Genomic DNA, 57,671 nt, shown 5'->3' with positions numbered 1-57,671 from the left:
GCAAATTACCATTAAGGGTACTTTGGTATCTAAGCCTTACATTGATATTACGTTAGATGTAATGGCGCGTTTTGGGGTGACAGTTGAGCACAGCGACTATACAACATTTAAAGTTAAAGGCGGCCAACAATACCAATCACTAGAGCGTATTATGGTGGAGGGTGATGCATCATCAGCGTCTTACTTTGTTGCGGCAGCGGCTATTGCCGGTGGCGAAATTGAAATTAAAGGCGTGGGCGCTAAATCAGTTCAAGGTGATATTGGTTTTGCTAAAGTGATGGAACAAGTTGGCGCTGAAATAAAATGGTATGACGAGCGTTTAGTTGTTCGCAAAGGTGAATTAAAAGGTGTAGATATTGACGCTAACGCTATCCCTGATGCGGCAATGACACTTGCTACGGTTGCTTTATTTGCTAAAGGTCCAACGGCTATTCGCAATATTTATAACTGGCGTGTAAAAGAAACCGACCGTTTATATGCTATGGCAACTGAACTTCGTAAAGTGGGTGCCGAGGTTGTAGAGGGTGAAGATTTTATCGAAATTACACCACCGAGTGCATTCAATGATGTGGCTATAGATACGTATGACGATCACCGCATAGCGATGTGTTTTGCAATGGTTGCCGTAGGCGGAAAGCCTATTACAATCAACGATCCTAAGTGTACATATAAAACTTTTCCAACCTTTTTCAAGGTTTTAGCATCAGTGAGTGAGTAGGCTTTTTATAAATAATTATAAAAAGTTACACACTAAAGCGGATCTATTTGCAGAAGTGACGTATAATATCGCGGTTTTATTTAGGTGTGCATTGCAGGAGGTTTTAAATGCAGGCGTTATTAATGCCCGTAATCACCGTTGATGGCCCAAGTGGTTCAGGTAAAGGAACTGTTTGTCGCTTGTTAGCCGACAAATTGGGGTGGGATGTATTGGATAGCGGCGCAATTTACCGTGTATTATCCCTTGCCGCACTTCATCACCAAATAGCATTAGACAACGAAGAAGCGCTTGTTCCGCTTGCTGCAAACTTAGATGTGCAGTTTTTGGTTGATAGCCAAACTAATGCTGGAAAAGTTATTTTAGAAGGCGAAGATGTAACCTCGACAATTCGTAATGAAGAGGTTGGGGCAGCTGCTTCAAAAGTGGCTGCATTACCGCGTGTACGTGAAGCGTTACTTCGACGCCAGCGTGCGTTTAAAACCGAACGGGGCTTAATTGCTGATGGCCGAGATATGGGCACCGTGGTTTTTCAAGACGCACCATTAAAAATATATTTAACCGCTAGTGCACAAGAACGCGCGCGCAGACGTTATGTTGAGTTGAATGAGCGCGGCCTTGATGTTACACTAAGTGGTCTATTACAGGACATTCAAGCTCGTGATGAGCGCGATATGAATCGCACCGTTGCGCCGCTTGTTCCTGCTGATGATGCAATTGAAATAGACACAAGCGAGCTTAACGCTCAGCAAGTGTTTGATAAAGTTATAACTTTAGTAGATATTGCTATCTCACAAGGCAAGCTTCCTAAACGAAGCTAAACACATTTTATGCACCAGCAGGACGCCAGTGCTATTTTAACAACCCCATGCAGCATGGTTGCTTATTGGTATTAATATATGAGACGTATATTCGTATGTCAGAAAATTTTGCGCAGTTATTTGAAGAAAGCTTAAAGGGTTTTGAAGCAGAGCAAGGCTCTATTGTTAAAGGTACAGTAATCTCTATCGAGAATAACATTGTACTTGTAGATGCTGGTCTTAAATCAGAAAGTGCTATCCCTGCAGAGCAGTTCAAAAATGCTGCTGGTGAACTAGAAGTTGCTGTAGGCGACGAAGTAGATGTTGCACTAGATGCAATCGAAGACGGTTTCGGTGAAACTATCCTTTCTCGTGAGAAAGCGAAGCGTCACGAAGCGTGGATCCGTCTTGAGAAAGCATGTGAAGAGCAAGAGACTGTTACTGGTGTTATCAACGGTAAAGTTAAAGGCGGTTTCACAGTTGAAGTTGATTCAATCCGTGCTTTCCTACCTGGTTCACTTGTTGATGTTCGTCCAGTACGTGACACAACTCACCTTGAAGGCAAAGAGCTTGAATTTAAAGTAATCAAGCTTGACCAAAAACGTAACAACGTTGTTGTTTCACGTCGTGCAGTTATCGAATCTGAAAACTCACAAGAACGTGAAGAGCTTCTTGCTAACCTTGTTGAAGGTCAAGAAGTTAAAGGTATCGTTAAGAACCTTACTGACTACGGTGCATTCGTTGACCTTGGTGGTGTTGATGGTCTACTACACATCACTGATATGGCGTGGAAGCGTGTTAAGCACCCTTCAGAAATCGTTAATGTTGGCGACGAAATCGCAGTTAAAGTTCTTAAATTCGACAAAGATAAAACTCGTGTATCTCTAGGCCTTAAACAGCTTGGCGAAGATCCATGGGCAGCTATCGCTGGTCGTTACCCAGAAGGTTCTAAGCTTTCTGGTCGTGTAACTAACCTTACTGATTACGGTTGCTTCGTAGAAATCGAAGAAGGCGTTGAAGGTCTAGTTCACGTTTCTGAAATGGATTGGACTAACAAGAACATCCACCCTTCAAAAGTTGTTTCACTAGGTGACACTGTTGAAGTTATGGTTCTTGAAATCGACGAAGAACGTCGTCGTATTTCTCTTGGTCTTAAGCAATGTATTGCTAATCCTTGGCAGGAATTTGCTCGTCTACAAAACAAAGGCGACCAAGTTACTGGTAAGATCAAATCAATCACTGACTTCGGTATCTTTATCGGTCTTGACGGTGGTATTGATGGTCTTGTACACCTTTCAGACATTTCTTGGAACACGCCTGGCGAAGAAGCTGTACGTGAATTCAAGAAAGGCGACGAAATCACTGCTATCGTATTGCAAGTTGACCCAGAGCGTGAACGTATCTCTCTAGGTGTTAAGCAAATCGAAGCTGACCCGTTCAATAACTACCTTGATGCAAACAAAAAAGGTGCTATTGTTAAAGGTAAAGTGACTGAAGTTGATGCGAAAGGCGCAACTGTAGAGCTTATCGAAGGCGTTGAAGGTTACATCCGTGTAGCTGATATCGCTCAAGAGCGCGTTGAAGATGCAACTACTGTTGCTTCTGTAGGCGACGAAATCGAAGCTAAATACGTTGGCGTTGATCGTAAGAACCGCACTTTAAGCTTATCTGTTAAAGCTCTTTTCGAAGCAGAAGAGAAAGAAGTACTAGAGAAGCTTAAGAAAGAAGAGCCAGTGTTTGAAAACGCAATGGCAGCTGCTTTCGCAAATGCACAAAAAGACTAATTTCTAATTAGTTTTTAATTGGAAGGGCAGTTTTGCCCTTCCACTATTCTCTTTAAGGAAACGCTATGACTAAGTCAGAACTGATAGAAACACTTGCCGAACAGCACGCACACGTTCCAGTGAAAGATGTTGAAAATGCAGTAAAAGAAATTCTTGAACAAATGGCCGGCTCATTATCTACTTCCGATCGTATTGAGATCAGAGGTTTTGGTAGTTTCTCTTTGCATTACCGCGCTCCCCGCACAGGTCGTAATCCTAAGACTGGCGATACAGTAGAGCTTGATGGTAAGCATGTACCTCATTTTAAACCAGGCAAAGAATTACGCGACCGCGTAAATGAGAGTATTGCCTAGTTAACCAGTTGGAGTAGTTACTTGTTTAAGGTATTAAAAATTATTCTGGTTGTACTATGCCTATTTTGCGCATTTTTATTGGGTTCTCAAAATCCACAATTAGTACAAATCAATTATATTATTGCCAGTAATACCTTGCCACTCGCTGTAATAATAAGTATCTGCTTTATACTGGGTGTAATAATAGGGTGTTTTATTAGCTTTAAATTGTTTTCTAAATTAAAGTGGCAAAATTACCGCTTAAAAAAACAATTAGCGCCAGAAAAAAATAATAGTAAGCTTATTGCTAATAAAGACACCTAATCATGATTGAGCTTTTGTTTTTACTACTGCCTGTTGCTGCCGGTTATGGCTGGATTATGGGCAAAAATAGTGCAAAAAACCAAGCTCATCAACTCAATCGCCAAATCACTTCAGAATACAGTAAAGGCCTAAAGTTTTTACTAGACAGAGAAGAAGATCAGGGCTTAGAGCATCTAATAAACCTATTAGAAGTGGCTGCTGACTCTGTTGACCACTATTCAACCCTTGCTACCATGTTTCGCCGAAGAGGTGAGCTTGACCGCGCAATAAAAATTCATGAACTCCTTTTAAAACACCCAAGTTTAAATGAACAACAAGCCGCAGCTAGCCGTCTAGAATTAGCTGAAGATTATATTATGGCCGGCTTATTAGACGGTGCAGAAGAGCATTTAGTGTGGCTTGTTAAAGCTGGGCATGAACAAGCACTTGACCCAATTATTACTTTATACTCGCAAACCCGAGAGTGGGAAAAGGGCATTAATATGTTCGAAGCCCACAGTGAGTTATTCGTTAAAGAGCAGCATTTTAAAGCAATTGCTAATTTTTACAGCGAAGCTGCCTTAAGCGAAAATAAACCACAATTAATGAACAAAGCCATTAGCTTAAATTACAAAGCGGTTCGCCCTTTATACGAATTAGGGTTATCGGCGTACACAAGTGAAGACTACGTAAAAGCAATTTACTATTGGCGTGAACTCGTTTGCCAATTTACGTTATTTGCGCCTTTGTTTATTGACCAGCTTGCACATAGTTATAAGCAGTTAAATTTAACACATCAGTTTCATGATTTATTATGTGACTTGCTCGATAAAGGCGGGGTGCTAATAAAAATAAAACATTGCCAAGCACTGTTAGAGCAAGGAAATACTAAACAGGCATTTGATTTTTTAACCGACAGCTTAAAACGTCAGCCTACGATTCGAGGTTTTAGCTTTTTACTACAGCTAATGGGTGATAAAAATCCAAATACCAAAGAAGTACTTGATGAAATAGATAAGCTAGTTACGTCGTATATAGCTACAAAACCAGACTTTCAATGCCAACATTGTGGTTTTACAAGCCACACTATTTATTGGAACTGCCCATCTTGTAAACATTGGGAAACCATTGTGCCAAGTAGAGGCCTAGACGGATTTTAATAACCCCCAACTATTTATAACTTTACTGCCATTCATTAGGATAGTTATGTCTTTAGAAGATACAAAAAAAGTTCTTATTGCCCTAGATTACGATTCACAAGACGCGGCTCTTAATTTTGTAAAAAAACTCTCACCAGATACGTGTCGCTTAAAAGTAGGCAAAGAAATGTTTACTTATTTTGGCCCTGCATTCGTTAAACAGTTAATCGATTTAGGCTTTGACGTATTTTTAGATTTAAAATTCCATGATATCCCTAATACAGTGGCAAAAGCGGTCACCGCAGCGGCTAATATGGGCGTTTGGATGGTAAACGTTCATGCATCAGGTGGTTTTGAAATGATGAATAAGGCAAAGCTTGCACTTGAAAAGTTTGGTGATAAAGCGCCTTTATTGATTGCAGTTACAGTACTAACCAGCATGGACGAAGCTGAACTAAAGCGTTTGGGTGTTGAAAAATCAGCGCAAGAACAAGTTATTCATTTAGCTAAATTAACAAAAGAAGCAGGGCTTGATGGCGTAGTATGTTCTGCCCAAGAAGCGAAAGCGCTAAAAGCACAATTAGGTAGCGAGTTTAAGCTAGTTACTCCAGGCATTCGCCCTGCTGGTAGTGATGTGGGTGACCAAAAACGCATTATGACACCTAAGCAAGCTATTGAAGCGGGTAGCGATTACTTAGTGATTGGTAGACCGATCACACAATCGTCAGATCCGGTACAAACTTTAACTGATGTTAATAAATCACTAGTTTAAGTTAACAAAAAGCAATTATTTAGTGCTAAACCCCTTTTATGAATACATTTTTATGCTACATTAGTACTAAGAATGCAGTAAGGGGTTTATTTTGAAGTTAATTTTTGGATCTATTTTAATTGTTGTTGCAGGTTTTTCAGTAAATAAATATGTTTTTTCTAGTAAAGCTTATGATGGAGTAGCGACGATTACTGACTTAGTCGCAAATTACCCTGTCGATTTATTTGAATTTAAGCAAACCATGCATGGCTACGCACACCACTTATGCTATAAAAATGAAGAGCGCTTAACGCGCCAAAACGTAACTACGTCAGATTGCATTTCAAATCACGACGACAAACAAAGTGAATGTGAAAATAAAGTATTTAGGTTGGCGCCACTAAGCTTAGAAACCAAAGCTGAGATACTTGATTATTCAAAGCAATATACAGAATGTACGTTGCCGTATAAGCGTATTATGGGCTAATGCCTATTAGTAATTCCCTAATTATTTTTGAAGGGTAAACCTAGTGTTAGCTTTGTTTAAAAATTTCATTTACGCGAAGGTGAGGGCAGTGAATAGGGCAATATAAGTGCCATTAGCGATAATAGCTAAATAACGTTTTTTTATTCATCAAAACGTTTTATCATCTTTGAACAATCATTTAATTAAACTATTTAGAAACGTTTTAACTATAAGCGCCAACATAATGTTAGCGCTTATAAAAAGTGTACAATTATTTTAAGCGGATAGATTTGGCTTCTATGTCTATCAAGCCTTGCTTAAATAAACCACCAATAGCTTTTTTGTAGTTAGCTTTACTGGTTGAAAATACTTTTTTGATAAGCTCAGGCTCAGATTTATCACCAATGGCTAGTATGCCGCCTTCGTTTTTAAGCTTTTCCATTATTTTATCGCCAAGTTCACTTACTTTACCCATGCCTGGCTTTTCAAGTATAACGTCGATTTTTCCGTCTTCTCGTACTTTTTGAACAAACCCTTTAAGCTTTTGCCCTACAAATAAGTTTTTAAATACCATGTTGTAAAAAACAACCCCAAAGTGAGACTCTTCAATAAGCACTTTGTAGCCAATATCTGTTTTACCAGCAACAATTAAATCAACTTCTTGAAGATGTGTGTACTCAGGCTCATCTTTTGATAAAAAGCGATTAAAGTTGCTTGATGCACAAATACGTTGGCTCGCATTATCTAAATATAAGCGAACTAAGTAAGAATGACCTTCTTGCATACGTGGTTTTTGCTCGTTAAATGGAGCTAAAACATCTTTCTCAAGACCCCAATCTAAAAAAGCGCCAATGCTATTTATTTCTTTAACACGAAGCAGCGCGTATTCGCCTACTTGGGCATGAGGTTTTTTTACTGTTGCTGTAGGTAAATTGGCGTTATCTAAAAAGATAAAAACGCTTATGCTATCGCCAACTTCAAGTTCATCTTTAATTTCGTGTTTTGGTAAAAACACTTCCCCTAAATCGTGGCCATCAAGGTAAGCACCTTCATTGCTCACTTCTTTTACAAATAAGGTTTGTGTTGTTCCTAGGTAACTCATAATTATTCCTGCTCAGGCTTTTTTTTACGGCGCATTGGTGAATTGCCATCAATGTTCATCGGGGCTTTTATAGGTGCAGCTGGTTTTTTAGGTTTTGCCTTGCGTTTAACTTGCGGCTTTTTCACCTGTGCAACTTTTTTAGTTTTTACAGCGGCTGTTGCAGGCTTTTTCTCTTTTATACCTTTAAATTTAGCTTTAAGGCCATCAACGCTTGCAAAAACCAGCTCGTCGTTCAAAAACGACTTAATTGCTAAGTAGCTTGCCCAGTCTTTAGGGCCTACTAGCGATAATGCATTACCTTTAAATCCGGCGCGGCCTGTACGACCTATACGGTGTACATACTCTTCAGCGTGTTTTGGTAAATCAAAATTGATTACGTGTGTTACACTTAATAAGTCCAATCCTCGCGAAGCGACATCAGTGGTGATCAAAATCTTAAAGTTTTCGCGGCTAAACGAGTCCATGATCTCTAGGCGTTTGCTCTGTGTTAAATCGCCAGCTAAAGCCACCGATTTAAAACCTTTTGCATTTAATGCTTCACTTAAACGGCTGGTATCGGCACGGGTTGCTGTAAATATAATACATTGGCCAACATCATCTTGTTTTAAAAAATGCTCAAGTAACGCTTCTTTATGATCAAGGTGATCGGCTAAATAGAGCGTTTGTTTAATATCACTGTGTTGCTCGTTTGCGGCGCTCAGTGTAATTTGTTTTGGCTTTTTTAATAAATTACGCGATAGGGCATCTACGTGAGCGTGATCTAGTGTCGCTGAAAACAACAATGTTTGGCGCAAGCGGTGATTAGCTTGCTCGTTAATCATTTTCAGCTGTTCAGTAAAACCTAAGTCTAAAATACGGTCGGCTTCATCAAAAATTAATAGCTCTAACCCACTTAATTGTAATGAGCGTTTTGTGATGTGATCGGCCAAACGCCCTGGGGTTGCCACAACAAAGTGCGGGTCGTTACGAAGGGCTTTAATTTGATCGTTAAAGTTCTCGCCACCGAGTATTTTTACAGCTTTAATGTTTGTGCCCGCAATTAATAAACGCAATTGCGTAAATACTTGCGTTGCAAGCTCACGGGTTGGTGCAACGATGAGGACACGTGGATCGCGTTTACTGAGCGCTTTTTGTTTCATAACTCGCTGAACAGCAGGTAATAAAAACGCTAATGTTTTGCCCGACCCAGTTTTAGACTGAGCAAAAATGTCATGCCCTGCAAGTGCGGTAGGCACTGCATGTGCTTGAATATCTGTGGGCTGGGTGATCCCTTGATGTGCTAATTGTGTTTCAAGGCGAGTATCAATCCCAAGATCAGTAAAGTGCAAAGTCGTGTTCTCCAATGTGCAACTTAAATTAATGGCCGCATTATAGCTTACACAAGGGTTATGCCGACAGTAAAAACCATTCTAACGCGCTATTTTTTGCAATTAATTATAAAAAGCGTAAAATACGCGCCCCATATGCGCCGGATTTACGATTCGGTAAACGCCACTTAAGGCTATCAAAGCAAAATAGGAAGTAAAATGACTGCTGTTCATAAAGATGATGTAACAAACGAGCACTTTGTAGTGTGTGCAATGTACAAATTTGTAGGTTTGCCAAATTTTGAAGCGCTACGTAAACCTCTTTTAGATGTGATGGAAGCAAACGAAGTACGCGGTACTTTATTGCTTGCGGCTGAAGGTATTAACGGTACTGTATCAGCTAAGCGCGAAGGAATAGATAACTTACTTGCGTGGTTAGACACACAAGAAAACCTAAAAGACATAGTGACTAAAGAATCATTCGATGATGAATGCCCGTTTTACCGCACTAAAGTAAAGCTAAAAAACGAAATTGTTACTATGGGCGTTGAAGGGGTTGACCCACTAAAAGTAGTGGGAAGCTATGTTAAGCCTAAAGAGTGGAATGCATTAATATCAGACCCTGAAGTGATTTTGATTGATACACGTAACGATTACGAAATTGAAATTGGCACTTTTCAAAATGCAGTCGATCCTAATACCAAAACTTTCCGAGAGTTCCCTCAGTGGGCTAAAGAGAATTTAGACCCAGAAAAACACAAAAAAGTTGCCATGTTTTGTACCGGTGGTATTCGCTGCGAAAAATCAACGGCTTACATGAAAGAGCAAGGGTTTGATGAAGTTTACCACCTTGAAGGCGGTATTTTAAAATACCTAGAAGAAGTGCCAAAAGAAGAAACAATGTGGGAAGGCGAGTGTTTTGTTTTTGATAATCGTGTAGCAGTAAATCATGATTTACAAAAAGGCTCTTACGATCAATGTCATGCGTGTCGTATGCCGATTACAGAAGAAGAAAAGCAAAAGCCAGAATACATGGAAGGTGTTTCGTGTCATCACTGTATCGACAATGTAACTGATGAGCAACGTGCTCGTTTTGCTGAGCGTCAAAAGCAAATAGAATTAGCACAAGCACGTGGTGAAGGGCACATTGGTAATGAAGCGCAAGCGGTTTTACAACAACGTAAAGAAGCTAAAAAAGCACAAAAAGAAGCCCAGCGCGGTAAATAATCTTTAACTACCTATTATCTACATAGCCCAGTTTATACTGGGCTTTTTTATTTATATAGCCACTTTTTAGTTTAATCCTGCCTGTATTTATATAAATTCTTAGTCTTTAGGCGCCTTTATCAAAGATTAATTGGTATTACCAATTTAATTTCATCTTGTAGTTTTGCTAATTTATCGTTCTATCCTACCTATTGATCAATCAGCTGTTAGACTTCGTAAGGTAATGGAAATAATAATTAATTAAGGTGTTACTTTGAAATCGCAAAACCTTTTAATCGGTGTGCTTAGTTCTCTGCTGTTTTTCAGCCTTCCTGTAATGAGCGCGAACGTTGTTGTACAAAAAATTGCCCTAGAAAGTGCAAAACAACAAGTGCAAGCGGTAGGAAATACAGAGGCAATACATTCGGTTGTAATGTACCCTGCAGTAGGCGATAGAGTAACAGGCGTTTTTTTTAAGCCAGGTGATAAAGTAAAAAAAGGCGATACTTTACTCGAACTTGATTCTCGTAGGCAAAAAGCAGCGCTTGATGAGGCTAAAATTAAACTTGCCGACACCCAGCGAATACTAAAACGATTAGAACAAAGTCAGGCCAAAGGCGCAGTGCCTAAAAGCGATGTTGATGATGCTAAAACCGTTGTAGAGCTTGCCAAAGTCACCCTCATACAGGCTCAAACTGAGCTTGAAGACAGAAAAGTAATTGCGCCGATAAATGGCATTATGGGTTTAACAGATGTTGAGGTAGGCGATAGAATAACCGAGCAAACACCCATTGCCACAATAGATGACACAACAAGCCTGTACATAAATTTTAACGCACCGGAGTCGGCTATCAGTATGCTGCGTAATAAAAGCAGCTTAACGGTGTTTCCTTGGCAATCAGACACTGCCATTAACGCTGATATTGCCTATTTAGACTCACGCGTAGACCCACAAACTCGTACTTTACGTGTTAAAGCCAAGCTAAATAATGAAAAACAACAATTTTTACCTGGTATGAGCTTTAGAGTACATATTGAAGTGTTAGGCGAGCATTTTGCTGCAGTTCCTGAGGCTTCATTACTGTGGGGGGCAACAGGCCCGTATGTATGGACCAGCGTTGATAAAAAAGCCACACGTGTTGATGTAAAAATAGAGCAGCGCTTGGCGGGGCGATTATTGGTTTCTGGGCCGTTAAATAAAGGCGATACTTTAGTAATTGAAGGGGTACAACGCTTACGTGCAGGCCAAGAGCTAAGCTTTAATTTACCCGCGCAAGACACGCAGGAGTAGGTATGAAACAGCAACCTATGATGCAAGACTTACCCTCAATGGCGATTCGCCGCCCAGTACTTATTGTGGTGCTTAACTTATTAATTATTATTGCAGGTATTGCCGCTATTGCGGGTGTTGAAGTAAGAGAACTTCCAGATGTAGATAGACCACGTATTACGGTTTCGGCGCCATTTCCTGGTGGCTCGCCTGAGACCGTTGATACCGAAGTAACCAGCAAATTAGAAGGCGCAGTAGCGCGTGTAAGTGGCGTTAAATCGATACGCGCACAAAGTGAAGAGGGAAATGCACGTATTGTGGTCGAATTTAGACCAGGCATAAATTTAGATGACGCCGCGAATGAAACGCGAGAGTCTGTTGCACGTGTAGAGCGAGACCTTCCAGAGGAGGTCGAGCGTGTTTCTATTATTAAAGCCGACAACGACGCCGAAGCAGTTGTGTCTCTGACTGTTTCAAGTGAAAGTTTATCGCTTGAAGCACTTACCGAGCGTGTAAATGTTGACTTAGCGCCGCAATTTTTAACTATTCCGGGTGTCGCAGATGTACGCTTAAACGGAGATAGAGAACGCGTATTAAGAGTACGAATAGACCCGCTAAAACTAAGTAGCTTTAATTTAACAGTGCCCGATGTAGCACAAGTGCTTAGCCAAGCACCGTTTGATGTGCCAGCAGGGAGTTTAAAGTCAAACGATCAGCAAATTATTGTACGTGCCGATGCAACCTCTATTACTCCAGAGCAAGTTGGCGATATTATAATACAAGGCGATACCCGAATTAGTGATATTGCGGCTGTGTATTTTGGCCCTGCCGATCCGCGCTCTATGGTAAGGCTAAACGGTAAGCCCGTTATTGGTATGGAAATTATTCGACAAGCACAATCAAATACAATTGAAATATCAGATGAAGTGCTCAAGCTTATTACAAGCATGCAAACGCGCTTTCCAGAAATGGAATTTACACTTACCTCCGATGACGCACAATTTATAAGAAGTTCAGTAGATGAAGTAATTTACTCTTTATTACTTACAGTATTGTTAGTGGTTGTCACTTTGTGGGTATTTATTGGCTCTTGGCGCGCCACTTTAGTGCCTGCTTTTGCTATTCCTGTTGCCTTAATAGGGTCTTTAGCACTTATATGGGCACTGGGTTTTTCAATAAATATTTTAACCTTGTTGGCGCTTGTATTAGCCACAGGCTTAATTGTTGATGATGCCATAGTAGTAAGTGAAAATATTCAGCGCCAGCGGGGGCTAGGTTTAGGGCGTCGGGCAGCTGCTGTAATAGGCACGCGCGAGGTATTTTTTGCTGTTGTAGCAACCACGGCTGTACTTGCTGCTGTATTTATACCTATTGCGTTTTTACCCTCTACTGCGGGTCGCTTATTTAGAGAGTTTGGTGGAGTACTTGCCGGTGCGGTAATTATATCAAGCTTTGTGGCACTTTCATTAGTGCCAGCTCTTACCTCCAAATTAAAGTTAAAGCAGGGCGGTTTTCACCCATTTGCTAAACTAGGCCATTGGTTGGGTGGTATTTATACAAAAACAATTCATAAAGTGCTTAACCATGCATGGATTACGTTTGCGCTCTGTTTATTGGTTGCAGTAGGCTCAGGGGCGTTGTACGCCAGTTTAGACAGCGAGCTTTTACCCACAGAAGACCGAGGAAAAATTCGTATATTTGCACGTGGCCCAGATGGTGTAGGGCTTAACTTTATGGATAGGCAAGCGATAAAAATGGAAGATATTTTACTTCCGTTTGTCGATAGCGGCGAAATTGAGTCTATTTATACTGTGGTAGGTCAATGGGACCCTAATATTGTGTTTATTACTGTGCCATTAAAGCATTGGGATGAGCGCCATTTTAGCCAACAAGAAATTATTAATAAGATACGCCAGCCACTTGGCGATATTCCAGGGGCACCGGCTTACCCAGGTGGGGCTAATAGTTTAAATCTACGTGGTCAAGGGGGAGGCGTTGAAATCGCGCTGCTTGGGCAAGATTATTTGCAAATATTTAAAGCGGCTCAGCAGTTTTCTGCGGCATTAGAAAAAGCCGTTCCTGAGGTGGCACCTGTGCGTATTTCTTATCAGCCATCGCAACCACAGCTTAGAGTAAATATAGACAGACGCCGTGCACAAGAGCTCGGTGTATCGCTAAACGACATTGCCATTACCTTGCGCGCAGCAATAAATGGCGACGATGTAGAAGATTTAAACATTGGCGATCAGTCTGTGCCAATTATGCTCCAAGCGCAAAACCAAACCATAAACAGTCCAAGTGATTTGGCTAATTTATACATCAGAGCGGGTAATAGCAGTTTAGTACCGTTAAGTAGTGTGGCCTATATTTCTGAAGAAGGGGTGGCTGCAGAGCTTGAACGTCATGCCCAGCGCCGCTCAATAGAGCTCAGTATGGAGTTGCCAGAATCGTTAACCATTGCTGCTTTAGTAGAGCAAATAAAAACGGTGTCTGAGCAATCGTTAGAGCCAGGTATTGCACTTGCGTTTAAAGGCGAAGCGCTAACGTATGAAGAAACATCCAGCGAAGTACTTGTAACTTATGTACTTGCTTTTTTAATTGTATTTTTAGTATTGGCTGCTCAATTTGAAAATGTAAATAGTGCCATTGTGGTTATGATAACCGTTCCCTTTGGTATTACCTCGGCCATATTAGCGCTTTATTTAACCGGCACGTCGTTAAATATTTACTCTCAAATTGGTTTAGTGATGCTGATAGGCTTAATCGCTAAAAACGCAATTTTGCTTGTTGAATTTGCAGACCAATTACGCGATCAAGGTTTAACGGTCAGAAAAGCCGTCGAGCGAGCTGCGCTGGTACGTTTACGCCCAATTACGATGACCCTTATATCTACATTACTTGGAGCATTGCCGTTAATTCTATCTTCGGGCGCAGGGGCTGAGGCCCGAAATGCAATTGGCTGGGTGGTGTTTGGCGGCTTAGCACTTGCGGTGTTGTTTACGCTTTATCTTACTCCGGTAATTTACTTAGGCTTAGCACGCTTTACCACGCCAAGGGGGGATGAATCTAAGCAGCTCGCACAAGAGCTTGAAAAAATAGACTAACCTTAAAGCCATGCCCAGCAACGTTTTTAAATTAAAAGTCTGCTGGGTGTGGTTATGGCTTGATTGGCACTACTTGTTTGTTAAGATAGCCACTTAAGCATATACATGCCTTTTTGTGTGGCCACAAGGAATCCCCAATGCAAGCCGAACAAGTTGAAATTGCGCAGTTTTTAGCGCAGCACCCGCCATTTGATGACTTACCGACAAACGCTTTAAACGAGCTTGCGCAACAAGTTGAGGTAGCTTACTACCGCTCGCAAACTGATATTTTAACGTTAGGCCAAGACATCGCTGATTTATTTATAATTCGCAGTGGCTCTGTGGAAATTTATCGTCGTAATAATGAGCTTTATAACCGCTTAGATGTGGGCGGTATTTTTGGCCAAATGGGCTTGTTGATGAATCGTAAAGTGCGCTTTCCTGCAAAGGCACTCGAAGACACCCTAGTGTATTGTATAAATTTTACGCTGTTTAACCGTTTTTGTGACGAGTTTGACGGCTTTGCAGATTATTTTGAAGCCGATGGCAATGTACGCCTTCGCCAAGCGTTAGTTGAGCAAGCCGACAGCAACGATTTAACAACCGCCAAAGTTAAATCGCTCATTCATCGCGATGTGGTAACGCTAAGCACTCAAACCACCATACAAGATGTGGCTAAAGTAATGACAGAAGAAGCGGTATCTTCTGTGTTAGTTACCGATTTAGACAAACCAATAAGCGACGACCCAGAAGAAGACGATGGGCAAATAGTAGGCATTATTACCGACCGCGATATACGCACAAAAGTGGTAGCCGAAGGCCTAGGGCTTGATGTTACCGCAGATAAAATTATGTCGACTAATCTTGTACTGCTTGATTCAAATGCCTATGTATTTGAAGCCGTCCTTGCCATGCTGCGCGACAACTTGCACCACTTACCTGTGGTACAAAAGCGCCGACCTATTGGGGTTATTTCACTATCCGATATTTTAAGGTACGAGTCGCAAAGTAGTTTACTCTTGGTACGCGGTATTTTAGCGCAGCAAACCATTGAAGATTTAGCACATTACGCGCGCCAGCTGCCCAATGTATTTGTACGTATGGTAAACGAAGATGCTAATTCACATATGATTGGTACGGCAATGGCGGTAATAGGGCGTACTTTTAAACAGCGCTTATTAGTACTGGCTGAAGAAAAATATGGACCGCCGCCAGTACCTTACTGTTTTATAGCGTTAGGCTCTATGGCGCGAGACGAACAACTTATTGTAACAGATCAAGATAACGCGCTTATTTTGGATGACAATTACGATGATGAAAAACACAACGAGTACTTTCAAAATATTTCTGATTTTGTGTGTGATGGCTTAGCGCAATGTGGTTATACCTATTGCAGCGGCGAAATTATGGCCTCGTTCAAAAAATGGCGTAAAACACGCTCGCAATGGTTTGATCAATTCTCACAGTGGATAGCCTTACCTAAACCACAAGCCCTACTTAACAGCTCAATATTTTTTGATTTAGATGGGGTGTGGGGTAAAACAAAATGGGCCGACGAGCTTAAAATTTTTATTGCTAAGCAAAGTAAACAAAACCGTGTGTTTTTAGCAAATATGGCTGCCAATGCCCGAAACCGCACACCGCCACTTGGGTTTTTTAAAGGCTTTGTGCTTGAGCATAACGGCCAGCACAAGCGCTCAATGAACTTAAAACGCAGAGGCACCGCGCCGCTTTCTGATGTGATAAGAGTGCATGCACTGGCGATAGGCTCTCGTAAGCAAAATTCGTTTGAACGCCTTGAAGATATTATTGAATCGCGCCTGTTACCTGAGGGTAAAGCACAAGATTTACGTGACGCGTTAGAATACATTGCCATGATGCGAATTCGCCATCAAGCATGGCAAATAGAGCAAGAAGAAGAGCCCGATAACGACATAGACCCGCATTTACTTTCGCCGTTTGAGCAACGCAACTTAAAAGAAGCGTTTGCCATACTCGAAAAAGCACAAAGCTACTTAAAGTTTAGTTACTCAGCTAATGCGGGTGTTAAGTAACGAATGGCTAAGCAATCGTATTTTGACTGGCAGGCTCATTATAAAACACTGGCTAACAACGCTAAAAATGAGCATTTAAAAGCGTTTTATCAGCACGCTTATGGTGATACGCACACGCCCATAAAAGACATTTCGTTTGTGGCTCTTGATTTTGAGACAACCGGTCTAAATAGTGAGGTAGACGATATAGTCAGTATTGGCTTAGTCCCTTTTACTATGCAAAGAGTGTACTGCACACATGCTAAGCATTGGGTAGTGCAGCCTCGTAAAAGCTTAAGCGAGGAGTCGATTGTTATTCATGGTATTACGCATTCAGAAGTGGATGATGCTCCCGATTTAACCTCTCGACTAGGGCCGCTACTTAATGCACTTAGTGGTAAAGTCGTGGTGGTGCATTATGCAGCGATAGAGCGGCACTTTCTAAACAATGCATTACTTGCGAGAATTAACGAAGGGATCCAGTTTGCATTAGTCGATACCATGGAAATTGAGCAACGAGCGTTGCGCGCCCGCCAAGGCTTAATAGGGCGTTTGTTTAATCAAAAGGTAGGCTCACTGAGACTCACAGATTGCCGCAGTCGATACTCTTTGCCTGCTTATCATAATCACAATGCGCTAACTGATGCATTAGCCACAGCAGAGCTGTTGATTGCACAGCTGCAATACCATTACCGCGATGATACGCCATTGGCTGAATTACTAAGTTAAATCTATTTTTAAATTTTAGCGAGTGCAATACAGAGTTAAATTATTAAAAAGCGTTTAGCTTAGCTAATAAAAAACGCCGCATATTACGCGGCGTTTTTTTAGTTTACTGGCAAGCGACTAATTATTTAACAGCGCGAGGCTCAGTACGTAATCCTAATAATAGGCTTACACACATTAGTAGTAACACTAAAGTAAACGGAAGACCTGTTGAAACAGCACCCGCTTGTAATGCTTGAATCGCCTCTGTACCGCCAATCCATAATAGAGCAGCAGCAATAGAGCCCTCAACCGTAGCCCAAAAGATGCGTTGTGGTACTGGCGCATCCACTTTACCACCTGCTGTAATTGAGTCGATAACTAATGAACCCGAGTCAGAAGAGGTAATGAAAAACACTAATACTAAAACCACAGCTAGGAACGAAAGCACGCTCGACATAGGTAGTTCGTCTAGCATTTGGAACATCGCCATAGGCACATCGGTTAAACCGTTTACGCCTAAGCTACCAACACCTTGAACAACTTGGTCTATTGCAATGCCGCCGTAAATAGACATCCATAAAATAGTAACCGCAGTAGGAATTAATAATACAGCGATTAAAAACTCTCTAATTGTACGACCACGAGAAACACGCGCAATAAACATACCTACAAACGGTGACCACGAAATCCACCATGCCCAGTAAAATACAGTCCAACCGTGCATCCATGTTTCGTCTTCTCGGCCATGTGGGTTGCTCAGTGGAATAATATTTTCAACATAACCCATAACCGTATTTGGTACGTTACCGATTGCCACGGCAAAGCCAACTAAACCAACAAACAGGAGTAAGGCAAATGCAATAAGCATGTTTATATTACTAAGGACCTTTACGCCGCCATCAATGCCGCGTACTACTGAGATAATAGCTAGTAAGGTAACGCCAATAATAACCAATAATTGTGCGCCTACGCCGCCATCAGTACCAAATACATGATTAATACCTGCAGAAGCCTGCTGTGCGCCTAAACCTAACGAGGTTGCAAGGCCAAACAAAGTGGCAAGCACGGCAAGAATATCAATAATATGACCAGGCCAGCCCCAAGCTCTGTCGCCTAATAGTGGATAAAAAATTGAACGGATTGATAAAGGAAGACCTTTATTATAAGTAAAAAACGCAAGCGAGAGCGCTACAACGGCATAAATAGCCCACGGGTGAAGACCCCAGTGAAACATGGTTGCACCCATTGCTACTTTTGCAGCCTCTGGCGTATTTGCGGTTACATTAAGTGGGGTTTCGTACCAGCCGGTAAAGTAAGCTACAGGCTCTGCAACACCCCAAAACATTAACCCAATACCCATACCTGCGGCAAATAACATGGCAAGCCATGACATACGCGAGTGCGTTGGTTTAGCACCTTCTCCACCTAAACGAATATTACCATAGGGCGATACAATTAATGCCAAACAAAATATAACAAAGAAGTTTGCTGCCCACATAAAAAACGCATCAAAGTTATTTATTATATCGAGCTTAATACCATCAAGTGTTGCTTTGGCTGTTTGCGCATCCGAAACGAGAATGGCGACTAAAAAGATGACAATCAAACCGGCACTAATACCAAAAACAGGATTATGTATATCAAATCCCCATTTTTGCACGTTATCTTGACCTACGGTGTAGTCCGTATTATCAATACTATACTTGTCATGATTTTCGCTCATGAATACCTCTTATGTTGTCCTAACAAGCCAGAGAGTTCCGGCATAACACTAAGTTAATTAGCCACAAAGTAAGTTGCATTATTTACAATAAAACTTATTTGAGGACTAACTAAATTAATCGCTGATCATACCCTTAATAGTGTATGAGTTAAATCGTAAATGTAAAACTATTTGGTTATATATGCCTGATTACTTAGCGCTAAAAGCTATTTATCACTAAAAAGATAAGCTATTGTTAATTCAGTGAGTGTTAAAAATTAGTTTGTTATTAAACTAAAATTAAAGCAGCGCCACCAAACTCGTTTAGTCGTTAATACATTAGTCTACGTTTTAAATGGGTAGAGGGTTCGATTTAATCATTATGTAACATGCATAAAGGTAAAATCTGGGGTAGGCTTTATTTAATCGCAAAGAGTGAAAAGGACTAACTTTAATATGCTAAACACGAAAACGAATGAAGCGCACAGTACTGAAAAAATACATGCTCAATTTCAGTCAATTCGCCAACATAGTCTTACACTTATAAAAAACCTCAGCGCAGAAGATTGCCAACTACAAGCAATGGATGATGCAAGCCCAATGAAATGGCACTTAGCTCACACCACGTGGTTTTTTGAAACATTTTTACTTGCTAAGTATTTGCCTAACTACACGCTCTTTGATGAACAATTTAAGGTGCTTTTTAACTCCTACTATAACGGCATAGGTGAGCAGTTTAAGCGTGCTAATAGAGGATGTTTATCTCGCCCCAGTTTAGAGGTGGTGTTGCGCTACAGAGCCTATGTTGATAATGCGCTAAACGAGCTGCTTCAATTAGGCACTAACCAAACACTGTGCAATATTATAGAACTTGGGCTGAATCATGAGCAGCAACATCAAGAGCTCATGCTAATGGATATTAAATATAATTTTTCGGTTAATCCAAGCTTTCCTGCCTACAGCCAAACCCCAAATAACTTAATAAAGGTGAGTGATTCGTTAGGCACTTTAAAATATACCGAATTTAGCCAAAGCATAACCAATATAGGGGCTGATGCTAAAAACGGCTTTTCGTACGATAACGAACAACCTAAACATCAGGCCCTTATCCATGCGTTTAGTTTTGCTAATCGATTAGTGACTAATAGAGAGTACTTACAATTTATAGAGGCGGGCGGGTATAAAAACCCTTCATTTTGGTTAAGTGATGGCTGGGCTAATATAAACACCGAGCAACTTAGTCACCCTTTATACTGGCAGTATATTGACGGGCAGTGGTTTGAATTTACTCTCTACGGACTGCAGCCTTTAAATTTAGATGCGCCAGTGAGCCATGTAAGTTATTTTGAAGCTGCAGCCTATGCTAATTTTGTAAATGCGCGCCTACCTACTGAGTTTGAATGGGAGTATGTAGCGCAGCAGCAAGCACTTAAGCAACAGCAAAACGATTTGCTTACGCCAAGTGTATGTAAAAACCCAGATGATATCTCGCAGTTAAGCGATACATGTTGGCAGTGGACTAATAGCGCCTATTTACCTTACCCAGGCTTTAAACCCTTTAGCGGAGCCGCAGGGGAATACAATGGTAAATTTATGAATAACCAAATGGTTTTGCGTGGCGGATGCGTGTTTACCCCAAAAGATCATTTAAGACAGACCTATCGTAACTTTTTTTATCCACACCAAGCGTGGATGTGCAGCGGCATAAGACTAGCAAAGGACATACTATGAGCCAAGTAACAGCAATTAATCAGCAATCAATAACCGATCTAGACTTTTTAAATGATGTATTACATGGACTTGCTCAACAGCAAAAGTCGCTGCCGTGTAAGTATTTTTACGATGATAAAGGGGCGGCTTTATTCGAGCAAATAACCTCATTGCAAGAGTACTATGTTACCCGTACTGAACTTGCCATATTAGAAGATTACTCAAAAGCTATCGCTAATAGACTGCCCGAGAACCTATCAATTATTGAGCCTGGCTGTGGCTCGGGTAAAAAGGTCGCGTATTTACTCGCCCATATGAGCAATGTAAAAACCTTTGTTCCTTTTGAAATATCATCAGAAATGCTTAATTACTCGTTAGCGCATTTATCACCGTTATTTCCGGAGCTGGCCATTACGCCATTGCTAGGTGATTTTACCCATAGTCAAATGGTTAAGCAGTTAACAAAAGACACCGCCTTAGACAGCCAAACAAATTTAGTTTATTTTCCAGGCTCTACACTGGGTAACTTTGCGCCAGTAAAAGCCATTGAAATAATGAATAATTTCCACCGTTTATGCGGTGTTGATGGCTATGTATTAATAGGTATTGATTTAGTAAAAGAGCGACAAGTGTTACTTGATGCTTACGATGACAAAGCCGGCATTACCGCCGCCTTTAATAAAAACTTGCTCCAGCGTATAAATAACGAATTAAATGGCACGTTTATTTTAGATAATTTTAAACACGAATCGCGATTTAACGAAGTGCACAGCCGCATTGAAATGCATTTAGTGAGCAAGTGTAATCAAAGCGTGGTCATTAACGATAAGCAAATAGACTTTGTAGCGGGAGAGAGTATTCACACTGAAAACTCGCACAAATATACGCTTGAGTCGTTTAAAAATCTTGCTGCTCAAGCTAATTTATCGCTTGAACAAACATGGCAAGACGAGAAAAGCTACTTTGCACTTTGCCTACTAAGGCCAATGTAATAGCTTAACTTACAACTACCTGATTGCTGCTAAACGTATAGTTTAGCAGCGCCCCTTTTGGTGACTGCTGCATAAGGGTTACTTTATTTAAACCATATAGTCTAAAAATAAGTGGCGCAATAACCGACACGGCAGAGCCTGTAGCAGTATCTTCATTTACCCCAAATTGCGGCGCAAAATACCTAAAATACGCGCTTGCGCTGTTTTTATTAATACTATGTATTTGCAATGCAATTACCGCATTGTTATGCACATTTACTAAATGTGTAAAATTAACCTCTAAATGCTCTAAATCAGCCATGTTTTTAAACAGTACAACGGTATAGCCATTTTTATAAGCTGTTGCGTAAGTAGCTTTTATAGAGTGCGAAAACACATCACTAAGGCTGTTAACCTCATCACTCTTTTTTAAATTAATAGCCGCTAGCTGAAGTTGTACCTGGCCTGTAGCTCGCTTGATTTTAAACCGTTCTTTATCGTTTGAAATAAAGTGTGAAGGGCAAAAACCAAAGTGTGCTAATAAACATTTTGCAGCAGCAAGGGTGCCATGGCCGCAGCGCTTAATTTCAGATGTTTGGTTAAACCAGCGAATGTTACATACACGGTGAGAAATTTCACTTTCATTTAAGAAAACGCTAGCAGGGTGCTGCGAATTTGATGCAATTTTTTGCATTACACGGGTACTTAACCCTTGCGTATAAATAACAATTAACGCACTTGAACCAGCTAAGTTATGCTGTGAACTAGAAAATACAGGAACTGAATAAACGTGCTTTATATATCGCAACCTAGGCTGTTGTAGCCTACGTTGCGATAAAAGGGTGCGTTTAGCCTTTGCTTGCATACGCGTCGTTGTGAACGCCAGCAGCACGGCCTGAAGGATCAGCATTATTTTGAAATGATGCATCCCATGCAAGTGCTTCAGGGGTTGAACACGCAACCGACTTACCATGTGGTACACATTTAGCTGATGCATCACCTGGGAAGTGTGATTCAAAAATAGAGCGATAGTAATACGCTTCTTTAGAATCAGGCGTGTTAATAGGGTACTTAAACTTAGCGTTAGCAAGCTCTTGGTCGCTTACTTGCTCGTTTACAAACTCTTTTAACGTGTCTATCCAGCTGTAGCCAACACCGTCTGAGAATTGCTCTTTTTGACGCCACAGTACTTCTTCAGGCAGGTAGCCATCGAAGCCTTCGCGTAAAATGTGCTTTTCAATTTTGTCATCTTTACACATTTTTGCTTCAGGGTTGATACGCATAGCCACATCAACAAACTCTTTATCAAGAAACGGTACGCGCGCTTCTACGCCCCATGCAGCCATTGACTTATTGGCACGTAAACAGTCAAACATATGCAGCTTTGACACTTTACGGTTTAGCTCTTCATGAAACTCTTGTGCGTTTGGCGCTTTATGGAAGTATAAATAGCCACCAAATAGTTCATCAGCGCCTTCGCCCGATAATACCATTTTAATACCCATAGCTTTAATTTGGCGCGCCATTAAATACATTGGCGTTGAGGCACGGATGGTGGTTACATCGTACGTCTCAATGTGGTAAATAACCTCACGAAGCGCGTCAATACCTTCTTGAATGGTAAAGTGAATAGGGTGATGTACTGTGCCAATCATATCCGCTACTTTTTGCGCAGCGGCTAAATCAGGTGAACCCTCAAGCCCAACAGAAAATGAATGCAGCTTAGGCCACCATGCGTCGCTTTCATCGTTATCTTCAATACGTTTAGCAGCAAAACGTTGCGTAATAGCCGAAATAACCGACGAGTCTAAACCGCCCGATAGCAATACGCCATACGGTACATCACACATTAGCTGGCGTTTCACAGCGCTTTCTAGCGCTTCTTTTACGTCTTGCGCTTGTGCACTGTTATCTTTTACTGCATCAAAGGTTTCCCAATCGCGCTTATAATAAGGCGTTAGTTCACCATTTTTGCTGTATAGGTAGTGCCCTGGTGGAAACTCTTCAATGTGCTTACAAATTGGCGAAAGCGCTTTAAGCTCTGAGGCAACATAAAAATTACCATGCTCATCGTGACCAGTATAAAGCGGAATAATACCGATGTGATCGCGGCCAATTAAGTACGCATCGTTTTCTTCATCGTATAAACAAAATGCAAAAATACCATTTAAGTCATCTAAAAACTCAGGCCCTTTTTGTTTGTATAACGCTAAAATAACTTCACAGTCTGATTGAGTCTGAAATTCAAAATCTACCTCTAGCTCTGCTGCCAGCTCTTTGTGGTTATAAATTTCGCCGTTAACCGCTAAAATATTTGTTTTTTCAGGGTTATATAATGGTTGTGCGCCGCTTGATACACCAACAATGGCTAAGCGTTCATGCACTAAAATCGCTTTTTCAGATGAATACACACCAGACCAATCTGGGCCACGGTGCCTTAGTAGTTTTGACATTTCAATTGCTTGGGTACGCAACTGAGTGGCGTTAGATTTAATATCTAATACACCAAAAATTGAACACATAGTAACTCCTCATTCCTATTATGTGTGCAGCAGGGCAACTTTGCTGTGCTGCGAAACCTTGTTTTATCAGAAATAATTACTCAAGTCACACTGCTTTTACAATTAATTAAGAATAATTTATGCACCAACTGAAAAGTGCGCGCACCAAAGTAGTGCACCGCGCGCAGGTGTGGCTATATTTACAACACTTTTGGTGTGTAAAGTGGCGTTAGTAAGGCATTCAGTGCAGTGTTTGCAAAAAAGCACACTGCACAAATGCACCAAGTGTGTGCGAAAATTAAAGCAGACCTTAAATTGCCTTATTATAATTTTTTGCGTTAGCGTGTTTTTATTTTATGTGCTTAATTAACCAATCTACGCATACTTATTGCAAGTTAAGTAGAGCGCCGCTTGTACTTTTATTAGCTCCTTGTAATAGCTTTATATCTCACCTTAGAGTTAACTATATTTAAGCGCTAAGCTTAGCTGATGTAAGTGACCTTTAAGCTTTTGTTTTGCTAATCTAGCTTGCTCATGGGTTACTTGCTTAAATTCAATTGAGTCACCGGGTCTAAATTGCGCAAACTGATGTAAATCAGCCTCTATTACCGTGCCAAGTAATGGGTAGCCACCGGTTGTTTGTGCGTCGTTAAGTAATACAATAGGCTCACCACTGGGCGGTAATTGAATAGAGCCCGGGCCTGTACCAAGAGAGGCAAGTGAGTGACTATGAGTTAGGGGACTTTCGTTTGTTAGCCTAAGGCCCATTCTGTTGCTGTTATGGCTTACTTTAAACGCCGTTGAAAAAAACTGTTTAAGTAGCGTATCACCTAATAGTTGCGCATGTGGGCTTGCATATACCCTAATCACCTTTAGTTTAGGCGGAGTAATAGCGCCGCGCTGTATAAAGCGCGTTATTGGCACGGGCGATGTTTTAATAGGAATAATGTCGCCCTCGCTAAGTGCTTTACCTGCTAAGCCACCAAAGAGCGCGTTTAAATCGGTGGATTTTGAGCCCATAATATCTTTAACATCAATGCCACCTTGTACGGCTACATAGGCACGCAAACCTGCGCGGCCTGTATCAAAGCTTAAAGTTTGTTTGGCTCTTACTTGGTAACTCCAGCCAGGGTACAAGGGCATTTCATCAAGCGCAGCGTTTAAATCTGCACCTTGTAGAGCAATAACAGTATCGGTTTCAAACTGTAACTCGCACAGGCCTAACGTAACTTCAAGCACAGCTTCATTATCTTTGTTACCCACTAATTTATTGGCAATTATTTGTGCGTAAGGGTCTAAACAACCCGCTTGGCTTACACCTAAATGACGATAGCCGCAGCGCCCGCCATCTTGAATTGTAAGTTGTACGCCGGGTTTAAGAACTTTTATCACTTTATGCTCCTTGCACTGTGTTTATTGAAACGAACGATAGCGTGTCGCCGGGTTTAAATAAGCAAGGATCTGAGTGTGTGCTATTAAAAAGGGGCGTGTTTGTGTGGCCAATGATATGCCAACCGCCAGGTGTTTCTGCGGGGTAAATGGCAGTTTGCTCTGCGCCTAAAGCAACGGCGCCTTTAGGTACTTTGGTACGCGGCGTGTCTCTGCGTGGGATATGCAAGCGTGAATCTAATCCATGTAGATAAGCAAACCCGGGCTGAAACCCTAAAAATAAAACGTGGTAAGTGGCTTGGCTATGTATTTGAATAATTTGCTGGGGTGTTAAATTAGTTTGTTTGGCAACTAAATCTAAATCTTCTCCATCATAAGTAGTGTGTATTTTATGGTGAGTGCCTTTAAATGTTGTTGCTTGTACTTTGTCCCATAAATCAGGCAAGGCGTTTTGCCATTTTTTTAAATTACTTGCCGATTTTAAATAAAGCGTTAAAGAGTTCATGCCTGGGACTAAATCAATAAATTCGTTACTTTGCTTTAGCTGCTTAGTGAGTGCCCAAATTTTTTTTTGAGTGTCTAACACATTGTTTTGTTTATGCTGTGTGGCATCTAATAGCAAACTGTTATTTGTTAAAGTAAATACCTGTAAAAATGCAGTCATAATTTAATCTTTTTATACAACGTGCAGCAAAGCTAACATAGTTTTGTCAATTTATTCAGTACCTAGCCATAAGAAAAATAAACGAAAAAGAAATGCAGACTCAAACTGTATTCAAATTTAGCACGTATTTATTTACTGAAATTAAAACAAGGGATGTTGGGTCTTAATTAAAACACGTAGGTATTAAGAGGTATTTATGACATTTTCTCGCTCAGTTTATTTATTAGGCGCCGCTATTACATTTAGCGCCGGCTGTTTTGCTTTATCAACCGAAAAAATAGAGCACAGCAACGTAGAGGCCACAATGCATATAAAAACCATTGTGTTAGGCTCTGGCTGTTTTTGGGGAGCCGAAAAGCGCTACGAAGCACTAGAAGGGGTTATTGATGCAGAGTCAGGCTATGCAGATGGGCACGGCTTTAAACCAACCTATAAAAATATCACCGACCAATCTCGCCGGTTTGACGAAAACAACTACGCTGAAGTAGTGCAAGTGATGTACAACAGCAATATCATTTCTTCTAAAGCGCTATTACAAAATTACTTTGAAAGCCATGATCCTACACAATCGAATCGCCAAGGTAATGATATTGGCACGCAGTATCGATCAATTATTCTTACTACCACTAAAGAGCAAGCGCAGCTTGCAGAGCAAGTTAAAGCCGAGTATCAGCCGTTATTAAGTGAAGCCGGTTATGGGGCAATTAAAACAGTAATAAAACCGCTTGAGGGGTTTGTATCTGCTGAGGAGTATCATCAAAATTATTTACAAAAGAACCCAAATGGCTATTGCCCAGATCACGCCACGGGTGTGGTATTTAATAAAACTAAAAAAGCAGATGTAGACAATAACGTTTTACTCACGGGCAAGCAGATTGTGGTACTTGATTCGCGCGAATACTGCCCTTACTGTGAAAAATTTAAAAAAACAGTCACAAACAATTACAAAGGTTCAATCCCACTGACATTTCGCCATGCTGATGAGCTTAATGGCCTAACTATAAAATCGGCAACTTGGGCAACCCCCACCATTTTGTTTTTAGAAAATGGAAAAGAGGTGTACGCGCGTCAAGGCTATGCAAGCCCCGCTGAATTTTACAAAGCGCTTGGCGCCTTTAAGCTAGGCGATAGTGATGCTTACGAAGTCGCATTTAATGAGCGCACCGACCGACCTTATTGTAAAGAGTATAAAGAATTTAAAAATACTCCCGATGGCGTATTTGTTGATAAATTAAGTGGTGAACCATTATTTGATACCCGCGATAGATTTAATTCGGGCACGGGGTGGCTGTCGTTTAAACATCCGGTTAAAAATAGTGTTACTAAGCATAAAGATACCAGCTGGGGGATGACTCGAATTGAGCTTAAATCAAAAAGCACAGGTATACATTTAGGGCATTTATTTAAAGGTGAGGGACCAAGAGGCACAGATAGATACTGTATTAATGCTACTGTGTTAGAGTTTATACCTCGTGACAAAAGCTAATTTATAAGAGCGATTAATTCGCTCTTTTATATTTAATAAATCTAAACTTTAATTAACTGTGATTATGTTATATAAATTAATAATCCAAACGATATAAACGGCATTTTACTATCAAATTGATTAACACGTTAGCACTTGTATCAGGGCTTATAACTATAAGCCCTGTATTAGCACAGCCAACCGAAAAATATGTAATAGGGGTAGAGAATATAGAATACCTGCCTTATTACGACGGTAGTGGCACTAATAAGCGTGATTATTTTGGTTTTAGTAAAGAGTTACTGGAGCTATTTGCAAAACAACAAAATATTAAATTTGAATTTTACACTTTGCCTATTCCGCGCCTTTATAAAGAATTTATAGAGCATCACCATGTTGACTTTAAATACCCCGACAATCCTAATTGGCAAGTAAGTTATAAAAATCAGCATCAACAAGATATTAATTATTCTGTTCCTTCATTAGTTACACATACAGGGTTAGCGAGCTTAAAAGACAATATTAAACTTGAAGATTGCAAATCACTTGCAAAAGTGCGTGGCTTTACATTGCAAGGGCTTGAAAAGTTAACCTCAATGCCAGGCTTGCAAGTACTCGAAAATGATAACGTTATTGAGATGATTTATTTGCTGCATAAAGAGCGAGTTGATTGTATATATATTTCACACGATGTACTTAAATACAATATAGAAGAGTTTTTTGATACTCCCGTCCCTGTGTTTTTTCAGCATCAGTTGCCTGTTGATCACCAAGCGTTTATGTTATCGAGCATTAAACACCCACAGCTCGTTAAAAAGTTTAATGTATTTTTAAAAGACAATGAAAATGCCATTGAAGAGCTTAAACAAAAGCATAACTTTATAGTTGAATAATACTTAATTTAAGCGAGTTGGTATAAAACGGTTGGGCAGGTAATTGTGTTTATAAAACAAAAACGGCCCATATAAGGTCACCACCTCACATGAACCGCTTTTCACACTGACAACATCTTACACACACAATATAAGATTTGGTTTGCTATATAGTAGCTAATTACGTTATTGCTGCGTGTTGCTGGTGGAATAAAAAACAGTTCAAACCAAGTCACCACCTAACTTGAACTGCTTTTTCACACTGACAACATCTTACACACACAATATAAGATTTGGTTTGCTACAAAGTAGCTAATTTAGTTATTGCTGCGTGCTGCTGGTGGAATAAAAAACAGTTCAAACCAAGTCACCACCTGACTTGAACTGCCTTTTCACACTGACAACATCTTACACACACAATATAAGATTCTTTTCTTACCTTGTTAGAGCTATCACATCTAAAAAGGTTGCATTTATTTGGTGCAAAACAGTAAAAAATGTCTAATTAGTAAAAACGTTTAGCTGTTTGTTTGCGATGGGTTAACTTTAAAATAATCGTAAAAGTCAGACAAACGATAAAAATAAAACCAATAAGTGAAAAAAATTAAGCTATAGACTTTAGTCTAACGTGTTATGTTATTTTATTGATTTAAAAGGATAAATTTTTATAGGTTAGCTTGTACGGCAAAAACGAATGATTAAATAAAAATATTTAATTAATAATAAATCACTAAACGGTGTTGTTAAGCTTCAGGAAAGTAAAAAAGAAGGAGCTTTACAGTTTAATGCGTGCAGCTTTGGCACTTGCTACGTGCTGCACACATTAAAATTGCCGTTATTAAACCAAAATGTAAATTGCATTTACTAAGGCAACACTAACCTTGAATGTTGCTAAATGTAGATACAACCCATTTAGCAAATAAATCTAGCGCGGGATTTGGCGAATTAGCTTCATGCTGTACTAAATAGTATTTATCTTTGGTTGTAAGAGGCTGTTGAAATAATTTATAAAGCCATTTTTCATCAAACCAGCTTTGGCTAATAGGCAGCGGTATAAGTGAAATGCCAATGCCCTGTTGCGCTGCACGAGCGACCCCAAACATACTATCAATTTGTATAATTTGCGTAGGCGAAAAGTCATCTATACCCGCTTTTTCAGCCCATTGGTGCCATGCCCACGGCCTTGCTTTGTGAAGGATTAATGGTACTTGGTTTAATGCTTGGCAGTGATCGTCTTTCCACTGTTTTAACAGTTTTTCGTTACACGCCGGTATATATTCAAGATTAAATAGCTCTGTAGTAAGGCCCTCAGTGGGTTTACTTGAGGATAAAACAATCGATAAATCACTGTGGCGGGTTAGCTCTTTACGGGTTTTGAGCGTATCCATTTGTAAATTTATATTAGGGTGCTCAGATGTCCACTCACTTAATTTAGGCATAAGTAGTTCACTGGCAAAAAATTCAGGCAGCGTAATGGTTATATTAGTGTTTTGCTGCAATTGACTGAACTCGTTGATGGTGTTTTCAAGCGTATAGATAATAGGCGAAATGGCATCAAAAAAGTTTTTACCCGCAGCCGTTAAACTAATGGATCGGGTTTGGCGCTGAAAGAGTTCAATGCCCAGTTGTTCTTCAAGTTGTTTTATTTGATGGCTTACCGCAGAGGGCGTTAAGTACAGCTCTTTAGCTGCATGTTTAAAACTTAAGCTTTTTGCTGCAAAGCAAAAAGAGCGGAGGCCTCGAATAGGAGTTTGCATGTTTTCCAGAATTGTTTAATTAATTTAAGACGCCTTTAATAGGCAATAATCGAACCAATAATTTAATATAATAATATCAATAGTTTAATTTTAAATATAGCACTAGTTCACAAAAAAGGTGCAGACAATCCACAAATTAGTGCAAATAATCTAAGCGCTTACATTAAAAGCTATTCGTATTATAGATAATATTTACTACAACTGTATTAAAACTGAAAAAAAGTTTATGACAGGCAAAAAAAATCCCTCTTGCGAGGGATTTTGGGTAACTCAGCGCCATTGGCACTGGGAATGAGGTCGGTACATGGTAAAGCGTTAAAAAACCATTTCTGGTACTTCACCGTCAACAAGTAATTTACCTGCTGTTTTACTAATTATTTCATCAACCGATACGCCCGGAGCGCGCTCGAGTAAATGAAATGCGCCGTCTTTAACTTCAAGTACGGCCAAATCTGTTACTATTTTTTTAACGCAATTAACGCCCGTTAGCGGTAATGTGCACGACTCTAATAATTTAGAGTCACCATGCTTACTGGCATGGGTCGTAGTAACAATAATATTCTTTGCCCCAGCGACTAAATCCATTGCGCCCCCCATGCCTTTTATCAGCTTTTTGGGGATCATCCACGAGGCAATGTTGCCGCTTTGGTCTACTTCAAATGCACCCAGAACGGTTAAGTCTACATGACCACCCCGTATCATGGCAAAACTATCTGCACTATTAAATATGGCTGCGCCTGTGGCAGCTGTCACGGTTTCTTTACCCGCGTTTATCATATCTGCGTCTAGCTCGGCTTTTGTTGGGTAGGGACCCATACCTAAAAGCCCATTTTCTGACTGTAACATAACTTCAATACCATCAGGTACATAGTTTGCGACGAGTGTCGGAATTCCTATGCCCAAATTAACGTAAAAGCCGTCTTGTAGTTCCTGTGCAACGCGCATTGCAACTTGTTCACGTGATAATGCCATAACCTATGCTCCTGCTTAATCTCGTGTTGTTACACGTTCAATGCGTTTTTCAAAGTCGCCTTTAATAACGCGATTTACAAAAATGCCGGGGGTATGAATTTGGCTTGGCTCAAGTTCACCGGGCTCTACTATTTCTTCTACTTCGGCAACGGTAATCTTACCTGCTGTTGCCGCCATTGGGTTAAAGTTCATGGCAGTGTGCCTAAATACTAAATTACCGTATCGGTCGGCTTTCCACGCTTTTACAATGGCAAACTCACCGGTGATCGACTCTTCTAAAATATATGGGCGTCCGTCAAATTCTTTTACATCTTTACCCTCTGCAACGGGCGTACCGTAACCTGTAGCGGTATAAAATGCAGGAATACCTGCACCGCCCGCACGCATTTTTTCAGCCAAGGTACCTTGCGGGGTAAGCTCTACATCTATTTCACCGCTTAGTAATTGCTGCTCAAACAGGGCGTTTTCGCCAACGTATGAGGCAATTACTTTTTTAATCTGTTTATCTTTAAGTAAAATTCCTAATCCAAAGTCATCTACACCACAGTTGTTAGAAACCACGGTTAGCTCTTTGGTGTTCATTGCCTTAATTTGTTTAATTAAGCCCTCAGGAATACCGCATAAGCCAAAGCCGCCAGCAATAACGGTATCGCCGTCTTTTAACCCTGCCATTGCAGCTTCGTAACTAGAAACCACTTTATCAAAACCGGCCATGAGACTCTCCTCATTGTGTTAACTGCCATTTGGCAAGTTAAGCTATTATTTTTGTGTGTTGCCTAATGCAATTGAAACTTTGCTTACAGGCGTTTTGCCAAGTGCTTGTGTAATTTTCCAACCAGCGCTACTTAACCTTTGTAAATCAATTCCATGTTCAATGCCAAGCCCATTGAGTAAGTAAACCACATCTTCGGTGGCAACATTTCCTGACGCGCCTTTGGCATAAGGGCAGCCGCCAAGGCCTGCAACAGCGGCATCAACCGTTGCTATACCTAAGCTTAACGCTGCGTAAATATTTGTGAGCGCTTGCCCGTACGTATCATGAAAATGCACTGCCAGTTTTGATTTATCAATATGTTCAAGCAAAAGTGTTAAAAGCTGGGTAACTTTATTTGCAGTGCCAACACCTATGGTATCGCCAAGGCTTATTTCGTAGCAGCCTAAATCTAAAAGCTTTTGCGAAACGCTAAGTACTTTATGCGGGTCTATTTCTCCCTCATAAGGACAACCGAGTACACAACTTACATAACCGCGTACACGTATGTTATTGGCTTTTGCAAATGCCATAACGTCGCTAAAACGCTCAATACTCTCATCAATACTGCAATTTATATTTTTTTGACAGAACGATTCGCTTGCCGCGGTAAATATGGCAAATTCTTTTATGTCAACGGCATGGGCCGCTTGGGCGCCTTTTAAGTTGGGTGTAAGCGCACTTAAATTTACATGGGGTAAATTAAGCGCTGTTATCACCTCGGGCGAATCGGCCATTTGTGGCACCCATTTAGGCGATACAAAAGCACCTGCTTCAATATTTTTTAAGCCCGCGTCACTGAGGGCATTTATTAATGAAATTTTATCAGCTGCAGTGACTGATTTTTCGTTTTGTAGGCCATCACGCGCGCCTACTTCAACAATTTTAACTTCAGTTGGAAAAGCAGCCATCACGATGCCTCCTGCGCCGTGGTGTCTTCTACAATTGCTAATAAAGCGCCGTGCGAAACTAATTCGCCTTCATCATAGCAGTAGCTTTGTAAAATACCATCGTGAGGTGCATTAAGCGTGTATTCCATTTTCATGGCTTCAATAATCACTACGGCATCGCCTTTGGTAATGGTGCTGCCTACATCAACTAAATGCTTAACCACAGTGCCATTAAGTGGTGCCGCAAGGGGCAGGGCGTCACTTTCATGGCTGCTAATGTAATGTTTAGTGTTTAAAGCAAGCTTAATTTGCAGCGCAGCAAACATCACGCTAATACTGTTATCAAAGTGGCTAACATGGGCGGTAAATTTTTCCCCATTAATAAACACATTACATACGTTTTGGTTTACGGAGCCTGCTATATCGAACGACTTATCATTATGCGTTACAACATAACCCGTTTTAGTTTTAACGGCGCTTATAGCTAAGTCTGTAAATGGTACATCCACTTTTTGTGGTGCGTTAAGCGTAAAACCACTGAGTTGTTGCCACGGGCTTGCGCTTTGCTGAGTTGCCTTTTTAGCACCAAGCGATTCAAGGTAGGCAAAGGCTGCAATTAGTTGTGCTTTTTCAAGCGCGGCGCTATCAACACTTACCAATGCATCGCCTTGCTCGGCAATAAAGTGGGTGCTTGGCGCACCTTGAGCAAATGTAGGGTGGCTTGCTAAGTTGTGTAAAAAGCCAATGTTAGTGCTAAAACCCGCTAAGTGAAATTGCTCAAGTGCTTGGCGTAAACGCGATAATGCTTGCTCTCGGTTATCATCATGCACAATCAGTTTTGCAATCATCGGGTCGTAAAACGGGCTTATTTCATCGCCTTGTGCAATACCGGTATCAATACGTACAAACTCACTGTTAAGTGGAGTGCTTAACGCTTCTATTGTGCCCGAGCAGGGAATAAAGTCGTTACTTGGATCTTCTGCGTAAATACGCGCTTCAAAGCTGTGGCCTTGGAGTTGTATATCTGATTGCGTTAACGGCAGTGTTTGCCCAGCGGCAATATTAATTTGCCAATTAACTAAATCTACGCCGGTTACCATTTCGGTCACAGGGTGCTCTACTTGTAGGCGCGTGTTCATTTCCATGAAAAAGAACTCATCGCCACACAGTAAAAACTCAACCGTACCTGCACCTCTGTAGTTTATTGCAAGAGCACAGCGTACTGCGGCTTCACCCATTTCTTTACGCAGTTCATCACTTAAACCAGGCGCTGGGGCTTCTTCAATTACTTTTTGATGACGGCGCTGCAGGGAACAATCACGATCCCCTAAATAAACACAGTTACCGTGGTTATCGGCAAATACCTGTACTTCAACATGGCGAGGCTGGTTAACATAGCGCTCAAGCAGTACTAAATCGTTACCAAAGCCCGCAATTGCTTCACGCTGTGCGCCCTCAAGTGCACTTTTAAAATCTTTGGCTTGCTCAACAACGCGCATGCCTTTACCGCCACCACCAAAGGCCGCTTTAATGAGCACGGGGTAACCAATTTTTTCAGCCTCAGATTGTAAAAAAGCAGGATCTTGGTTATCACCGTAATAGCCTGGCACTAATGGTACATTTGCCGCGGCCATAATTTCTTTGGCGCGGGTTTTAGAGCCCATGGCTTCTATGCTGCTTGCAAGTGGGCCAATAAACGCAATGTTGTTAGCTTCACAGGCTTTAGCAAACTCGCTGTTTTCAGATAAAAAACCGTACCCGGGGTGTATACAATCGGCGCCGCTTGTTTTTGCAACCTGTAAAATTTTATCTGTTACAAGGTATGAGTCTTTACTTGGTGCAGGGCCAATGTGGTAGGCCTCATCAGCCATTTTTATATGTTGTGCGTGTTTGTCGGCGTCAGAGTAAACAGCCACCGTTGTTAGGCCCATTTGCTTTGCACTTCGCATTATACGGCATGCAATTTCACCACGGTTGGCAATGAGTATCTTTTTTAATGTGTGTGTGTTCATAATTAGTCCTACAGTTGCCAAGCGGGAGGGCGTTTATCAAAAAAGGCGCTTAGTCCTTCTTGGCCTTCGTCCGATACCCGAATATTTGCAATACGTTCGGCCGTGAGTTCAATAAGATCATCATTAATAGGCTTATTTGCTACATCGTTAATTAATGATTTAGCGGCTTTTACAGCGACTGGGCCGTTATCGATTAATGTTTGCAGCATGTTATCAAGGGCACAGTCTAAATTACCGGTCACCTGATGAACCAAACCAAGTTGTTTTGCTGTGTGGGCATCAAACACCTCGGCAGTTAAAAAGTAGCGGCGCGCAGCGCGCTCACCAATGGCTTTAATTACATACGGGCTAATTACCGCAGGAATAAGCCCTAGCTTTACTTCGCTTAAACAAAACTGCGCATCGTCTTTACTTAGGGCAATATCGCAACATGCAATTAAGCCTAATGCCCCACCAAACGCAGCGCCTTGTACAGCACATATGGTTGGGTGAGGAGAGGCGGCTAGTACCTGCATTAATTTAGCGAGCTGCATAGAATCGGCAAGATTATCGGCGTAGTTGTTATCAGCCATTGATTTCATCCAAGCTAAATCGGCACCGGCAGAAAAGTGCTTACCTTCAGTTTTTAAAACTAAAGCGCGAATATCGAGCGTATTTGCATGCTCTATGCACTGAATTAGCTCGTGTATTACTTCACTATTAAATGCGTTGCGTTTTTCAACTCGGCTTAAAACAAGTACAGCCACATTAGATTTTGTTATTTGTAGTGTTACTGACATTTTTGCGCTCCGGTTACATTCTAAATACGCCAAACTTAGAGTCTTGCTGTGGTGCATTTTTAGCTGCACTTAAGGCAAGGCCTAATACGTTGCGGGTATCGGCAGGGTCAATAATGCCGTCGTCCCACAAGCGGGCGCTTGCGTAATACGGATGGCCTTGCTCTTCGTACTGATCAATAATTGGCTTTTTAAAATCGCTAACTTCTTGCTCGCTCATGCTATGCCCTTTACGTGCTAAACCATCTTGTTTAACTTGCGCCATTACACCGGCGGCTTGCTCACCGCCCATTACCGAAATACGGGCATTGGGCCACATCCACATCATGGTGGGTTCAAATGCTCGGCCACACATACCGTAGTTACCCGCGCCGTAAGAGCCACCAATTAGCACCGTAAATTTAGGTACATCGGCACACGAAACCGCCATTACCATTTTAGCGCCGTGCTTTGCTATGCCTTCAGCTTCGTATTTTTTACCCACCATAAAGCCGGTAATATTTTGCAAAAACACTAAAGGAATATTGCGCTGTGCACATAGTTGAATAAAGTGCGCGCCTTTTTGCGCCGACTCACTAAATAAAATGCCGTTATTAGCCACTATGCCTACAGGGTTACCGTAAATACTGGCAAAACCTGTTACCAGCGTTTCACCAAAGTAGCGTTTAAATTCATCAAACGATGAATCATCCACCGTACGGGCAATAACTTCACGCACATCAAACGGCTTTTTAAGGTCGGTGCCTACAATGCCGTAAAGCTCGTTTATATCGTAACGTGGTGGTTTTACATCCTCTAAAAGAGGGGCTGTAGGGCGCGTGTAATTAATACGCTCAATACATTGGCGCGCAATAGACAGCGCATGCTCGTCATTTTCTGCAAAGTGGTCAGCCACCCCCGATGTTTTACAATGCACATCGGCGCCGCCTAATTCTTCGGCGCTGACTACTTCACCAGTCGCTGCTTTTACAAGTGGCGGGCCGGCTAAAAATATAGTGCCTTGCTCTTTTACTATTATGCTTTCATCGGCCATAGCCGGTACGTATGCGCCGCCTGCGGTACATAACCCCATTACCACAGCAATTTGAGGAATACCTTTACCCGACATACGGGCTTGGTTATAAAAAATACGCCCAAAATGTAATTTATCAGGGAATACATCGTCTTGCTCGGGCAGGTTGGCACCGCCCGAATCAACTAAATAAATACAGGGTAAGTGGCAGCGCTCGGCTATATCTTGCGCGCGTAAATGCTTTTTAACAGTGAGAGGAAAGTACGTACCGCCTTTTACCGTGGCATCGTTTGCAATGATCATGCATTCAATGCCTTTAACACGGCCAATACCGGCAACTACACCTGCACAGGCAATTTCTTGCTCGTACACACCAAAGGCTGCAAATTGTGAAATTTCTAAAAAAGGTGAGCCTGCATCTAATAAAGTGCTAATACGGTCGCGTACAAATAACTTTCCTCGGCCTTCGTGACGCTCTTTTAACGCAGCGCCGCCACCTAAGCTAATGGTGGCTACTTTACTATGTAAATCATCAACCAAAGCTGCCATGTTTTTGTGATTTTGCACAAATGTAGGATCGTGAGGATTAACGCTCGATTTTAATATCGTCATAATTTAATCCTTAACGGCTTTCGGTAAAGAGTTCGCGGCCAATAAGCATGCGACGTATTTCTGATGTGCCAGCACCAATTTCGTATAGTTTGGCATCACGCAATAAGCGCCCTGTGGCGTATTCGTTTATGTAGCCGTTACCCCCTAAAATTTGAATGGCATCGAGCGCCATTTTAGTGGCAAGCTCAGCGGCATATAAAATGGCGCCGGCGGCATCTTTACGGGTGGTTTCGCCGCGGTCACACGCTTTTGCAACGGTATAAACGTATGAGCGCGCTGCGTTCATTTGTGTATACATGTCGGCTACTTTGCCTTGAATTAACTGAAATTGGCCAATAGGGGTGTCGAACTGTTTACGTTCATGAATGTACGGTACAACAATATCCATACAGGCTTGCATTATGCCAAGCGGGCCTGCAGCTAGTACTACACGTTCGTAATCTAGGCCGCTCATTAGTACCTTAACGCCTTCGTTTAGGTTACCTAAAATGTTTTCTTCTGGTACTTCGCAGTTTTCAAACACCAGTTCACACGTGTTTGAGCCACGCATACCAAGCTTGTCTAGCTTTTGCGCGGTAGAAAAACCAGGGAAGTCTTTTTCAACAATAAATGCGGTAATGCCTTTAGCGCCGGCTTCTAAATCTGTTTTTGCATAAATAACAAATGTGTGTGCATCGGGGCCGTTGGTGATCCACATTTTATTGCCATTTAAAATGTACTTATCGCCTTTTTTTTCAGCTTTAAGTTTCATTGATACCACGTCAGAGCCTGCATTTGGTTCGCTCATGGCAAGGGCACCAATGTGTTCGCCGCTAATAAGCTTTGGTAAGTATTTTTCTTTTTGTGCTTGGTTACCGTTACGGTTAATTTGATTTACACACAAGTTTGAATGCGCACCATAGCTTAAGCCAATTGATGCACTCGCACGGCTAATTTCTTCCATTGCAATTACATGCTCTAAGTAACCTAAGCCTGCACCGCCAAAATCTTCAGATACGGTCATGCCTAGTACACCCATTTCGCCCATTTGCGGCCAAAGCTGATTAGGAAACGCGTTGTCCATATCGGTTTGTTCAGCCAGTGGCGCAATTTCTTGGCTTGCAAAGCTATTTACGTGGTCGCGGATCATATCGGCGGTTTCGCCAAGGCCAAAGTTCATCTCTTTATAAAGTGAAATAGTGCTCATGATTCATTCCTGTGTGTTGTCAGTGTGTTTTTATTATTAAAATAGGCTACTCGTCTATTTTATTAAGTGTGTCTCTGCAGCGGCGCTCCGCTGTCACTAATTCCATAAGCACAACTTTTATGTCGTCCATTTGCTGAGAAAGGTCGGCTTTTTTCTCTGCTATTAAATCGAGCATAGTCACCAGCTGTTTAGCGCTTGATTTATCAGCGTCGTACAGTTCAAACAAACGGCCTGTTTCAGCCAATGTAAAGCCTAAGCGTTTGCCTCGCAGTATTAGTTTTAAGCGAACTTTGTCGCGTTTTGAATAAATACGGGTTTGGCCATTGCGCTCTGGGCTTACTAAACCTTGGTCTTCGTAAAAACGAATAGAGCGGGTGGTAATATCAAACTCTTTAGCTAAATCGCTAATACTAAAGGTTTGATCGTTACTGCTTGGCGCTTTTGCAGAACTTGCAAAGTTTGTTTGGTTATCTGGTTTCATAGTTGTGTTTACCTCATTCGAATAACTCCAATATAAGTGAAGTTTACGTAAAGGTAAAGCTTGGTGTGGTATGAAACTATTTATAAAGGAGTGTTGATGTGAAATGTTAAATTATATCATTAATATTCAATAGTTTATTTTTATTGATTGTTCACTTCGCCGTTACTGGAAAATAATGCTTACACTTTTAAAACTAAAAATTAAACGCTTTTTAGTTGACGTTAGCGTAAACGTTAGTATTGTGTAAGGGTGTTAAACAATAAATGAATACTAAATTAATAGAGCAAATATTCTAACAACTATTTGCATATAAATACAACGGAGTTAATTATGACTTTAGAATCAGTGGTAATTGTAGCAGCAAAGCGTACGCCAATGGGCGGGTTTATGGGCGCGTTGACCGATGCACAATCTACCGAGCTTGGCGCAACCGCCATTGCAAGTGCGCTTGCACAAACTGGTTTAGCAAATGATGCAATAGATGAAGTAATTATGGGCTGTGTATTGCCGGCGGGCCTTGGCCAAGCGCCAGCACGCCAAGCAATGTTAAAAGCAGGCCTTGCTCTGGGCACGGGTGCTACCACCATTAATAAAGTATGTGGCTCTGGTTTAAAAGCCGCCATGCTCGCAAACGACTTAATTAAAGCGGGCTCAATTAGCAGTGCAATTGCTGGCGGCATGGAAAGCATGAGTAACGCACCGTATTTTATACCTAAAGCACGTGGCGGTATGCGTATGGGCCACGGCGAAATTAAAGATCATATGATGAGCGATGGCCTAGAAGATGCTTACGATAACAAAGCAATGGGCTGTTTTGCACAAGATACTGCCGATGAGTACGGCATTGGCCGTGAGCAAATGGATGAGTTTGCACTTAGCTCTTTAAGTAAAGCTAATGCGGCAATTGAAAACGGCAGCTTTGAAAACGAAATTGCGCCGCACACCATAAAAACTCGCAAAGGCGATGTAACCGTATCGGTTGATGAGCAACCCGGTAATGCCCGCCCAGAAAAAATACCAAGCCTGCGTGCTGCCTTTAAAAAAGACGGCACCATCACTGCGGCTAATTCATCGTCAATTTCTGATGGTGGCGCAGCGCTTATATTAATGAGCGAATCAAAAGCTAAAGAGCAAGGCTTAACACCGCTTTGTAAAATTGTAGCGCACAGCACGCACTCTCAAAAACCAAGTGAATTTACAGTAGCACCTGTGGGCGCTATGAACAGCGTGCTTGAAAAAGCAGGTTGGACAACTGCTGATGTAGATCTTTGGGAAATTAACGAAGCCTTTGCCATGGTTACCATGCTTGCTATTAACGAATTAAAACTTGATGAGAGCAAAGTAAACGTAAACGGTGGGGCGTGTGCACTTGGCCACCCGATTGGTGCCAGCGGCGCGAGAATTTTAGTCACGCTTATTCACGCGCTTAAAAACCGTGGCCTTAAAAAAGGAATTGCGTCTTTATGTATTGGCGGCGGCGAAGCTGTAGCCATGGCTGTAGAGGCTTACTAACAAAACAGTTAATTAACTAACAGCAACTAAAATGCACCGTACTCATACTAATAACAAAACGGTGCCATTTTTTAAAAGAACACACTAACAACAGGATTTACCCATGCACCAAGTTCCACTACTTATAAATGGCGAATTTGTTCAGTCGGCTTCAAACGAGCTTATTGATGTAATTAACCCAGCAAACCAAGAAGTACTTGCGCAAGTCCCATGCACTACCGACTCAGAAATGGATGCAGCGATTGCCTCGGCCTCAGAAACATTTAAAACATGGAAAGATGTGCCCATTACCGAGCGTGCCCGCATTATGATGAAATACGCGGCGCTGTTAAAAGAGCACCACGATGAGCTTGCAACCATTATTTGCCACGAACTAGGTAAAACGTTTGAAGATGCAAAAGGCGATGTATGGCGCGGTATTGAAGTAGTGGAACAAGCAGCTAACGCACCGTCACTAATGATGGGCGAAACAATGGAAAATGTTGCCCGTAAAATCGATACCTATTCTTACATGCAGCCCCTTGGCGTTTGTGCAGGCATTACGCCGTTTAACTTTCCGGCGATGATCCCTCTTTGGATGTTTCCGCTAGCTATTGTATGTGGTAACACCTTTATTTTAAAACCCTCTGAGCAAGACCCGCTCACTCCAATGCGTTTAGCTGAGCTATTTATTGAAGCCGGCGCACCAAAAGGCGTATTACAAGTTGTACACGGTACAAAACCGCAAGTAGACCGCTTATTAGAAGACAAAGCCGTACGTGCAATTTCGTTTGTGGGCTCGTGTGGTGTAGGTGCATACATTTATTCTAAAGGCACACAAAACCTTAAGCGCGTACAAGCGTGTGTGGGTGCTAAAAATCACATGGTTATTATGCCAGATGCGAGTAAATCGCACGTGGTAAATAACCTAGTTGGCGCATCGGTTGGTGCAGCAGGCCAGCGTTGTATGGGTATTTCGGTGGCTGTGTTTGTAGGCCAAGCAAGTGAGTGGGTAGATGAAATAAAAGCTGGCTTTAAAAACGTACGCCCAGGCGTGTGGGATGACAAAGACGCAGCCTACGGCCCGCAAACATCAAAAGCCGCAAAAGAGCGTATTTTATCGCTTATAGAAAGCGGTAAAGAGCAAGGCGCCACCTGTTTAATTGATGGCTCAAACTACACAGTAGAGGGCTTTGATCAAGGTAACTGGGTTGGCCCAACTCTGTTTACCGATGTGACAAAAGAAATGGACTTATACAAAGAAGAAATCTTTGGCCCTGTGCTTGCCTGTATGTTTGTAGATACGCTTGATGAGGCAATTGCCCTTATTAACGAAAGCCCGTACGGCAACGGTACCTCGTTATTTACCTCAAGTGGTGCTGCGGCTCGTAAATTTCAACATGAAATTGAAGTAGGCCAAGTGGGTATTAATGTGCCTATTCCGGTGCCGCTGCCGTTTTTCTCGTTTACGGGTTGGAAAGGCTCGTTTTATGGCGATACACACACTTATGGTAAGCAAGGTATACGTTTTTACACAGAAACTAAAACCATTACTTCACGTTGGTTTGAAGATGACATCGCTTCAGGTCCAAACATGAGCATTAATTTAAAATAAACACACTCAAAAATAATAATAAAGAAGGGCGCAAAGGCTAAACCCGCTGACAAGCAACTAGAACACACACATCAGCCTTTGCCGCTCTTCACTCATTTACCCTAATGGGACACACTAACAACACAATTAAAGAGGTCTACCATGGACTTTAACTTATCAGAAGATCAACAAGCCTTTGCAGAAACTGCACGCCAATTTGCAGAATCAGAACTTGCTCCACATGCCGCAAAGTGGGATCGCGAGCATATTTTTCCTAAAGATACGATTAAAGCGGCGGGCGAGCTTGGTTTTTGCGGTTTATACACGCCAGAGGAAGCCGGCGGCCTTGGTTTATCACGCTTAGATTCAAGCATTATATTTGAGCAGCTTGCGATGGGCTGTACAGCTACAACGGCCATGCTAACTATTCATAATATGGCCACCTGGATGGTAGCAAGTTTTGGTACAGATGCAGTTAAAGACAAATACGTAGAACAATTAGTAATGGGCGGGCTACTTGCCTCTTATTGTTTAACAGAGCCAGGGGCAGGCTCAGATGCAGCATCACTAAAAACAAAAGCTGTGCTTGAAGGTGATGAGTACGTTATTAACGGCTCAAAAATGTTTATATCGGGTGCGGGCGAAACCGAAGTATTAGTAGTAATGGCACGTACCGGTGGCGAAGGCGCTGCGGGTATTTCGGCATTTGTAGTTCCTGGTGACGCACAAGGCGTTGAGTACGGTAAAGCAGAAGAAAAAATGGGTTGGAACGCACAACCAACACGCTTAATTAGTTTTGAAGATGTGCGTATTCCGGCGGATAACTTATTAGGTAAAGAGGGCGAAGGCTTTAAATTTGCCATGCAAGGCCTAGATGGCGGGCGTATTAATATTGCCACATGCTCAATTGGTACTGCACAAGCTGCGCTAAACACGGCAAAAGAGTACTTAAAAGAGCGTACTCAATTTGGTAAGCCTCTGGCTGCGTTTCAGGCTTTGCAATTTAAAATTGCAGATATGAACACTGAGCTTGTAGCTGCACGCCAAATGGTAAGGCTGGCGGCATTTAAACTTGATACCGGCGATAGTGAAAAAACCACCTATTGCGCCATGGCTAAACGCTTTGCCACCGACGTTGGCTTTACTGTGTGTAACGAGGCACTGCAAGTACATGGTGGTTACGGTTACATAAAAGAATACCCGCTTGAGCGCCATGTACGTGATGTACGCGTTCATCAAATTTTAGAAGGCACTAACGAAATTATGCGTGTAATTATAGCGCGCCGTATTTTAGCCGAGTCTGCAAGCGACGTTTTATAAGGAGCAAGTTATGTCACAATCTAACCCGAGTATTGAACTGACTACCGAAGGCCATGTTGCTATTTTAACTATGTCTAACCCACCAGCTAATACCTGGACAAAAGACACCTTAATTGATTTAAAAAACAAAGTTAACGAGCTTAATAACAACAAAAACATTTATGCCTTAGTGCTTACTGGCGAAGGCGAGAAGTTTTTTAGCGCCGGGGCCGATTTAAACGTATTTGCTAGTGGCGATAAAGGCGTTGCCGCTGATATGTCGCGTGTATTTGGTGAAGCCTTTGAAGCACTGACTAATTTTACAGGGGTGTCGGTTGCGGCCATTAACGGTTATGCCATGGGCGGCGGGTTAGAAGTAGCGCTTGCGTGTGATATTCGCATAGCAGAAGAGCAAGCACAAATGGCACTGCCAGAGGCAAAAGTGGGTTTGTTACCGTGCGCGGGTGGCACGCAAAATTTAGCATGGCTTGTAGGTGAAGGCTGGGCAAAACGAATGATTTTATGCGGCGAGCGCTTAAAAGCCGATAAAGCCCTGCAAATTGGTTTAGTAGAGGAAGTAGTCCCACAAGGGGAAAGCTTTGCAGCGGCGTTAAAACTTGCCAATCAAGTAAGCGAGCAAAGCCCAAGCTCGGTAGCTGCATGTAAAACGCTTATACAAAAAGGCCGCAACCAACCAATGGCAAGTATATTACCACTTGAGCGTGAATTGTTTGTTGGATTGTTTGATACACAAGATCAACAAGAGGGCGTTAATGCCTTTTTAGAAAAACGCCGCGCAAATTGGGTAAATGGCTAATGAGTAATTTAACGTTATTAAATAATGCCGACGACCCCGTGCTATTTGAAACGGCAAGTGCAGCAAATGGCAGCTTAATTGGGCTTATTACACTCAACGTACCTAAAGCATTAAACGCCCTTAATTTTGACATGATCAAATTACTCGAGCCGCAATTGCGCGCTTGGCAAAGCGATGATGCAATCGCAATGGTTATTTTAAAAGGCGCTGGCGATAAAGCATTTTGCGCTGGTGGCGATGTAGTGAGTCTTCATCATGCAATGGCGCAAGGAAAACCAACAAGCTTAGTGGAAGACTTTTTTACCCTTGAGTACAAACTTGATTACCTTATTCATTGCTACGAAAAACCACTTTTAGTATGGGGGCACGGCATAGTAATGGGGGGCGGTTTAGGCCTAATGGCCGGTGCTAGCCACCGCGTAGTAACCGAAACATCGCGCATTGCTATGCCAGAGCAAACCATAGGCTTATACCCAGATGTAGGCGGTAGTTACTTTTTACATAAAATGCCACAAGGTGTGGGGCTATTTTTAGGGCTAACATCGGCCTCTATTAATTGTGAAGATGCACGCTTTGTATCGCTTGCTGATCACTTTATCGACAGCACTAAATATGATGCCATGCTAGCGCAAATTTTAGCGGCTAAGTGGGGCAAAACCGCAAGTTTAAATCATGAGCGTTTGACTAAATTATTAACCGATTTAGATAACCAATCTGCGCGTATGCCCAAAGGCAATATTAAAGCTAACTTAGCAACCATTCAAAAATTAGCTGAACTTAATACGCTACAAGAACAAGTTGATTATATTTTAGGCCTAGCTACTGACGATAAATGGCTGCAACGCGCCCAAAAATCACTTAAGCATGGTTGCCCACTAAGTTGCGCGCTAGTAAGTGAGCAGCTAAAAGCCAGTAAAGGCAAAAGCTTACTAGCGTGTTTTAAAATGGAGCTGGGTATGTCGGTACGCGCTGGCGAAGTAGGTGAATTTCAAGAAGGCGTAAGAGCACTATTAATAGATAAAGACGGCGCGCCTAATTGGCAATACAAAACACTGAGTGATGTACCACAAGCCATAATAGAGAGCTTTTTTGCTAACCGTTTTGGCGAAAATCACCCACTCAATGGCTTAGACACCCCAACACACATAAAGGAAAGACGATGACTAAACTCAATATTGGTTTTATCGGCTTAGGTAATATGGGCGGCCCAATGGCGGCTAACTTAATTAAAGCCGGCCATAATGTTACAGCATTTGATTTAAACCAGTCGGTCTTAAATGAACTTGCAAGTAAAGGCGCACACGCAGCTGATAATGCAAATGCATGTGCAACCAATGCCGATATACTTATTAGTATGTTACCTGCGGGCAAACATGTTAAATCACTTTATTTAGGCAATAACGACGATAGCGGCTTAATTAATGTGCTTAGCAACAACACCTTAGTGATAGATTGCTCAACAATAGATGCAGAGTCGGCCCGTGTGGTTGGCAGCGCACTTGGCGAGCAGGGTATTAGCTTTGTAGATGCACCGGTATCGGGCGGTGTTGCTGGAGCAACCGCAGGCACGCTTACGTTTATTGTTGGTGGTAGTAAAGCCGCGTTTAATACCGCACAACCTGTGCTTAATGATATGGGTAAAAACATATTTCATGCAGGCGATATTGGCGCAGGACAAGTTGCAAAAATATGCAACAACATGCTGTTAAGTATTTTAATGGCAGGTACGAGCGAAGCCCTGCAAATGGGTATTAATAATGGGCTAGATGCAAAAGTACTCAGCGACATTATGACTGCAAGCTCTGGCCGTAACTGGACCCTTGAACTTTACAACCCATGCCCAGGCGTAATGGATACATCCCCTGCAAGTAACGATTACAAACCGGGCTTTATGGTCGATTTAATGGCTAAAGATTTAGGACTTGCCATGGAAGCCGCGCAGCAAAGTAATTCTTCAACCCCAATGGGTTCAATGGCTAAAAATTTATACACTATGCTACAGCACCAAGGTGCTGGCAGTGATGATTTTAGCGCCATTTTTAAACTGTTTTCTAAGTAGGAGCAAGGCGTGGAAATTAAAAATAACACGGTAGTAATAACCGGTGGCGCACAAGGTTTAGGCTTTGCAATGGCGCAAAAATTTGCCCTTATGGGCGCTAACATCGCACTTATAGATATGGCGCAAGAGCTGTTAAACAACGCATGCGATCAACTAACGCAGCTTGAAGGTGTATCTGGCACTATTAAAGGCTACGCCGCAAACGTAACTGTTGAGAGCGAAGTAGAAAACGTATTTAATACTATTAACAGCGATTTTGGACACATTGGCGTGCTTATAAACAACGCCGGCATTTTACGCGACGGCATGTTTATAAAAGCAAAAGACGGCAAAGTGGTTAAAAAAATGTCACTTGAGCAATTTCAATCAGTGATTGATGTAAATCTCACTGGCGTATTTTTAGCAGGGCGCGAAGCTACAAGCCACATGATTGAATCAGGCAAAGGCGGCGTAATAGTTAATATGTCGAGCGTAGCGCGCGCGGGTAATATTGGGCAAACAAACTACGCAGCTTCAAAAGCAGGCGTAGTGGCACTTACAACCACATGGGCTAAAGAACTAGGTCGATTTGGTATACGTGTAGGCGCTATTGCTCCAGGCGTAATAAGCACCGCCATGACCGACGCCATGAAACCCGAAGCCAAACAGCGTATGCTTGCAGTAACACCAGTAGGGCGCTTAGGCGAAAGCGACGAAATTGCCCATACTGCACAGTACATAATCGAAAACGACTTTTTCACCGGTCGCGTGGTTGAAATAGACGGCGGTATTCGTTTGTAAACCGAACTAGGTTAAGATTGATTTAAAAAGCATGGCGCTTGTGGGCTGTGCTTTTTTGTTTTAAAAATGCCTAATAAGAGTGGCTTTTGAATCACCTCTTTAAATAATAAGCTCAACGCATTTAAGGCTTGGTTTGAGTGTTAGGAGCCACTTTTTTTGGTTGACTAAGTGATTCAAAATAAGTTCGGCCTCATTATTTCCCATTGTTGTTGGGTGCCTCATAGAATTAAATCGAATAAACGAAGCTACCCAGTATAAATACGCTTTAATGGTACTTTTAGTATAACGCTTTAGATACATTTGTTCGGCTATCATAGTTAAAAAAGGTGATTTCATGATATTAATCTCTAGTAAAAATTAACTGTATATATAGACAGCGCTTGTTGTTTTGTCCAATATTACTGATCTCCACCATTTCGGTGTATTTGTGCATTGATTAAAAATATTCTCCAGTTAACTAATTGTTTACAGGTGTTTATTTGATGGTTAAGATAAATGCACTGTAATATATGGACATTTGTCGGTTTATAAAACGACAAATGTCGTAGACAAAATTGTTAAGTGCACTTATGACTCCACCAGAAATACATATACAATCTTATTTTTCATTAGAAACTGATCTCGCGGCCTATTTCAGTGATTGGTCAGAGTTCGTAGAGGGCAAGGAGTATGATGTACTTCTTCGCTCGAATAGTGGTGAAGAAGTCACAACGAAATATATTGTAGAAATCGAAGACGGGCACGAAGATAAATTTGTTAGAGTAAAAGGCAACAAAAATGGTTCTTTATTTCAAAGAGTCTTAGGTGCAACTTCATACCAATTAGCTCAACATAGCGATAATTTAATGGTGCATAAATGGAGCTAAAACACTTAACAAGAAATTTAAAATGGACGGCTTGTAGCCGCCCTTTAATTGAGCGTTAGGGTTACAAGGATAGTTAACATGTATAAATCTAGCCAAAAGGTACTCAATAAAGGATTAAGTCCCTTTTCCAGAATCTTGCTTGGTAGCACTTCTGGCCTTTTTGGCGTTGTCATGATTTTAATTGCGCCCGATATGAGTAAGCCAATAGCTATTTATGGGTTTGGTGTTTTTTGCTTTATCATCTTTGTAATGTGCGTCACTAGTGGCAAGATACGTAACTATTTAGGACGCGCAATCGGACTTATCGCATTTTGCTTATCCATTGTATATTTTCTGAGTCAATTGGGTGAGGGCCAATTAATATCAGGGCATAGATCCAAGCCATCTATTTTCAATGCTGTATTGTTTTTCTTTGCTTTCGGCTTCCTTGGTATTTGGTTCGCAGTTAAAGGTAAGTTCCGTGTTGATCATAAAGGATAAGCTCCTGAGCAGTTGTAACCCTAACAACCCAATCAACACACTCACTTCGTTCGCTGGGACGCATACACGCGGGGCGGCTTCGCCATTATGCCCCACATGTCTGCGCCCGTTATTGGGAAGTTATATGTTTAGGGAATGCACCGAGCATGGATGATAAATTTAGAGAAGTAGTAGAGCGATATTTAGAAAAGGCCATTGAAATTGAAAGTGAAACTTCAATGGCTCAAGCGAGCTCATCTATGCTATTTGCGACAGCTTGCTATAACGCTCAAAGTATTATTGCTAACTCATCTCCAAACGAGCTAGATGCAAATATTTCTGAGTATATTGAAATGTACGAGGACATGCTTCGAAACTCTATTGAGCATTATTCAAGTAAATAAACATATAACAAGTGACTATGGTGTCAATTCCTAATTTTAAACCAATTTAGGATCCCACATGACACCATCTCGCACCATTGAATTTATGATTACTACCAGCTTTCGTATGCACGCAATTATAGCTACTTTTTTAGGCTTTCCTGCTTTGACCATCCGTTGATAAAGGTCTTTAAATTTAGAGTTGCACTGAATGGCTGACATCATTGCCATATACATGGCAGTTCTAATTTTAGGTCGGCCGCCACGTATCATTCGCTTACCTTGATACACACCACTTTCACGATTAAATGGGGCTACACCCACTAAAGAAGCTGCCTCTTTGTTGTTCACATAACCTAACTCAGGCATATCACTAAGCAAGTTAAATGCGACCACATTGCCAACACCAGGCACACTTTGGATAATGGCATTTTTTGCTTTGTATTCGTCACATTCCTCAATCAGTTTTTGAAGTTTTAAATCGACTTTATCTATTTGGTTTTTCAGTGCAGTTAAGATAGGTTTTATGAGTGATGATAGTGTTTTTGGCATTATTTGAGAACGATTTTTCTCCATCGTTTGCATACCCATTAACTGGCGTCTTCTCGAGAGTAAATCACTCATCAAGCGCATTTGCTCTGACTTTAAAGATGATAAAGGCGGTTTAATTGCTTCACCAAAGTGAGCGATAAGTTGTGCATCAAGTTTATCAGTTTTAGCTTTTTGTCCGATAGCGCCTGCGAAGCATTTATGTTCACAGGATTAGCAACAACGAAGGGAATATTCGCCTCAGCGCAGGCTATAATAAAAGGCTGTTCAAGACGACCAGTCGCCTCAATAGTAACACGCGTTACTGGGTGTTTTTTTAAGATTTGAATGGCGTGTTTAATGCCACTTTGGTTATTTTCTACAGTAAAATAAATGTCTAAAGGCCTGATATAAATATCGAGTTGTGTTTTACCTGTATCGACACCGACGTTAATTTCATTTTGATTATAAAAAAATAAATTAGACACCCAACTTAAATTTTGCTCTTTTTAAAATTGAAGACTACGTTTTAATCAGTGTAAAAAACGAGCTGGGTGTCTTATGGCAATTGCAAGAAAGCGACAAGTAAGTTTGGTTGATACAAAATACTACCATTGTATTTCACGGTGTGTTCGTCGTGCTTTTTTATGTGGGGAAGACCGTTTTACTGGTCAATCTTAAGAGCATCGACGAGGATGGGTTGAAGATAAGTTGCTTGAATTAGCTAAGGTATTTTGTTTTGATGTATGCGCTTATGCCGTAATGAGCAATCACACCCATTTAGTACTGTATGTAGATGATAAAAAAGCAAATAGGCTGAATGATAAAGCGATTGTTATTCGCTGGCATAAACTCTGTAAAGGCACATTGTTAACGCAAAAATACATATAAGGCGAGAAGCTAAGTAAAGTTGAACTCATCTTTTTTAATCAAACGGTAAATCAATACCGAGAGCGCCTATCAAGTATCAGCTGGTTTATGCGCCTATTAAATGAAAATATAGCGCGTAGAGCAAATAAAGAAGATAACTGCACAGGGAGGTTTTGGGAGGGTAGATTCAAATCGCAAGCTTTACTTTATGAAGCCGCAATTGCAGCGTGTATGGCCTATGTCGATTTAAACCCCATTAGAGCCAAGATGGCTAACACGCCAGAAGAGTCAGACCATACCAGCGCTCAAGTACGCTTAATATGCGCAAAAGAAGGCAAGCAGCCGAAACAACTACTTCGCTTTGCAGGTTTGCCACGTCAAATTATGTCTAAAGGGATGCCGTTTGAGCTTAAATCGTACCTTGAACTCGTTGAGCTAACAGGGCGAATAATGCGAGAGGATAAGCTTGGGCATATAAATAATATGGCCATTCCTTTGTTAGAAAGGCTTAATATATCGCCAGAAAACTGGTTAAAACTTACCACACAATTTACGCGCGTATTTCATGGTGCAGTAGGGAAGCCCACTTCACAAGCAAGTTACTGTGAAAATTTAAAGCGCAAACGGCGTTCAAATATTAGCAATTGCGAAAAGCTACTCGCATAAATTAAAAATTACTCAGTAAAAATTAAAACTGCAATCTTGCAGTTATTTTCATGCGTGTAATTCAGGTTTTGGAATGCTAATGACTTCTTTAATGGATGAAATACAAGTGACTCATGGTTTATTAGCTCGCCTTTTTTTAGTCAGTACAAAATAGTTATCGATTTTGCTATTTGTACCCTTAACTAATAAGGCCCTAGAGGTTTTTAAAAATTGGATTGTTATTTAAAATTCTCTGTTTATTTAAAATACGGATCTAATATATTTTCAATACGATAGGATTTATCGTTTTTTTAACAAAATTATAGAATGTAGATTATTCTGAAGAATAATGCGTGTGTACAATATTTAAACTTTTTAATCCCTTTATTATCAATCTATTGCACTATATATGTTGCTTAATGAAAATATACAATATTTACAAGCCTATTCTATAGGTGTAGTATTTTTAATGATTTATTATTATTTTCACTAAACAACAAGGATCTGTTTATGCACTTATATGAGGAACAGTTTTTAGAAGAGCATGATTACCCACGAGTTTCTAAACCTGCAAAAGTGCTTATTATCGCATCAACTGAACGTTGTGGTAGTCATATGCTTGGTCATGCTTTACATAATACGCATGCGTTCGGTTTTCCCCTAGAATATGCCAATCCTGCTAATTTAAAAAAATGGAAAGAAAAATTTAAAACCGATGATTTTTATGAGGTTTTAGATGAGATACAAAAACGCAGAACATCACCCAATGGGGTATTTGGAATAAAGTTACATTATCAGCACATTGAAGAATTTGGTGGATTTGAACAATTAGTTAATTATTTTCCTGATGCTTATTATGTTTTGTTATCAAGAGAAAATGTGCTTAATCAAGCTGTGTCTTTATCAATAGCAAGCCAAACTGGGGTATGGATTGCGGGGCAAGAGCCTGTAAACGAAAACCCTGAATATGATTACTCGAGTATTGATAAAAGTCTTAAAAGTATTATTAAAAATAACTCGTCTTGGCGATATTCTCTCGCGGCGAGTGACTGTAATTATATGGAAATGAATTTTGATAATGTCAAAAATAATTTGGATAAGACTATTTCTGATATAGCTAAATTTATGGGTGTTTCAGTAAATGTTGAAGATATACCTACTGAACAAGTTACGAGTAAACAAAGTAATAAGCTAAACAAAGAATGGGAAGAACGTTTTTGCTCAGAGTTTAACTTATCAAGTAAATTAATTCCTGAACAAAAACCTGAACTTATAAAAAAGATTAAGAAAAAGGTTAAGAAAGTGTTGTCTTAATTTGTATATTTATAGGTTAAGCGATTTTTTCCTCGTGCTTTTTATATTTAATGGCCCATTAGTAAAAATATACTAGTGGGCCAATTTAATGATAGTCACTTTTAGATAAACCTTTACTGCACTAATAGCTCTTTTCTTACTATTTCCGCGCCTTTGCTCAATGCATTAAGCTTAGCGTTCGCAACTTCGCGCGAAAGCGGGGCCATGCCGCAGTTTGTGCAGGGGTAGAGTTTGTCGGCATCTACAAACTGTAGGGCTTTGCGTAAAGTAGCGGCTACTTCTTCGGGTGTTTCTATTTCATTGGTGGCTACATCAATAGCGCCTACCATTACTTTTTTACCTCTGATCAGTTCAAGTAAGTCCATAGGTACGTGTGAGTTGTGACACTCAAGTGAGATAATATCAATATTTGATTGCTGTAATTTAGGAAAAGCTTCTTCGTACTGGCGCCATTCATTGCCAAGTGTTTTTTTCCAATCGGTGTTGGCTTTAATGCCGTAGCCATAACAAATATGCACAGCAGTTTCGCATTTTAACCCTTCAATTGCGCGCTCTAAACAGGCAATGCCCCAATCGTTTACTTCATCAAAAAATACATTAAACGCGGGCTCATCAAATTGGATAATATCAACACCTGCGGCTTCTAGTTCTTTGGCCTCTTGGTTGAGTATTTTGGCAAATTCCCAGGCTAGTTTTTCGCGGCTTTTGTAGTGGTCGTCATAAAGTGTATCTATCATGGTCATTGGGCCGGGTAGTGCCCACTTTATAGGTTGATTAGTTTGCGAGCGCAAAAACTTAGCGTCTTCTACAAATACAGGTTTTTGGCGGCTAACAGGGCCCACTACGCTTGGTACACTTGCATCGTAACGGTCGCGTATTTTTACCGTTTTTCGTTTTTCAAAATCAACACCGTTTAGATGCTCTATAAATGTAGTTACAAAATGTTGGCGTGTTTGCTCGCCATCGCTCACTATGTCAATATCAGCGAGTTGTTGTGAGTGAAGTGCAATGCGCAGGGCGTCTTTTTTGCCTTCAATAAGCTCGTTGTTTTGAAGCTTCCACGGCGACCAAAGGGTTTCTGGCTCTGCAAGCCATAAGGGCTTTGGTAAACTGCCAGCTGTAGATGTAGGTAATAATGTTTTCATAATAAGAGTGACCCTTTATTAAAATAAGGTTAAACGTTTGCTGTTGTAAATTGCTCAAGCACTGATTTATACGGTTTTATAAAATGCTCTTCAGCAAACTTGCCTTGCTCGGCGGCTAATTTACTGCGCTCATCTCTGTCGTAAATAATTTGCGTGAGCGAGTGGTCGGCATTTTTTAAATTAGGCTTAAAGGCGTTACCCGCTTTGGCATTGGCGTTATAAATTTCTGGGCGATAAATTTTTTGAAAGGTTTCCATTGTGCTAATGGTGCTTATTAGCTCAAGGTTGGTGTAATCGTTTAGTAAGTCACCAAAGAAAAACAAGGCAAAAGGTGCGGCACTATTTGCAGGCATAAAGTAACGCACCTGTAGGCCCATTTTTTTAAAGTATTGCTCTGTTAACGAAGATTCGTTTGGTTGGTATTCAATACCTAAAATAGGGTGCTCGTTGGCAGTGCGATGATAGGTTTTGTTATCTGACACACTAAGGCATATTACCGGTGGTTTTTTAAAGTGTTGCTTATAGGTGTTTGAGCTTACAAACGATTGAAATAACTTACCATGCAGCTCACCAAAATTATCGGGAATACTAAATTGTGGTTTATTTTTATTATGTTGCTGAAGTAACACGCTAAAGTCGTAGTCGCGAACGTACGATGAAAAGTTATTACCAACAATACCTTCTATGCGCTTGTTTGTTTTGGTATCAATAATATTCGTTTTTAATATTTCTATAGAAGGAAAGCTTTGGCTGTTTTCATCTAAACCAATATCTACAGAAATAATCTCAAGCTCTACACTGTAGCGCTCAGCGGTTGGGTTATCCCAATTAGCAAGGGTGTTAAAGCGGTTGTTGATCATATTTAGCGCTTTTCTTAAGTTTTGTTGGCGGTGTTCGCCTCGTGCTAAGTTTGCAAAATTAGTGGTAATACGGGTGTTTTCAGCGGGTTGGTAGTTTTCATCAAGGCGCTGACTTTTAATATTAAATGTAATGTTTTTACTCATGGTGACTCTATCCATATTGTATATTTAAAACCTGAGCCTTTAGCGTGCCCAAAGGGTGGTTTTGTAATAAACAGGCTTAATGCTTATAAGCGCTGGCCGATGGATAATTTATACGTTGATTGGTGCTTTAATAAAAACGGTTTAATTTCACATAAAACATGAGTTTGATTCATTTATATAAATTAAATGTGTTACTGAGAGAACATAAACCTGTATTTAGGCATCTAAAAAAATAGTGCAGCGTATAATTTATAGGTGTTTAGACGTCTAGATGTGTTTGTTGTAGTAAATTCACGTTACGCATTAATAAAATTCAGGCACGGCTGTAACCCTTATTTTAATTAACGCTTAAAGTTACAGTTTTAAAAATTACTGTAGTTTTACGGAAAGTTTTAGGCACTTATTAATTAAAATAGCGGGTAAAAGGGAGTGGTTTTTAATGCAACAACTAACAATAATACCTGCAGGCATCTATGTGTTGTTCATCTAGGCTTAGTTACACTGATTTAACTAACTTGATAATAATAAAGTACATTATGTACGGACACTAAAATAAATGAACAAACTAAAAAATCTCATTACTCAATTTATAGTGGCAATGCAAAAGCGACCAGGGCTATTGGCTGTATTGGCGTTTTGCTCAGGTGTTGCAAGCTATGTAATGGTTGATAGAAAAGAGTCGTTCTCGCAAGTTATTGCCATTGTTTTACTGGTGAGCTGGTTTTGGTTGATCATCGACAATTGGCTACGCGATAAAGTACAAGAGCGCTTTGGGGTCGCCGTATCTCCTAATGTAATGCGCTTTGCACTGCAAATGGTGCAACAAGAAAGCCTATTTTTTGCGTTACCGTTTTTTTTAGCGGTTACTCAGTGGGATCACCCACAAGCACTCTTTACATCGCTGATTATTATATGTGCCTTTATATCGGTAATAGATCCATTTTACTATAAAAAGTTAGCTAAAAACCGCACGCTGTTTACAGTATTTCATAACTTTGCATTATTTGTGGTTTTGCTTGTTACGCTACCTATTTTATTAAACCTAACTACGAGCCAAAGCTTAGCAATTGCGCTTGTAACCTCAGTGCTTATTACTTTACCTAGCTTAACAAACTTAATGCCTGATGCGCGCTGGTGGCGTTTTCCTATTTTAGTTTTAATCTTATGTGTAATAAGCGCTGGGGTTTGGCAGCTTCGCAGTTATGTTCCGCCAGCAGCCCTGCGTTTAACCGATATTACCTTGGCACACAAAGTAGATGTTGAGCATAAAAAACCGCTAGGTAGCATTGATACTCTTGATTTATATACACTTCATCATGAAGGGTTATACACATGGACCGCAGTAAAAGCGCCAAGAGGCCTAAACGAAAAAATATTTCATGTATGGATACACAATAAAAAAGAGGTCGACAGAATTACGCTCAATATTAATGGCGGGCGAAAACAAGGCTACAGAGCATGGACTCATAAAGTAAATTTTCCGCATGATGCTAAAGGTAAGTGGCAAGTAAAAGTGGTAACTGAGTCTGGGCAATTAATAGGGCTTACGAAATTTATTGTTACACCTTAACGCTATAAATTCGCTGATAATCAACTATAGATTTGATACGCTGTTTTTACATTACTTAATGGATGAGTGTTATGAGCATTGCTTTAGATATTGTTATGTGGCTAATGATAGAAACCATTTTAGGGTTTATTTTGTACTCTACCGGCTGTGCAATTTTAAACGTATTCACCTTTGGTAAGTTTAAAGCTGACATTAAAGATTATATGAGCTTTAAGGCAAATAAAGCTAAAAACGTTTACCTAATATGTTTAGTTGGTTTTAGCTTTTACGCAGCGTTAATTGGTTTTGTTGCTTACCTAAGCCAATAACTTAGGTTTATAACTATATGAAGTTTAATAATCTATTGGTTATAGCGGGGGTTTTAAGTTTTATAGCGTCACTTTTACATATTACCTGTATTTTTGGCGGCCCTGATTGGTATCGCTTTTTTGGTGCTGGTGAGCACATGGCGCAGTTGGCTAAGCAGGGAAGTACGTATCCTACCTTTGTTACTTTAATTATATCAGCCATACTTGCTATATGGGGCATGTATGCGCTCTCTGGCGCGGGTGTTATTTTAAAGCTGCCTTTTTTAAAAACGGCTTTGGTATTAATAACAGGTGTTTATTTACTAAGGGGGATAGCAGGGTTAATCGCTCCTTTTGTAACAACCAGTCAGTTAATTCATCACAACTCCATTGTATTTTGGATTGTAAGCTCAATTGTATGCAGTATTTATGGGCTGTTTTATTTATTAGGTACACTTAAACTTTTCCGAACACATACCTCATTAACCTTATAAATTAAACACAGCGAGCGCTAAAAATAGATTTTTCACAGCTCAGGTTAATCAAGTTATTTACTATGTAAGGAGCAACATGAGTCACGATCACAGCCATCATATTAGTCACTATAATCGCGCGTTTGCTATAGGCGTTTTACTCAATCTTATATTTGTCGTGATAGAAGCCGGGTACGGTTTTTTTGCCAACTCCCTCGCGCTTTTAGCCGACGCAGGACATAACCTAAGCGACGTGGTTAGTTTATTACTTGCGTGGGGGGCAAATGTTTTGGCAAGTAAAGCAGCTACCGACAAGCGCACCTTTGGCTATAAAAAATCAACGGTGTTAGCGTCTTTAATGAGCTCTGTTTTACTTATGGTTGCCCTTGCTAGCATAGCTTGGCATGCCATAGAGCGTTTTGAAAATCCCCAGCCGGTTACAGGCATGACGGTTATAGTGGTTTCGCTTATAGGTGTGGTAATTAACACATTAACTGCGTTGTTGTTTGTGCAGGGGCAAAAGCACGATTTAAATATTAGAGGTGCTTTTTTACATATGGCGGCCGATGCTGCGGTGTCTTTAGGTGTGGTAATTGCCGGCATTGTTATTTTATTTAAAAACTGGCAGTGGGTAGACCCTGTTGTAAGTTTGAGTATTGTCGTGATTGTGTTTATTGGCACATGGGGATTATTTAAAGACTCGCTCAATTACGCCACAGACGCCGTACCCAAAAATATTAGTATAGAAAAACTAAAGCAGTATTTTTTAAGTATTGAGCATGTAACAGGTGTGCATGGGCTACGTGTATGGCCACTAAGTACCACAGAGTCTGCGCTTATTGTTCACTTAGTAACTGACAACAACGCATTAAATAACGACTTTTTAATTGAAGTACAGCACCATTTACATGACCACTTTGACATTGAACACGCCACCATTCAAGTTGAAAGCAGCCAAGGCAGCGCAGGTTGTATGTTTAACCATGGGCATGCTCATGGTTAAACGTTAATTGGTTTTAAAAAATTAACCCTGATAGCTTGTAACAACTTAACGAAAAAATGAGTAGTAGCACGGGTAATATAACCACATTTAAAAGTGTTGAGTTGGTGTATTTTCCCATGACTGATTTTTGATTCACTAACCACACCAAGTACGCGGTAATGATGGGCAGTAGTAATCCATTTGCAGCTTGTGCAAATATAATTACTGCAACAGGGTCAAGCCCCAGTGAGGCCACAAATGCACCAAAAGCTAAAATAGTAATGGCGACTGTTTTAAAACGGGTGTTACTCATTTCGCTTGACCAACCAAGCATGCCACATACCGCATACGCGCCTGCTAATGGGGCGGTTATTGCGCTGGTT

Annotated in this window: 52 protein-coding genes and 2 pseudogenes (2 of these 54 running past the window's edge); 33 read left to right on the top strand and 21 right to left on the bottom strand. The window is 41.0% G+C overall.

The window, feature by feature from the left end; all coding sequences use genetic code 11:
* From aroA to MTN96_RS05435, 8 genes are all read left to right on the top strand, one after another.
* On the top strand, positions 1–718 hold the 3' portion of the coding sequence (aroA, locus tag MTN96_RS05470) for a 3-phosphoshikimate 1-carboxyvinyltransferase (protein WP_248442460.1). 560 nt of this gene lie to the left of the window's left edge; 718 of the gene's 1,278 nt are visible here — the last part of the coding sequence; its start codon lies off the left edge, out of view; the stop codon is at positions 716–718.
* Positions 719–825: 107 nt separating this feature from the next.
* Positions 826–1,536: a (d)CMP kinase gene (cmk, locus tag MTN96_RS05465; protein WP_004587870.1), complete on the top strand. Its 711-nt coding sequence runs from the start codon at positions 826–828 to the stop codon at positions 1,534–1,536.
* 95 nt (positions 1,537–1,631) lie between these two features.
* Positions 1,632–3,299: a 30S ribosomal protein S1 gene (gene rpsA / locus MTN96_RS05460; protein ID WP_004587871.1), complete on the top strand. Its 1,668-nt coding sequence runs from the start codon at positions 1,632–1,634 to the stop codon at positions 3,297–3,299.
* A 65-nt stretch (positions 3,300–3,364) separates the two neighbouring features.
* Entirely contained in the window at positions 3,365–3,652 is a 288-nt protein-coding gene (ihfB, locus tag MTN96_RS05455) for an integration host factor subunit beta (protein WP_004587872.1), read from the top strand.
* A 21-nt stretch (positions 3,653–3,673) separates the two neighbouring features.
* Positions 3,674–3,955, top strand: coding sequence for a lipopolysaccharide assembly protein LapA domain-containing protein (locus MTN96_RS05450; RefSeq protein WP_004587873.1), 282 nt, complete (start codon positions 3,674–3,676; stop codon positions 3,953–3,955).
* 2 nt (positions 3,956–3,957) lie between these two features.
* Positions 3,958–5,094 (top strand): lipopolysaccharide assembly protein LapB, encoded by a 1,137-nt coding sequence (gene lapB, locus MTN96_RS05445; RefSeq protein ID WP_054982456.1) that lies wholly within the window; start codon positions 3,958–3,960, stop codon positions 5,092–5,094.
* 46 nt (positions 5,095–5,140) lie between these two features.
* Complete coding sequence (gene pyrF / locus MTN96_RS05440) at positions 5,141–5,845, top strand: orotidine-5'-phosphate decarboxylase (RefSeq protein ID WP_248530916.1); 705 nt, start codon at positions 5,141–5,143, stop codon at positions 5,843–5,845.
* A 91-nt stretch (positions 5,846–5,936) separates the two neighbouring features.
* Positions 5,937–6,311 (top strand): hypothetical protein, encoded by a 375-nt coding sequence (locus tag MTN96_RS05435; RefSeq protein WP_004587876.1) that lies wholly within the window; start codon positions 5,937–5,939, stop codon positions 6,309–6,311.
* Between the two features lie 250 nt (positions 6,312–6,561).
* Here MTN96_RS05435 and MTN96_RS05430 read toward each other — a convergent pair whose 3' ends face one another.
* Both MTN96_RS05430 and MTN96_RS05425 read right to left on the bottom strand, forming a co-directional pair.
* The gene (locus MTN96_RS05430) at positions 6,562–7,392 is read right to left on the bottom strand and encodes a S1 RNA-binding domain-containing protein (RefSeq protein ID WP_248530915.1); all 831 of its coding nucleotides are present in this window, start codon (positions 7,390–7,392) and stop codon (positions 6,562–6,564) included.
* 2 nt (positions 7,393–7,394) lie between these two features.
* Positions 7,395–8,720: a DEAD/DEAH box helicase gene (locus MTN96_RS05425; protein WP_248530914.1), complete on the bottom strand. Its 1,326-nt coding sequence runs from the start codon at positions 8,718–8,720 to the stop codon at positions 7,395–7,397.
* A gap of 198 nt (positions 8,721–8,918) precedes the next feature.
* Between MTN96_RS05425 and MTN96_RS05420 the strand changes: the two genes are divergently transcribed.
* The 5 genes from MTN96_RS05420 (at position 8,919) to MTN96_RS05400 (ending at position 17,020) form a co-directional block, all read left to right on the top strand.
* On the top strand, positions 8,919–9,926 hold the full coding sequence (locus tag MTN96_RS05420; protein ID WP_138685112.1) for a rhodanese-related sulfurtransferase: 1,008 nt from the start codon (positions 8,919–8,921) through the stop codon (positions 9,924–9,926).
* A gap of 253 nt (positions 9,927–10,179) precedes the next feature.
* Positions 10,180–11,196, top strand: a complete 1,017-nt coding sequence (locus tag MTN96_RS05415) for an efflux RND transporter periplasmic adaptor subunit (RefSeq protein ID WP_248530913.1) — start codon at positions 10,180–10,182, stop codon at positions 11,194–11,196.
* Positions 11,197–11,198: 2 nt separating this feature from the next.
* Positions 11,199–14,279 carry an efflux RND transporter permease subunit gene (locus MTN96_RS05410; protein WP_248530912.1) on the top strand — a complete coding sequence of 1,027 codons (3,081 nt, stop codon included), beginning with the start codon at positions 11,199–11,201 and terminating at the stop codon, positions 14,277–14,279.
* 137 nt (positions 14,280–14,416) lie between these two features.
* The gene (locus tag MTN96_RS05405; RefSeq protein WP_004587882.1) at positions 14,417–16,312 is read left to right on the top strand and encodes a DUF294 nucleotidyltransferase-like domain-containing protein; all 1,896 of its coding nucleotides are present in this window, start codon (positions 14,417–14,419) and stop codon (positions 16,310–16,312) included.
* Positions 16,313–16,315: 3 nt separating this feature from the next.
* Positions 16,316–17,020 carry a 3'-5' exonuclease gene (locus MTN96_RS05400; RefSeq protein WP_064385440.1) on the top strand — a complete coding sequence of 235 codons (705 nt, stop codon included), beginning with the start codon at positions 16,316–16,318 and terminating at the stop codon, positions 17,018–17,020.
* 121 nt (positions 17,021–17,141) lie between these two features.
* On the opposite strand, the gene MTN96_RS05395 is transcribed toward MTN96_RS05400, so the two are convergent.
* Positions 17,142–18,722 (bottom strand): BCCT family transporter, encoded by a 1,581-nt coding sequence (locus tag MTN96_RS05395; RefSeq protein ID WP_004587884.1) that lies wholly within the window; start codon positions 18,720–18,722, stop codon positions 17,142–17,144.
* Between the two features lie 435 nt (positions 18,723–19,157).
* On the opposite strand from MTN96_RS05395, the gene egtB reads away from it, so the two are divergent.
* Entirely contained in the window at positions 19,158–20,432 is a 1,275-nt protein-coding gene (gene egtB / locus MTN96_RS05390) for an ergothioneine biosynthesis protein EgtB (protein WP_024034106.1), read from the top strand.
* The gene (gene egtD, locus MTN96_RS05385) at positions 20,429–21,403 is read left to right on the top strand and encodes an L-histidine N(alpha)-methyltransferase (RefSeq protein WP_096041797.1); all 975 of its coding nucleotides are present in this window, start codon (positions 20,429–20,431) and stop codon (positions 21,401–21,403) included. The genes egtB and egtD overlap by 4 nt, the downstream gene beginning before the upstream one ends.
* Before the next feature lie 4 nt (positions 21,404–21,407).
* Here egtD and MTN96_RS05380 read toward each other — a convergent pair whose 3' ends face one another.
* The 4 genes from MTN96_RS05380 to pxpB all read right to left on the bottom strand — a co-directional run bounded on the left by MTN96_RS05380 (position 21,408) and on the right by pxpB (position 25,936).
* Entirely contained in the window at positions 21,408–22,247 is an 840-nt protein-coding gene (locus MTN96_RS05380) for a PhzF family phenazine biosynthesis protein (RefSeq protein ID WP_248530911.1), read from the bottom strand.
* A complete protein-coding gene (gene asnB, locus MTN96_RS05375) occupies positions 22,231–23,904 on the bottom strand; it encodes an asparagine synthase B (protein ID WP_064385433.1) in 1,674 nt (557 codons plus the stop codon). The genes MTN96_RS05380 and asnB overlap by 17 nt, the downstream gene beginning before the upstream one ends.
* A gap of 438 nt (positions 23,905–24,342) precedes the next feature.
* A complete protein-coding gene (locus tag MTN96_RS05370) occupies positions 24,343–25,275 on the bottom strand; it encodes a biotin-dependent carboxyltransferase family protein (RefSeq protein WP_248530910.1) in 933 nt (310 codons plus the stop codon).
* Position 25,276: 1 nt separating this feature from the next.
* Positions 25,277–25,936, bottom strand: a complete 660-nt coding sequence (gene pxpB / locus MTN96_RS05365) for a 5-oxoprolinase subunit PxpB (RefSeq protein ID WP_248530909.1) — start codon at positions 25,934–25,936, stop codon at positions 25,277–25,279.
* Between the two features lie 196 nt (positions 25,937–26,132).
* On the opposite strand from pxpB, the gene msrA reads away from it, so the two are divergent.
* Together msrA and MTN96_RS05355 are read left to right on the top strand one after the other, a co-directional pair.
* On the top strand, positions 26,133–27,422 hold the full coding sequence (gene msrA / locus MTN96_RS05360; RefSeq protein WP_248530908.1) for a peptide-methionine (S)-S-oxide reductase MsrA: 1,290 nt from the start codon (positions 26,133–26,135) through the stop codon (positions 27,420–27,422).
* A gap of 116 nt (positions 27,423–27,538) precedes the next feature.
* The gene (locus MTN96_RS05355; protein WP_248530907.1) at positions 27,539–28,294 is read left to right on the top strand and encodes an ABC transporter substrate-binding protein; all 756 of its coding nucleotides are present in this window, start codon (positions 27,539–27,541) and stop codon (positions 28,292–28,294) included.
* Positions 28,295–29,148: 854 nt separating this feature from the next.
* Here MTN96_RS05355 and MTN96_RS05350 read toward each other — a convergent pair.
* The 9 genes from MTN96_RS05350 to MTN96_RS05310 all read right to left on the bottom strand — a co-directional run bounded on the left by MTN96_RS05350 (position 29,149) and on the right by MTN96_RS05310 (position 38,722).
* Positions 29,149–30,030 (bottom strand): LysR family transcriptional regulator, encoded by an 882-nt coding sequence (locus tag MTN96_RS05350; protein ID WP_004587893.1) that lies wholly within the window; start codon positions 30,028–30,030, stop codon positions 29,149–29,151.
* 315 nt (positions 30,031–30,345) lie between these two features.
* Positions 30,346–31,002, bottom strand: a complete 657-nt coding sequence (locus tag MTN96_RS05345) for a 3-oxoacid CoA-transferase subunit B (RefSeq protein WP_248530906.1) — start codon at positions 31,000–31,002, stop codon at positions 30,346–30,348.
* Between the two features lie 15 nt (positions 31,003–31,017).
* Entirely contained in the window at positions 31,018–31,716 is a 699-nt protein-coding gene (locus MTN96_RS05340) for a CoA transferase subunit A (RefSeq protein ID WP_004587895.1), read from the bottom strand.
* A gap of 45 nt (positions 31,717–31,761) precedes the next feature.
* Entirely contained in the window at positions 31,762–32,664 is a 903-nt protein-coding gene (locus MTN96_RS05335) for a hydroxymethylglutaryl-CoA lyase (RefSeq protein WP_248531053.1), read from the bottom strand.
* Positions 32,664–34,655: an acetyl/propionyl/methylcrotonyl-CoA carboxylase subunit alpha gene (locus MTN96_RS05330; protein ID WP_248530905.1), complete on the bottom strand. Its 1,992-nt coding sequence runs from the start codon at positions 34,653–34,655 to the stop codon at positions 32,664–32,666. The genes MTN96_RS05335 and MTN96_RS05330 overlap by 1 nt, the downstream gene beginning before the upstream one ends.
* 8 nt (positions 34,656–34,663) lie before the next feature.
* Positions 34,664–35,434, bottom strand: coding sequence for an enoyl-CoA hydratase/isomerase family protein (locus MTN96_RS05325; RefSeq protein WP_004587898.1), 771 nt, complete (start codon positions 35,432–35,434; stop codon positions 34,664–34,666).
* Between the two features lie 13 nt (positions 35,435–35,447).
* A complete protein-coding gene (locus tag MTN96_RS05320; RefSeq protein WP_248530904.1) occupies positions 35,448–37,055 on the bottom strand; it encodes a carboxyl transferase domain-containing protein in 1,608 nt (535 codons plus the stop codon).
* A 10-nt stretch (positions 37,056–37,065) separates the two neighbouring features.
* The gene (locus MTN96_RS05315) at positions 37,066–38,241 is read right to left on the bottom strand and encodes an isovaleryl-CoA dehydrogenase (RefSeq protein WP_024034119.1); all 1,176 of its coding nucleotides are present in this window, start codon (positions 38,239–38,241) and stop codon (positions 37,066–37,068) included.
* Between the two features lie 46 nt (positions 38,242–38,287).
* The gene (locus MTN96_RS05310; RefSeq protein WP_004587901.1) at positions 38,288–38,722 is read right to left on the bottom strand and encodes a MerR family DNA-binding transcriptional regulator; all 435 of its coding nucleotides are present in this window, start codon (positions 38,720–38,722) and stop codon (positions 38,288–38,290) included.
* Positions 38,723–39,052: 330 nt separating this feature from the next.
* Between MTN96_RS05310 and MTN96_RS05305 the strand changes: the two genes are divergently transcribed.
* The 7 genes from MTN96_RS05305 to MTN96_RS05275 all read left to right on the top strand — a co-directional run bounded on the left by MTN96_RS05305 (position 39,053) and on the right by MTN96_RS05275 (position 46,762).
* On the top strand, positions 39,053–40,234 hold the full coding sequence (locus MTN96_RS05305) for an acetyl-CoA C-acyltransferase (RefSeq protein WP_064385417.1): 1,182 nt from the start codon (positions 39,053–39,055) through the stop codon (positions 40,232–40,234).
* 103 nt (positions 40,235–40,337) lie between these two features.
* Entirely contained in the window at positions 40,338–41,828 is a 1,491-nt protein-coding gene (locus MTN96_RS05300) for a CoA-acylating methylmalonate-semialdehyde dehydrogenase (RefSeq protein ID WP_248530903.1), read from the top strand.
* 141 nt (positions 41,829–41,969) lie between these two features.
* Entirely contained in the window at positions 41,970–43,127 is a 1,158-nt protein-coding gene (locus MTN96_RS05295; RefSeq protein WP_248530902.1) for an acyl-CoA dehydrogenase family protein, read from the top strand.
* A 10-nt stretch (positions 43,128–43,137) separates the two neighbouring features.
* Positions 43,138–43,923: an enoyl-CoA hydratase gene (locus MTN96_RS05290; RefSeq protein WP_248530901.1), complete on the top strand. Its 786-nt coding sequence runs from the start codon at positions 43,138–43,140 to the stop codon at positions 43,921–43,923.
* On the top strand, positions 43,923–45,086 hold the full coding sequence (locus MTN96_RS05285) for an enoyl-CoA hydratase/isomerase family protein (protein WP_248530900.1): 1,164 nt from the start codon (positions 43,923–43,925) through the stop codon (positions 45,084–45,086). Before MTN96_RS05290 ends, MTN96_RS05285 begins: the two co-directional genes overlap by 1 nt.
* Positions 45,083–45,982, top strand: coding sequence for a 3-hydroxyisobutyrate dehydrogenase (mmsB, locus tag MTN96_RS05280; RefSeq protein WP_248451393.1), 900 nt, complete (start codon positions 45,083–45,085; stop codon positions 45,980–45,982). The genes MTN96_RS05285 and mmsB overlap by 4 nt, the downstream gene beginning before the upstream one ends.
* 9 nt (positions 45,983–45,991) lie before the next feature.
* Positions 45,992–46,762: an SDR family oxidoreductase gene (locus MTN96_RS05275; RefSeq protein WP_248530899.1), complete on the top strand. Its 771-nt coding sequence runs from the start codon at positions 45,992–45,994 to the stop codon at positions 46,760–46,762.
* Positions 46,763–46,861: 99 nt separating this feature from the next.
* Here the strand turns inward: MTN96_RS05275 and MTN96_RS05270 are convergent, their stop codons facing one another.
* Positions 46,862–47,062, bottom strand: a complete 201-nt coding sequence (locus MTN96_RS05270; protein ID WP_248531051.1) for a phage integrase N-terminal SAM-like domain-containing protein — start codon at positions 47,060–47,062, stop codon at positions 46,862–46,864.
* Positions 47,063–47,331: 269 nt separating this feature from the next.
* Between MTN96_RS05270 and MTN96_RS05265 the strand changes: the two genes are divergently transcribed.
* From MTN96_RS05265 to MTN96_RS05255, 3 genes are all read left to right on the top strand, one after another.
* A complete protein-coding gene (locus MTN96_RS05265; RefSeq protein ID WP_131679654.1) occupies positions 47,332–47,628 on the top strand; it encodes a hypothetical protein in 297 nt (98 codons plus the stop codon).
* Between the two features lie 78 nt (positions 47,629–47,706).
* Positions 47,707–48,108 (top strand): hypothetical protein, encoded by a 402-nt coding sequence (locus tag MTN96_RS05260; RefSeq protein WP_248530898.1) that lies wholly within the window; start codon positions 47,707–47,709, stop codon positions 48,106–48,108.
* Between the two features lie 146 nt (positions 48,109–48,254).
* Positions 48,255–48,491, top strand: a complete 237-nt coding sequence (locus MTN96_RS05255) for a DUF3144 domain-containing protein (RefSeq protein WP_024032218.1) — start codon at positions 48,255–48,257, stop codon at positions 48,489–48,491.
* A gap of 36 nt (positions 48,492–48,527) precedes the next feature.
* Here the strand turns inward: MTN96_RS05255 and MTN96_RS05250 are convergent.
* A pseudogene (locus tag MTN96_RS05250) lies at positions 48,528–49,486 on the bottom strand (IS110 family transposase).
* Between the two features lie 73 nt (positions 49,487–49,559).
* Between MTN96_RS05250 and MTN96_RS05245 the strand changes: the two are divergent.
* Both MTN96_RS05245 and MTN96_RS05240 read left to right on the top strand, forming a co-directional pair.
* A pseudogene (locus MTN96_RS05245) lies at positions 49,560–50,534 on the top strand (transposase).
* Positions 50,535–51,023: 489 nt separating this feature from the next.
* Entirely contained in the window at positions 51,024–51,827 is an 804-nt protein-coding gene (locus MTN96_RS05240) for a Stf0 family sulfotransferase (protein ID WP_248530897.1), read from the top strand.
* 113 nt (positions 51,828–51,940) lie between these two features.
* On the opposite strand, the gene MTN96_RS05235 is transcribed toward MTN96_RS05240, so the two are convergent.
* A complete protein-coding gene (locus tag MTN96_RS05235; protein WP_248530896.1) occupies positions 51,941–52,972 on the bottom strand; it encodes a methionine synthase in 1,032 nt (343 codons plus the stop codon).
* Between the two features lie 29 nt (positions 52,973–53,001).
* Positions 53,002–53,976, bottom strand: coding sequence for a DUF1852 domain-containing protein (locus MTN96_RS05230; RefSeq protein ID WP_004586506.1), 975 nt, complete (start codon positions 53,974–53,976; stop codon positions 53,002–53,004).
* 556 nt (positions 53,977–54,532) lie between these two features.
* Here MTN96_RS05230 and MTN96_RS05225 point away from each other — a divergent pair.
* The 4 genes from MTN96_RS05225 (at position 54,533) to MTN96_RS05210 (ending at position 57,309) form a co-directional block, all read left to right on the top strand.
* Complete coding sequence (locus tag MTN96_RS05225) at positions 54,533–55,546, top strand: DUF5924 family protein (protein WP_054982489.1); 1,014 nt, start codon at positions 54,533–54,535, stop codon at positions 55,544–55,546.
* Between the two features lie 71 nt (positions 55,547–55,617).
* Positions 55,618–55,854, top strand: a complete 237-nt coding sequence (locus MTN96_RS05220) for a hypothetical protein (protein WP_054982490.1) — start codon at positions 55,618–55,620, stop codon at positions 55,852–55,854.
* A gap of 17 nt (positions 55,855–55,871) precedes the next feature.
* On the top strand, positions 55,872–56,327 hold the full coding sequence (locus MTN96_RS05215) for a hypothetical protein (protein WP_054982491.1): 456 nt from the start codon (positions 55,872–55,874) through the stop codon (positions 56,325–56,327).
* A gap of 76 nt (positions 56,328–56,403) precedes the next feature.
* A complete protein-coding gene (locus MTN96_RS05210; RefSeq protein WP_248530895.1) occupies positions 56,404–57,309 on the top strand; it encodes a cation diffusion facilitator family transporter in 906 nt (301 codons plus the stop codon).
* Between the two features lie 13 nt (positions 57,310–57,322).
* On the opposite strand, the gene MTN96_RS05205 is transcribed toward MTN96_RS05210, so the two are convergent.
* On the bottom strand, positions 57,323–57,671 hold the end of the coding sequence (locus MTN96_RS05205) for an Nramp family divalent metal transporter (protein WP_024032231.1). 851 nt of this gene lie beyond the right edge of the window; the window shows 349 of its 1,200 coding nt (coding positions 852–1,200); the start codon falls outside the window, past its right edge; the stop codon is at positions 57,323–57,325.

It is taken from the genome of Pseudoalteromonas sp. 2CM28B (genome assembly GCF_023161935.1).
Note: the sequence above shows the minus strand (reverse complement) of the source record. Positions and strands in the feature narration are given on the sequence as shown.

Coding starts and splice junctions, on each gene's coding strand:
- rpsA (WP_004587871.1), top strand. CDS start 1,632: ATGTCAGAAAATTTTGCGCAGTTATTTGAAGAAAGCTTAAAGGGTTTT.
- MTN96_RS05215 (WP_054982491.1), top strand. CDS start 55,872: ATGAAGTTTAATAATCTATTGGTTATAGCGGGGGTTTTAAGTTTTATA.
- MTN96_RS05320 (WP_248530904.1), bottom strand. CDS start 37,055: ATGACGATATTAAAATCGAGCGTTAATCCTCACGATCCTACATTTGTG.
- MTN96_RS05255 (WP_024032218.1), top strand. CDS start 48,255: ATGGATGATAAATTTAGAGAAGTAGTAGAGCGATATTTAGAAAAGGCC.
- MTN96_RS05400 (WP_064385440.1), top strand. CDS start 16,316: ATGGCTAAGCAATCGTATTTTGACTGGCAGGCTCATTATAAAACACTG.
- lapB (WP_054982456.1), top strand. CDS start 3,958: ATGATTGAGCTTTTGTTTTTACTACTGCCTGTTGCTGCCGGTTATGGC.
- MTN96_RS05225 (WP_054982489.1), top strand. CDS start 54,533: ATGAACAAACTAAAAAATCTCATTACTCAATTTATAGTGGCAATGCAA.
- egtB (WP_024034106.1), top strand. CDS start 19,158: ATGCTAAACACGAAAACGAATGAAGCGCACAGTACTGAAAAAATACAT.
- pyrF (WP_248530916.1), top strand. CDS start 5,141: ATGTCTTTAGAAGATACAAAAAAAGTTCTTATTGCCCTAGATTACGAT.
- MTN96_RS05310 (WP_004587901.1), bottom strand. CDS start 38,722: ATGAAACCAGATAACCAAACAAACTTTGCAAGTTCTGCAAAAGCGCCA.
- MTN96_RS05210 (WP_248530895.1), top strand. CDS start 56,404: ATGAGTCACGATCACAGCCATCATATTAGTCACTATAATCGCGCGTTT.
- egtD (WP_096041797.1), top strand. CDS start 20,429: ATGAGCCAAGTAACAGCAATTAATCAGCAATCAATAACCGATCTAGAC.
- msrA (WP_248530908.1), top strand. CDS start 26,133: ATGACATTTTCTCGCTCAGTTTATTTATTAGGCGCCGCTATTACATTT.
- MTN96_RS05265 (WP_131679654.1), top strand. CDS start 47,332: ATGACTCCACCAGAAATACATATACAATCTTATTTTTCATTAGAAACT.
- MTN96_RS05235 (WP_248530896.1), bottom strand. CDS start 52,972: ATGAAAACATTATTACCTACATCTACAGCTGGCAGTTTACCAAAGCCC.
- MTN96_RS05380 (WP_248530911.1), bottom strand. CDS start 22,247: ATGCAAGCAAAGGCTAAACGCACCCTTTTATCGCAACGTAGGCTACAA.
- MTN96_RS05230 (WP_004586506.1), bottom strand. CDS start 53,976: ATGAGTAAAAACATTACATTTAATATTAAAAGTCAGCGCCTTGATGAA.
- MTN96_RS05270 (WP_248531051.1), bottom strand. CDS start 47,062: ATGTATCTAAAGCGTTATACTAAAAGTACCATTAAAGCGTATTTATAC.
- MTN96_RS05340 (WP_004587895.1), bottom strand. CDS start 31,716: ATGGCCGGTTTTGATAAAGTGGTTTCTAGTTACGAAGCTGCAATGGCA.
- MTN96_RS05405 (WP_004587882.1), top strand. CDS start 14,417: ATGCAAGCCGAACAAGTTGAAATTGCGCAGTTTTTAGCGCAGCACCCG.
- cmk (WP_004587870.1), top strand. CDS start 826: ATGCAGGCGTTATTAATGCCCGTAATCACCGTTGATGGCCCAAGTGGT.
- MTN96_RS05335 (WP_248531053.1), bottom strand. CDS start 32,664: ATGGCTGCTTTTCCAACTGAAGTTAAAATTGTTGAAGTAGGCGCGCGT.
- MTN96_RS05325 (WP_004587898.1), bottom strand. CDS start 35,434: ATGTCAGTAACACTACAAATAACAAAATCTAATGTGGCTGTACTTGTT.
- pxpB (WP_248530909.1), bottom strand. CDS start 25,936: ATGACTGCATTTTTACAGGTATTTACTTTAACAAATAACAGTTTGCTA.
- MTN96_RS05300 (WP_248530903.1), top strand. CDS start 40,338: ATGCACCAAGTTCCACTACTTATAAATGGCGAATTTGTTCAGTCGGCT.
- mmsB (WP_248451393.1), top strand. CDS start 45,083: ATGACTAAACTCAATATTGGTTTTATCGGCTTAGGTAATATGGGCGGC.
- MTN96_RS05315 (WP_024034119.1), bottom strand. CDS start 38,241: ATGAGCACTATTTCACTTTATAAAGAGATGAACTTTGGCCTTGGCGAA.
- MTN96_RS05395 (WP_004587884.1), bottom strand. CDS start 18,722: ATGAGCGAAAATCATGACAAGTATAGTATTGATAATACGGACTACACC.
- MTN96_RS05290 (WP_248530901.1), top strand. CDS start 43,138: ATGTCACAATCTAACCCGAGTATTGAACTGACTACCGAAGGCCATGTT.
- MTN96_RS05420 (WP_138685112.1), top strand. CDS start 8,919: ATGACTGCTGTTCATAAAGATGATGTAACAAACGAGCACTTTGTAGTG.
- MTN96_RS05430 (WP_248530915.1), bottom strand. CDS start 7,392: ATGAGTTACCTAGGAACAACACAAACCTTATTTGTAAAAGAAGTGAGC.
- MTN96_RS05260 (WP_248530898.1), top strand. CDS start 47,707: ATGTATAAATCTAGCCAAAAGGTACTCAATAAAGGATTAAGTCCCTTT.
- MTN96_RS05345 (WP_248530906.1), bottom strand. CDS start 31,002: ATGGCATTATCACGTGAACAAGTTGCAATGCGCGTTGCACAGGAACTA.
- MTN96_RS05305 (WP_064385417.1), top strand. CDS start 39,053: ATGACTTTAGAATCAGTGGTAATTGTAGCAGCAAAGCGTACGCCAATG.
- asnB (WP_064385433.1), bottom strand. CDS start 23,904: ATGTGTTCAATTTTTGGTGTATTAGATATTAAATCTAACGCCACTCAG.
- MTN96_RS05350 (WP_004587893.1), bottom strand. CDS start 30,030: ATGCAAACTCCTATTCGAGGCCTCCGCTCTTTTTGCTTTGCAGCAAAA.
- MTN96_RS05220 (WP_054982490.1), top strand. CDS start 55,618: ATGAGCATTGCTTTAGATATTGTTATGTGGCTAATGATAGAAACCATT.
- MTN96_RS05330 (WP_248530905.1), bottom strand. CDS start 34,655: ATGAACACACACACATTAAAAAAGATACTCATTGCCAACCGTGGTGAA.
- ihfB (WP_004587872.1), top strand. CDS start 3,365: ATGACTAAGTCAGAACTGATAGAAACACTTGCCGAACAGCACGCACAC.
- MTN96_RS05285 (WP_248530900.1), top strand. CDS start 43,923: ATGAGTAATTTAACGTTATTAAATAATGCCGACGACCCCGTGCTATTT.
- MTN96_RS05410 (WP_248530912.1), top strand. CDS start 11,199: ATGAAACAGCAACCTATGATGCAAGACTTACCCTCAATGGCGATTCGC.
- MTN96_RS05295 (WP_248530902.1), top strand. CDS start 41,970: ATGGACTTTAACTTATCAGAAGATCAACAAGCCTTTGCAGAAACTGCA.
- MTN96_RS05240 (WP_248530897.1), top strand. CDS start 51,024: ATGCACTTATATGAGGAACAGTTTTTAGAAGAGCATGATTACCCACGA.